We start from the raw sequence: 48,880 nt of genomic DNA on the forward strand, positions 1-48,880 counted from the left end.
CCCGCTGGGCGGCGCGTGAACGCGGCCCCCGACCCCGCGCCGCCGGCCGCTCCCGGCCCGGACCCCGTGCCGGTCGCCGGCCGGGATGGCGAGCCCACCCGGGTGGTGACCCCGGGAGGCGAATCCGCACCGGTTCCTGACCGGCAGCCCGCGCCCGCTGGGCGCGTGAACCCGGAGCCCGCCCCCGCGCCCCTCGCGGCCCCCGGTCGGGAGGCCGAGCCCACGCGGGTGGTGGACCAAGAGGGCGAACCCGCGCCGCGGGCTGCCCCCGGCCCGGACGCCGGCCGGGAGGCCGAGCCCACTCAAGTGGTGGACTCGGAAGGCGGACCCGCGCAGGGCCGGGAGCCGGGAGCCGGGGCGAAAGGGGGTGGGCATGAGCCCACCCGGGTCGTCGCCGTGGACGACGAACCGGGGCCGCCCTGATGGCGGGGGACGGGCCGGGGCGCGAGGCGAGTCCGTTCGCGGGGCGGCCGTCCGAGCTGGTCGGCCGGCGCATCGCGGGCTACCGGATCGAGCGCGAGATCGGCCGCGGCGGCATGGCCGTGGTCTACCAGGCCAAGGACCTCCGCCTGGACCGCACCGTCGCCCTCAAGCTCCTCGCCCCCGAACTCGCCCGCAACGACACCTTCCGCGGCCGGTTCACCCACGAGTCCCGGGTCGCCGCGGCGATCGACCATCCGCACATCGTCCCGGTCTTCGAGGCGGGCGAGACGGACGGCGTCCTGTACATCGCCATGCGCTACGTGGCCGGCCGCGACCTGCGTCATCTCCTGGACCGCGAGGGGCCGCTGTCCGTCACGGTGGCCGCCCGGATCGGACTCCAGGTCGCCTCGGCCCTGGACGCGGCCCACGACCACGGGCTCGTCCACCGGGACGTGAAGCCGGGCAACATCCTGGTCGCCCAGGGCACCGACAGCGACCACCCCGAACACGTCTACCTCACGGACTTCGGGCTCACCAAGAAGTCGCTGTCGCTGACCGGTTTCACCAGTGTGGGCCAGTTCGTCGGCACCCTCGACTACGTGGCGCCGGAGCAGATCTCCGGCAAGCCCGTCGACGGCCGCTGCGACGTCTACAGCCTCGGCTGCGTCGTCTACGAGACCATGGCCGGCCGGCCGCCATTCCAGCGCGACGACGACATGGCGCTGCTGTGGGCCCACCAGTACGACCAGCCGCCCGCCCTGAGCAGCAAGCGCCCCGGCATCCCGGACGCGGTCGACGCCGTCCTCGCGAAGGCGCTGGCCAAGAGCCCCGACGACCGCTACGACTCCTGCCTCGCCTTCGTGAGCGCGCTGCGCGCCGCCGCCCGGGGCCAGGCCACCGGCCCGGCCGCGTGGGCGCCGGCGGAAACCCGGGGCTCCGCCCCCGCAGGCCCGCCGGGCCCGCCGCCGAAACCGCCGGACTGGGCCCTCCCGGTGTTCCCCTCCTGACGGCACCCCGGCCGGGGTGCCGCGCCTCAGCGGGATGCCACCTCGCCCCTGCGGCGGACGCCCCTGGCCAGCAGCGCGCCGAGGAACCCCGTGACGAGCCCCCACAGCACGGCGAAGCCGAGGGCGCCCCACACCCGGGGCTTGAGGAGGATCTCGCCGTTCAGGCCGCCGCCGATGTCACCGAGCCCGAGGATCGACAGGCCGTAGTGCGCCGACAGCCGGCCGAGGAGACAGATCACGAGGACGGTGAGCGCCAGCGCGACCGCCATGTGCACCGCGTGCTGCCAGGCCCGCGTCCGGGCCGGTGAGCGGGCCGCCATCAGGAAGGCCGCGCCGAGCAGCAGCACCGCGTCGACCACCACCAGCCACCAGACCCGCCCGTCGTGCTCGGCCAGGCTGTTCAGATTGAGCGTGGACACGTCCGGGGTGCGCAGCACCTCGTCCAGCAGGCGCGGCATCGGCAGCCCGAACGGCCCGTCCACCCGTCCGTTCCAGGTGGCCCCCAGTCCGATCGTGAAGGCGAGCCAGACGAGATTGGGCAGCCCGAGGAGCAGGACGGCGAACGTCTCCGGTACATGCCCCCGGGTCGCCGCGACCACCAGCCCGACGATCACGCCGATACCCACGCAGGCGAGCAGCAAGGCCACCATCGCGTACGCGGCCGGGCGCACCGACTCCTGGAAGCGCAGCAGACGCGCGGGCAGCGGGGCGCCCCGCGAGACCAGCAGGGCGATCACGAAGACCCCCGCCAGCCACAGCAGTCCGAAGCCGATCGTCGGGCCCGCATCCGCCTTGAAGCCGACCTTCGGTGTCGCGCCGAACAGGTCGCCGATGGCGCCGATCGTGCCGTCGCCGAGGGACACGCTGAAGTCCTGACGGGCCGCGAGCGCCAGCCCGACCAGGGCGAGCACCCACAGGACGGCGATCCGCCCGGCCCAGCCGGCGAGTTCCGCAGTGCCCGCGACGGCACGGTGGCGCAGTGGGCGCAGGAACCCCGCCGCGAGCACGAGGGCCCCGACCAGGGTCACCGACAGCGGGACGACCGTCAGACCGGCCTTGGTGTCGGCGATGGCCCCGGCGTCGCCGGTGAACCCGATCGTGCCGCCGACCGCCGTCACGACGGTGACCGCGACGACCCGGGGGTAGGCGTTGTCGGGCAGGCCGGTGGCGCCCGACGCCCACAGTCCGAGCGCCGCGACCACCGCCATGGCGATCAGGGCCGCCAGTACGGCCACGAGGGCCTGGAGCCAGCCGTGTCGGGCGGCCGACGGCGGGTCGCGGCGGTCGACTGGCTGGTCGGACGGTGTCTGGGGGCTCACGCTGTCACGCTAAGCAGCGGTGGCACGCTCCGCCCCTCGGGAGGGTCCGACCGCGTCGGCTTGCGGGCGGCACCGGACCGGAGCACACAATGGGTTCGTTGTGGATTAAGCGGACCAAGCGGACTGAATGGCATACGCGGAATAAGCGGAGCGCGGCATCTGCCTCGGCGTACAGCGGTGCGTCCTTCTCGGCCGCCGTGGCGCCCCTCCGCCGGGAAGAGGAGCTTGTGAGCGTCGAACCGCCGTCCTCCGGCCGCCCCACCGGCCCGCCCTCGGGCCCGCTGTCGGGTCCTTCGCGGCCCGGCCCCGCCGCGCCGACCCCCACCCAGCCCAGCGGCAGCCCGCCGTCAGGGCCGCCCGGCGGCGCGTCCGGCGCGGGCGGGGGAGCGGGTGGTCCGGGATCGGGCGGCTCCGGCGGGTCCGGGCCGGGTGGCTCGGGCTCCGGAGGTCCGGGCGGACCTTCCGGGCCCGGCGGCGGTTCCACCGGGCCGGCACCCAAGGGCGGCGGCCCCGACCGGCCCTGGTGGAAGTCCGCGCCGCGCGTCGCGCTGATCACCGGCGTCATCGCCGCGGCGGTGATCCTCGGCGTCGTCCTCACCGGCAACAACGGCGGCGGTGACGGAGGGACCGGCAGGACCCAGAACGCCGGAAGCGAGGTCTTCCTGCAGTCCGCGGACAAGACCGGGCCCGACGCGTTCACCGAGTCGACCGCGAACGACAGCTCCACCGAACCGCAGACCCCCACCACGCCGGGCTCGTCGGAACCGGCCAACGTGACCCGTGCCGTCAGCGGCTCCGCGCCCGGCCTCTACGGCGGCACCCGCAACGTGGCGAGCTGCGACGTGGAGAAGCAGATCGGCGCCCTCAAGGCGGACCCGGCGAAGAACAAGGCGTTCGCCTCCGTGGAGGGCATCCAGCCCTCCCAGGTCCCCGCCTATCTGCGCTCCCTGACCCCCGTTCAGCTCCGCATGGACACCCGCGTCACCAACCATGGCTACCGTGACGGCGCTCCGACCACCTACCAGGCGGTCCTCCAGGCCGGAACCGCCGTCCTGGTGGACGCGCACGGCGTGCCCCGGGTGCGGTGCGCCTGCGGCAACCCGCTCCTCGCGCCGGTTCCGCAGAAGGGCACACCGAAGCAGACCGGCGACACCTGGCCCGGCTACCGGCCGCAGAACGTCGTGGTGGTCGAGCCCGCGAAGACCGTCATCGACGTGTTCGTCATCTTCGACCCCGACAGCAACGAGTGGATCGCCCGGCACAAGGGCGCCGACACCCAGCGGGACGAGAAGACCCGGCCGCCCGAGAGCCCCTCGCCCTCGGTGAGCGACTCGACCTCCGCCTCCCCGTGCGACGCGGGCGGCTCGTGCCCGCCCTCGTCCGAGTCGCCCGGCAGCTCGGCACCCTCCACGCCGTCCTCGCCCGCCTCGCCCCCGGATTCCCCGGCCCCCGAGACGCCCTCCAGCGCGCCGCCCTCGTCGGCGCCCGAGTCCGCCCCGGAGTCCGGATCGGAGTCCGGCTCGGCCTCGCAGGACCTGACCCCCGAGTCCTCGCAGGCCTCTCCGGGTCTCTCGTCCTGACCGGGCCGGCCGTTGCCGACGTGCCGACGTGCCGACGTGCCGCCGGGGTGCCGCGCCGGCGCGGCGGATTCACCGAGAGCGGAACGCCGGTCCCTTCCCCTGCGGCCAGGGGCTCCTAGGCTGAAGGGGTGAGCGACCACGTGCCGAACGAAGCCCGCGTCATCCCGCTGCGCCCGGCCCCGGCCGGGGGCGAGACCCCGGTCCGGACACCGCGCGGCCCGCGCCCGCCGCACGGGACGCGGCCGGTCCCGGCGGGGCCGCCGCCGAAGGAGCCCCTGTGGCGGGACCTCGTCGGCGACGTCCTGCGCCGTGAGCGGCAGGCGCAGGAGCGCACCCTCCAGGACGTGGCCGACGCCGCCCGGATCTCCATGCCCTACCTCTCCGAGCTGGAACGCGGCCGCAAGGAGGCCTCCTCCGAGGTCCTCGCCGCCGCCGCGCGCGCCCTCGGCCTCGGTCTCACGGATCTGCTCTCGCTCGCCCAACGGGAGCTGACCCGGCACCCGGTGCGCGGAACCGTACCCGGAACAGCTCCCGGAACCGTCTCCGGCCGGGGCCGCTCCGCCCCGGCCTCCCGGTACGACGGGATGTGCCTCGCCGCCTGACGTCCAGTGCACGGCCCCGGGGGCGCCGCCAGGGGCTCAGACCAGCGCGAGCCGGCGGCTCAGCACCTCGTCCGCGAGCCCGTACTCCACGGCCTCCCCGGCGGTGAGGAACTTGTCGCGGTCCATGTCCGCCCGCAGCGCCGCCGGGTCGTGCCCGGTGTGCCGGGAGAGGACCTCCTCGACCTGCGAGCGGATCCGCAGCATCTCCTTGGCCTGGAGGCTGAGGTCCGACACCGTTCCCTGCCGCCCGCCACTGGCCGGCTGGCCGAGCAGCACCCGCGCGTGCTCCAGCACGAAGCGCCGTCCGGGATCGCCGCCGGCCAGCAGCACCGCGGCCGTCGACGCCGCCTGCCCCACACAGAACGTGGAGATCGGCGCCTGCACGAACGTCATCGTGTCGTAGATCGCCATGAGCGAAGTGAAGGAGCCGCCGGGCGAGTTGATGTAGAGGGCGATCTCGCTCTCCGGGCTCGCCGACTCCAGATGGAGGAGTTGCGCGATGACGACGTTGGCGACGCCGTCGTCGATCTCGGTGCCGAGGAAGATGATCCGCTCGGACAGCAGCCGGCTGAACACGTCGTAGGACCGCTCGCCCTGCGGAGTGCGCTCCACGACGTTCGGAATCGTGTACGTCCCCATGTCAGAGTCCCATCCGTCGCCGTGACGCGGCCGGGCGGACGTCCTCCAGGGACTCCACGACCCGGTCCACCATGCCGTACTCCCGGGCCTGTTCGGCCGTGAACCAGCGGTCCCGGTCGCCGTCCCGGGAGATCGTCTCCTCGCTCTGCCCGGTGTGCTCCGCCGTGATCCGCTCGATGGCCCGCTTGGTGAACTCCAGGTTCCGCGCCTGGATCTCGATGTCGGCCGTGGTGCCGCCGATGCCCGCGGACGGCTGGTGCATCATGATCCGCGCGTTCGGCAGCGCGAACCGCTTGCCGTGCGTCCCCACCGTCAGCAGGAACTGCCCCATGCTCGCCGCGAACCCCATGACGAGCGTGGACACGTCGTTCGGGATGAGCCGCAGGGTGTCGTAGATGGCGAGCCCCGCCGTCACCGAACCGCCGGGGCTGTTGATGTACAGCGCGATGTCGGTGCGCGCGTCCTCCGCGGAGAGCAGGAGAAGCTGCGCGCAGACCCGGTTCGCGGAGACCTCGTCCACCTGTGTGCCGAGGAAGACGATCCGCTGGGCCAGCAACTGCGCGGCCAGATGGTCGTCGAAGCGGGTCGCGGGAGTGTCGCCCTCCTCGGCCCGTGGGGCGAGGGCCGGGGACCGGCCGGTGCTCAGTGGGGTCATGGTTCCTCCTGATGGTGACGCGACCTGGTGGGGACGCGACGGGCCTCGCCGCGCTCACCCCACTGTTGACCCGCCCGCGCCCACGGAGCCGTTTTCTCGGCCCACGGCAGATTCGCCCACGGCAGAGCCGGGGTCAGGAGGCCGCGCGCAGCTCGCGGAAGAAGGCCCTGACGTCCGCGACCAGCAGGTCCGGCTCCTCCAGCGCGGCGAAGTGCCCGCCCCGGTCGAACTCGGTCCAGCGCACGATCCGGTCGGCGCGCTCGGCCACATGGCGCAGCGGGACGAAGTTCTCCTCGGGGAAGACGGCCAGGGCGGTCGGCGCGGAGGACGGCTCGGGCGGCTTGCCCCAGTAGTCGGCGTGGGCCCGCTCGTAGTAGATCCGCGCGGACGAACCGGCCGTGCCGGTCAGCCAGTACAGCATCACGTCGGTCAGCAGCAGATCGCGGTCCACGGCGTCCTCGGGGCGGTCGCCCGAGTCCGTCCACTGGCGGAACTTCTCGGCGATCCAGGCGAGTTGGCCGACGGGCGAGTCGGTGAGGGCGTAGGCGAGCGTCTGCGGCCGGGTCGCCTGGATCGCCGCGTAGCCGCCCTCCTCGCGGTTCCACTCCTGGCCCCGCCGCCAGGACAGCAGGGTGCGTTCGCGCTCCTCGGGGCTGAGCGCGGCGAGTTCCGCCTCGGTCGGCTCCGTGGTGGCGGACGAGCCGGGCAGCAGGTTGAGGTGGACGCCGATCAGCCGCTCCGGGTGGGCCCGGCCCAGTTCGCGCGAGACGGCCCCGCCCCAGTCGCCGCCCTGGGCGCCGTAGCGCCGGTAGCCGAGACGCTCCATGAGCACGGCGAAGGCGGCGGCGATCCGGGTGAACTCCCAGCCGGTGTCCCGGGTCGGCCCCGAGAGCCCGAAGCCCGGGAGGCTCGGCACGACCAGATGAAAGGCGTCGGCCGGGTCGCCGCCGTGCGCGCGAGGGTCGGTCAACGGCCCCACCACGTCGGTGAACTCGACGATCGAACCGGGCCAGCCGTGGGTGACGATCAGCGGGGTCGCGTCGGGTTCCGGCGACCGGATGTGCGCGAAGTGCAGCCGGGCCCCGTCGATCTCGGTGGTGAACTGCGGCCACGCGTTGAGCCGCGCCTCCGCCGCCCGCCAGTCGTAGTCGTGCCGCCAGTACCGTACGAGTTCCCGGAGGTAGTCCCTCGGTACCCCGTACGACCAGCCGACGCCCGGGAGTTCGTCGGGCCAGCGGGTGCGGTCGAGGCGCTGGTGCAGGTCGTCCAGCTCGCTCTGCGGGACGTCGAGCCGGAACGGCCGGATGCCGGGGGTGCCGGAAGTGCCGGAAGTGCCGGGGGTGTTGGTGCGGTTCATGTCCGGGCATGCTAACTCCGGCCGAGGGGCGCCCCGTACGGAGTTTTCCGCCCGGCCGGGCGGACGGGTACCGGGCCGGGGGCGCCGGCGGGCGGCGCCCCCGTGGATCACGCGAGCTGCCCGGAGTGCAGCGCCGTGTACGCGCCGCCCCGCCGGAGCAGTTCCTCGTGCGAGCCGACCTCCTGGATCGCCCCGTCGCCCATCACCACGATCCGGTCCGCGCCCTGGACGGTGGACAGCCGGTGGGCCACGACGAACGTGGTGCGGCCCCGCAGCAGCCGCGCCAGCGCCTGCTGGACCAGGGCCTCGGAGTGGGTGTCCAGCGCGGAGGTGGCCTCGTCCAAAATGAGCACCCGGGGGTCGCGGATCAGCGCCCGCGCGATGGCGAGCCGTTGCCGCTGACCGCCGGAGAGCCGGGCCCCGTGCTCGCCGACCAGGGTGTCCAGGCCCTGCGGCAGCCGGTCCACGAACTCCAGCGCGTTGGCGTCCCGCAGCGCCGCGCGCACCACGTCGTCCCCGGCGTCGTCCATGCCGTAGGCGACGTTCTCCCGCACCGTGCCGTCGAACAGGATGGACTCCTGCGGCACGACCGACACGAACCTCCGGTATGTCCGCAGGTCCAGCTCCGCCATGTCGGTGCCGTCGAGCAGCAGCCGGCCCGACGTCGGACGGATGAACCCGATGACCAGGTTGAGCACCGTGGACTTGCCGGCCCCCGAGGCCCCCACCAGCGCCACGGTCTCCCCGGGGGCGACGGCCAGGGTGAAGTCCCGTACGGCGGGCGGCCCTTGTTCGTGAGCGCGTCCCGGTCCCTGCGCGTAGGTGTGACCGACTCCCTCGAAGGTCACCGCGCCCCGCACCGAGACGACCTCCGTCTTGCCCTCGTTGTCCTCCAGTTCGGGCGCCTGGAGCACCTCGCCGACCGAACGCACCGACTCCAGGCCCTTGGTGATGACCGGCGCGAGACCCGCCAGCGTGGTGGTGGAGTTGGTGAGAGTGGTCAGGAACGCGCTGAGCATCACCACGTCGCCCGGCGTGACACTCCAGTACCCGTAGTACGACACCAGCGCGGCGCCCGTCAGGAAGAGGACGCCGACCGCGTTCAGGAACACCCAGGCCAGCGCGCCGAACCGGCCGTTGAGCAGGTCGAGGCGCAGACCCGAGCTGAGCACCTGGCGCAGCGTGCCGTCCACCCGGCGCAGCGCCTTGCCCTCCAGGCCGTGGGCCCGGGTGACCGGTATCAGCCGGGTCATCTCCGTCACCCGTGAGGACAGATGCTCGACCTCGTGCCGGAAGTGCTCGTTCTGGGTGCGCAGCCGCGTCCGCAGCCGGGCCACCAGCAGCGCGGCGACCGGCACCACGCACAGGAAGACGGGCACGAACTCCGGTGTGCGCACGGCGATGACGACGAGACCGCCGGTGAGCACGGTCAGCGCGCCGAGCCCGGTCTCGGCCGTCTGCTGGACCATCTGCTCCACGGTCTCCACGTCGCGGATCACCTTGGCCTGGAGGACACCCGCGCTGACCCGCGAGTGGTAGCCGATGGAGAGCTGCTGCATCCGGGTGCACAGCGCCGACCGCAGGTCCGTGCCCATGCGGCGGACACTGCCGTACAGGAGCCGGACGTACAGCAGGTGCATGGGGATGTTGACCAGCAGGATGAACAGGATGATCCCGGCGCTCAGCCAGATCCGGGTCACCGGCCGGTGCTGGACGACGGTGTCGATGATGGACGCGGTGATCAGCGGCAGCAGCCACAGCGGGCTGTGCTTGACGGTGAAGACGAGGAACGCGGCGGCGAGCCGGGCGCGGTCGGCGCGGAACAGATAGGTGAGGGTGCGGATCGGGTGCTCGTCCCGGTAGCGGTGGTCGAGCGGTTTCTCGGACGACGCCATCGGCGGTGGTCCCTCCAGTGGCCTAGTAGGAGCAAGCGCTCTCTCCCCAGGCGGACCCCGGACTACACCCTTGGCCGGGTGCCGGTGCCGGGCCCGTTCACGTACGGCCGCAGCGCCGGAGCCGGGGGGCGGCACCGGCGGCACGAGCGGTCCGCGGCACGAGCGGACCGCGTGCGCCGGGGAGGGACCGCGGGCGCGGCTCGTTCGAAGGCCGGACGAGGGCGCGTGTGGCTCGTTCGGCGGCCGGGCGGACGGCGGGCGTGGCTCGGTCGGCGCCCTGGCAGGCCGCGGGACGTGGCTCAGTCGGCGGCCGGGCGCACGCGGATACGGGCCGCGAGGACGGCCACGTCGTCCTCCGCGTGCCGGGCGTCCAGCCTGCCGAGCACCGCGTCGAGCAGCCCGCCGACACCCGCCCCCGGCGGCAGCCGCAGCGCCGCCAGCCTCGCCAGCGACGCGTCGATGTCCTCGCCCCGGCGCTCGACCAGCCCGTCGGTGAACATCACCAGCGTGTCGTCCGGGGCGAGCGCGCGCGTCACCTGTTCGTAGCCACCCACCCCGGTGCCCAGCGGCGGGCCCACCGGCAGCGACAGCAGCTCGCCCGAGCCGTCCCCGGCGAACACCACCGGAGGCAGATGTCCGGCGCCCGAGATCGCCGCCGTGCCCCGGGCCGGATCGACCCGCACCAGAAGGCAGGTCGCCGGACGCCGGGTGCCGTCCTCGGCGACCGCCGCGTCCAGCCGGCGCAGCACCCGGTGGGGCGGCAGATCCGTGGAGGCGACATAGCGGAGCATCGAGCGGTAGGCGTTCATGTCCACCGCCGCGTCCAGCCCGTGCCCCATCACGTCGCCCACCACCAGCAGGGTGCGCCCGAAGTGCAGCCGTACGGTCTCGAACCAGTCGCCGCCCACCAGGGTGCTGCCCCCGGCCGGCAGATAGCGGGTGGCGAGGTCCAGGTTGGGGTGCGGCCGGCCCGGCTCGGCCAGCAGCGCGCGCTGGAGGTCCAGGACGGTGCCCCGAACGGCGTCGTGGTCGCGGGCGTGCCCGAGGTGCACGGCCGCCAGGCGCGCCGCGTGGCGCGCTCCCGCCAGCTCCGCGTCGCTGAACGGCGCCCCGCGCCGGACGCCGGCCAGCACCCCGTACAGCCGTCCCCGCGCGAGCAGCGGCACCAGCATGACCTGGCGCGGTGTCCGGCCGGACAGGTCGACCGACGCCGTCACCGGACGTCCCTCCGCCAGCGCCCGAACGGACAGCGGACGCGGGCCCGTGGACGGGGTGAGCAATTCCGCCTGACCCGCCGTCGCGACCCGGGACAGTACGGGGTCCCGGCCGCACTCGCCGGCGGGCACGGCCGAGGGCAGCAGATCCACGGCGGCGGCCTCACAGCGGTGCCGGTGGGCGAACGCCGCCAGCTCCGCGCAGGTGGTCCGCCCGTCGAGGGTGGTGCCGACCGAGTCGACGGCGTCGGCCACGGCGTCGTCGGCGGGGGTGTCGTCCACGGCGTCGGCCGACGAGCCGGCCCCGGCCTCGGGCGGCACCGCCGCGTCCGCCGTGTGCTCACCGCCCTGGCCCGTCATGCCACCTCCACCGCAGCTCACGCCCGGCTCCATCCACGCACGGCGGCGACCCGCCCGCACGCTCAGGAGGACGGCGAGACGTCGTTCACCAGTACCGCCGCGCCGTCGAAGGCGCCCGCCTTGAGGTCCCGCAGCGCCTCCGGCGCCCGCGACAGCGGATAGACGTGCGTCGTCGCCCGCACCCCGTGCCGCTCGGCCAGCGCCAGGAACGCCCGCCCGTCCTCGCGCGTGTTGGAGGTGACGCTGCGCAGCTCCTTCTCGTAGAACAGCTCGCTCTCGTAGCGCAGCGGCGGTACGTCGCTCAGGTGGATGCCCGCCACCGACAGGACCCCGCCCCGGTCCAGCGCCCGCAGCGCGACCGGCACCAGATCGCCGACCGGCGCGAACAGGATCGCGCTGTCGAGCCGCTCGGGCGGTTCGTCGTACGCGCCGCGCGCCGAGGCCGCGCCCAGCTCCAGCGCGAGGCGGCGCGCGGCCGGGTCGCGGGTCAGGACGTGCACGGTCGCGCCCTCGGCGAGCGCGAGCTGCGCGCAGAGATGGGCGCTGCCGCCGAAGCCGTACAGCCCGAGCCGGCCGCCCGGCGGCAGCGCGGCCCGGCGCAGCGCCCGGTAGCCGATGATGCCCGCGCACAGCAGTGGAGCCAGGGCCACGTCGTCCACCCCCTCGGGCAGCCGGTAGGCGAAGCCGGCCGGCACCGTCGTGTACTCCGCGTAGCCGCCGTCCGCGTCCCAGCCGGTGTACTCGGACGCCGGGCACAGGTTCTCGGCGCCGCGCAGGCAGTAAGCGCAGGTTCCGTCCGCGCGGCGCAGCCAGGCGACGCCCACCCGCTCGCCCGGCGCAAAGCCGGTGACCCCGGGGCCCGTGCCCGCCACCCGCCCCACGACCTCGTGGCCCGGCGTCACCCCGGCACGGCGCACGGGCAGGTCGCCCTCGGTGACATGGAGATCGGTGCGGCACACCCCGCAGGCGCTCACCCGCACCAGCAGTTCGCCCGCGCCCGGCGTCGGCACCGGCCGGTCCACCCGGCGCAGCGGCTCTCCCTCGACCGGCCCCGGCCGGGCCACTTCCCACGCGAGTGTCATCACGCACTCCGTCCCGTCGGTCACATGTCCGCCTCCGTCCAGTCTCGTGCGGCGCCCGCCGCTCGGCGCGCGACCCGGGAGAAGCCTGGCTAGCGTGAAAAGCGGAACCGAACCGTCCACCGAACCGGAGAAGGTCGTCAGTCATGGCCGTACAGCCCGAAGGAACGCCCTGCTGGGCGGACGCGATGTTCAGCGATGTCGAGGGGGCCAAGAGTTTCTACGGTGACGTGCTCGGCTGGACCTTCGGCGAGTCGTCCTCCGAGTACGGCAACTACACGCAGGCCTTCTCCGACGGCAAGGCGGTGGCCGCCGTCGTACCGCCGATGCCCGGCCAGGAGGGCCAGTCCGCCTGGTGTCTGTATCTGGCCTCCCCGGACGCCGCCGCGACCGCCGAGAAGATCAAGGCCAACGGCGGCGAGGTGCTCGTGGAGCCGATGCGGGTCGGCGACTTCGGCACCATGACCCTGGCCCGCGACCCGAGCGGTGCCGTCTTCGGCGTCTGGCAGGGCGGAATCCACGAGGGCTTCGAGAAGGTGGGGGAGCCCGGCGCGTACGCCTGGGCCGAGGTCTTCACCCGCGACGCAGGCAAGGCCGACACGTTCTTCTCCGGCGTCTTCCCCTACAGCGCCCGGCAGATGGAGGACGACAACGTCGACTTCCGCGTCTTCAGCCTCGACGGGAACCCCGTCCTCGGCCGGATGACCATGACGGACGACTTCCCGCCCGAGGTACCGCCGTACATCAACGTGTACTTCGCCGTGGACGACTGCGACGAGGCGGTGGCCCGGGCGACCGCGCGCGGCGGCATCCTGCGGTTCGGGCCGATGGACAGCCCGTTCGGACGCTTCGCGGCGATCAGCGACCCGCAGGGCGCCTCGTTCTCCGTCATCGACATGTCCACCACCCAGGGCGAGATGCCGGGGCTTTCGGACGTGTCCTGACGCTTTCCGGCGCCCGGGCAACCACCGGCACGCGGTGTTCGTCCCTCCTGATGACCGTGCCACCCGCGGGTGGCCGGCCCCCCCACCAGGACGGCGAGCGAAAGAGACCGCGATGCTGCGTATCCACTTCACCTCGCAGGACCTGCAGAACGTACGGGTCGCCCGGCAGCCGGACCCCCTGTGGGAACTGGTCTGCAGCGTCTGCCGGCTGGAGACCGGTCAGGGACCGCTCGACTTCGGGCACTGGCGGCGCGCCGCCCGCGACCGGCTGGCCGCCGACGCGCTCGCCGGCCGTGCGCTGCGCCCGTTACGGTCCCTGATCCCGGCGGCCGGATACATCCCGGACTTTCTCACCCCGCCGGTCACCGGCGGGGGACTGCCGGCCGGCCTCGAAGCGCTGCGCGGGACCCCGCGCTCCCGGCTGACCCAGGACCTGACCCGGCTGGCCGAGTCCCGTCCGCTGCCGCCTTGGACGGCCTCCCTCGGCCGCCCCGGCGGAGACACGCTGCACGCCCTCACGGCCGCGCTCTCCGCCTACTTCCGCACCCTCCTCCAGCCGTACTGGCCGCACATCCGCACCGCCGTCGGCAACGATGTCGACCTGCGCTCCCGGGCCGTCCTGGACGGCGGGACCCAAGCCCTGCTAGAGGGGCTGCGGCCGATGGCCCGCTGGCGTGCCCCGGTGCTCGAAGTGGACTATCCCACCGAACGGGACCTGTACCTGGAGGGCCGCGGACTGCTCCTCGTCCCCTCGTTCTTCTGCTGGCGCCGCCCGACCGCGCTGGCCGACCCCGGCCTCGATCCCGTGCTGGTCTACCCGGTGGAGAAGGCCCCGCTGACCGTCGCCCGCAACACCGAGGACGGTGTCGAACGCCTGCTGGGCCGCACCCGGACCGCCGTCCTGACCGAGGTCGCCTTCGGCGGTTCCCGCACCACCTCGGAGGTCGCCGCGGCGGTGGGGATCGCGATGCCCAGCGTCAGCTACCAGATCGGCGTGCTGCGCGACGGCGGCCTGGTGGACAGCCACCGCGACGGGAAGTACGTGCTGCACACGGCCACCCTGCTCGGCCTGCGCCTGCTCGCGACCTCCGGGCACGCGGTCCTGCCGTGAGCCCACTCCCGGTGGACGGGACCGCCGTGCGGGCGTGGCATGATCGGAGCCATGCCTGAACGCGTTGTGGCCGCCTGTGACGGGGCCTCGAAGGGAAACCCGGGACCCGCAGGATGGGCCTGGGTCGTCGCCGACGGGGACGAGACCCCCACCCGCTGGGAGGCCGGCCCGCTCGGCACCGCCACCAACAACGTCGCCGAACTGACGGCGCTGGAGCGCCTGTTGACGGCGGTCGCGCCCGACGTCCCGCTGGAGATCCGGATGGACTCCCAGTACGCGATGAAGGCGGTCACCACCTGGCTGCCGGGCTGGAAGCGCAAGGGCTGGAAGACGGCCGCGGGCAAGCCCGTCGCCAACCAGGAACTCGTCGCCCGGATCGACGAACTCCTCACCGGCCGCACCGTGGAGTTCCGCTACGTGCCCGCCCACCAGGTCGACGGCGACCGGCTGAACGACTTCGCCGACCGCGCCGCCAGCCAGGCCGCCGTCGTGCAGCAGCCGGCCGGCAGCGACCTCGGCTCCCCGGAGCCGCCGGCGTCGCCCGACACCCCCGCCTCCTCGGCACCGGCCCGCCGCCGCACCGCCGCCAAGACGCCCCGGCAGGGCGCGTCGGGCCGCACCCTCAAGGCGAAGTTCCCCGGCCGCTGCGTCTGCGGGCGTTCCTACGCGGCGGGGGAGACCATCGCGAAGAACGGCCAGGGCTGGGGCCACCCCGAGTGCCGCGGGGAGGCGTCGAGCACCGCCTGACCGCCTGACCGCCTGCCTGACCGCCGGGCGGCCGGGCGGCCGGTCCGTCCGGGTGTCCGGTCAGTCCGTGTCGAAGGTGTAGAAGGCCGTGTGGTCCAGCAGGTCCGAGGGCCGGACGTCGTTCCACGGCTTCATCGTCTCGTCCAGGTCCACGACGTTCGGCGTCCCCGCGACCGGCACGTACCCCGACCCGGGGTGTCGGCGCTGCCACTGCGCCCACAGCTTGTCTATGTAGGCGTGGTGCAGCCAGAACACCGGGTCGTTCGGGGAGACGCCGGTGGCCATCTGGCCGCCCACCCACACATGCACCCGGTTGTGCAGGTTGACGCCCCGCCACCCTTCGAGGTGATTGCGGAAACCGTCCGAGGCGCTGTTCCAGGGCGCCATGTCGTACGTCGCCATCGAGAGCACGGAGTCCACCTCGGCGCGGGTGGGCAGCTCCCGCACCCCGGTGCCCAGCGACCGGCGCAGATACGTCCGGGTGTCCACGCGCACGGTGACCGGCCAGTCGCCGGTCGAGGCGGCGAACGGGCCGTCCATCATCCGGCCGTCGAGGCTGCGCCCGGTGCCGCCGAGGAAGTCGGGCGCCCACAGCGAGGAGCGGGTGGTGCGGTCGGCGGTCCAGTCCCAGTAGGGCAGCGCCACCGAGGCGTCCACGGACTGCAGGGCCCGCTCGAACTCGAGCAGGAATCTGCGGTGCCAGGGCAGGAACGACGGTGAACGGTGGCCCGTCCGTTCGCCGTTGTCGGTGTCGCCGATGATGAAGGCGTTGTGCGTCGTGACGAAGGCGTCGTAGCGGCCACTGCGCTTGAGCTGGAGGAGCGCGGCGACGAAGCGCCGCTTCTCGTCCGTGGTCAGGCTCGCCTGGTTCTTGCGTACGGTCATGTGCGGGACTCCACGATCTGCTTGCTGGGTGGCTCAGTTGGCGGCGAAGGGCACGAGCGGTGCCCCCTGGAGTTCCAGGACGGCGGCGCGGGCGGCGGCGCGCGGGGACGGCACCGGGTCGTAGTGGCTCACGACGCTGATCCAGCTCCCGTCGGCGTTGCTCATCACGTGCAGTTCCACGCCGTCGATGAACACGGCGTAGCCGGCGCCGTGGTGGTGACCGCCCCCGGTGACCGGGCGGCCCTCTATGCGGCGCCCCTGGAACACCTCGTCGAAGGCTTCCGGACCTCCGTGGTGGTGCTCCTCGGGCATCCGGCCGGGTGTGGCGGCCGGTGACGCGGACGCCGAGGGGGCGGTGAGGGCCTGGGCGCCGGCGGCGGTGGCGAGTGCGGCGGCGGCCCCGAGGGCGCGGCGGCGGGTGAGTTCCGGCATGCGGACTCCTCCTGGAATGGGCTGAGTTGCTGACCCGGTATGCCTATCGGATCGCCAAACAGCGGGAGAAATCGCCGGATGTCGGTTGGCTATGATCCGGACAATCTCGTACATGTCGTACAGGATTGAACGAAAATGATCTTGCTGTGCGAGGTGCGGGAAACGGGGCGCCGGAGCAAATCCTGCGGCGGGCGTGCCCGTTGCGGATGATCTTGCTGTCGCGCGCCCTCGCGAGTGGCGGCGCTCACGCCCGTGAACTGGCGTGAAATCCCGGACCCCCCGACCCCTGCTACTCTTCGTGATCAATTGACCGCTTTGTGCAACATAGGGGAGTGCGCGTGAAGATCGCGTGCGTCGGTGGCGGACCCGCAAGCCTGTACTTCTCGATCCTGATGAAGCTCCAGGACCCGTCCCATGACATCACCGTCCATGAGCGGAACCCGGCCGGCTCCACCTACGGCTGGGGCGTGACCTACTGGGCGGGCCTGCTCGACAAACTGCGCGAGGGCGACCCCGTGTCCGCGCTCGCCGTCCGCGACAACTCGGTGTGCTGGAGTCAGGGCGTCGCCCACGTCGGCGACCGCACCACCGTGCACCCCGGCGACGAGGGATTCGGCATCGGCCGCCGCAGGATGCTCGACCTGCTCGCCGAGCGGGCCCGGGCGCTCGGCGTACGCGTCGAGTACGAACACGAGGTCACCGCGGGGCGACTGCCCGAGGCCGACTTGATCGTCGCAGGCGACGGCGTCAACAGCGCCCTGCGCGAGCGCCACGCCGACCACTTCGGCACCGAGATCGCCCTCGGCCGCAACTACTACGTCTGGCTCGGCACCACCCGGGTCTTCGACTCCTTCACCTTCTCCTTCGTGGAGACGGACCACGGCTGGGTCTGGTGCTACGCCTACCCGTTCAGCGAGGACCACAGCACGCTCGTCGTCGAGTGCTCCCCGCAGACCTGGACCGGACTCGGACTCGACACCGCGAGCGAGCCCGACGGTCTCGCCCTCCTGGAGAAGCTCTTCGCCGACCTGCTCGACGGGCACGCCCTGATCGGCCGGTCCCAGCCGGACGGCCCCGCCCAGTGGCTCCGCTTCCGGACCCTGACGAACCGCACCTGGCACCGCGGCAACCTGGTCCTGCTCGGCGACGCCGCCCACACCACCCACTACTCCATCGGCGCCGGCACCACCCTCGCCCTGGAGGACGCCATCTCGCTGGCCCGCGCGCTGCGCGAGACCCCGGACCTGGAGGCCGCCCTCGACCGCTACGGGCGGGAGCGCAGGGCCGAACTGCTGGCGGTGCAGAGCGCCGCCCGCCACAGCGCCCAGTGGTACGAGAACCTGCCGCGCTACATCGGCCTCCCGCCGGCCCAGATGTTCGCGCTGCTCGGCCAGCGGCACTCACCACTGCTGCCGTACGTCCCACCGCAGCTCTACTACCGCATCGACCGCGCCGCCGGCCGCCTCGAGGCGCTGCGCCGCTTCAAGCGCTGGCTCGGACCGAAACTGGCACGCGGGGTGCAGGCCCGCTCGCACCGGTAGCGGGCGGCCCGGGAGAAGCGGGCGGGGTGGGGTGAATGACAATTCACCGGTAAGGTGAATTGTCATTCACCCCTTTCTTCGTACTGACTCCTGGAGTGTTCATGGCGGCTCTGCGCGAGCGGCTCGCGATCCCCGTCCTCGCGTTCGGCGGAATCCTCATGGCCGTCATGCAGACGGTGGTCGTCCCGTTGCTGCCCGACCTTCCCCGGCTCACCGGAGCCTCGGCGGGCGCCGTCTCGTGGATGGTCACCGCGACCCTCCTGTCCGGAGCGGTCCTGACGCCCGTCCTCGGCCGCGCCGGCGACATGTACGGCAAGCGCCGTGTCCTGCTGATGGCCCTCGGGCTGATGACGGTCGGCTCGCTGATGTGCGCGCTCACCTCGGACATCGGCATCCTGATCGTCGCCCGGGCGCTCCAGGGCGCGGCGGCGGCCGTGGTGCCCCTGTCGATCAGCATCCTGCGCGACGAACTGCCGCCCGAGCGCACCGGTTCCGCCGTCGCCCTGATGAGTTCCACGGTGGGCATCGGGGCCGCCCTCGGTCTGCCGCTGGCCGCGCTGATCGTCCAGTACGCGAACTGGCACGTGATGTTCTGGGCCACCACCGCGCTCGGTGTCGTCGGGCTCACGCTGGCCTGGTGGGCGGTCCGCGAGTCCCCGGTACGCGAGCCCGGCCGCTTCGACACCCTGGGCGCGCTGGGCCTGGCCGCCGGACTCGTGTGTCTGCTCCTCGCCGTGTCGCAGGGCGGCACCTGGGGCTGGACCAGCCCGGCCGTGCTCGGCCTGTTCGCCGCCTGCGTCGTGATCCTCGCCGTGTGGTGGCGCCAGCAGCTCCGCGCCGAGAGCCCCCTCGTCGACCTGCGGCTGGCCGCCCGCCCCCGCGTCGCGCTGCCGCACATCGCCGCCCTGCTGACCGGCTTCGCCTTCTACGGTAACTCGCTGGTCACCGCACAGCTCGTGCAGGCCCCCGCCGCCACCGGCTACGGCCTCGGCCTGTCCATCGTGGCGACCGGCCTGTGCCTGCTGCCCGGCGGAGTGACCATGCTCTTCCTCTCGCCCGTCTCGGCGCGCATCTCCGCCGCCCGGGGCCCGCGCGTCACGCTCGCCCTCGGCACCGTGATCATCGCCTCCGGCTACGCGATACGGATCCTGGACAGCCGCGACCTGTGGATGATCATCGTCGGCGCCACGGTCTGCGCGATCGGCACCACGTTCGCCTACTCCGCCCTGCCGACCCTGATCCTGCGCGCGGTGCCCGCCGGCCAGACCGCGTCGGCCAACGGCGTCAACGTCCTGATGCGCACGATCGGGCAGGCGGTGTGCAGCGCGGCGGTGGCCGCCGTCCTGGTGCACCACACGAGCCTCGTCGCCGGCGCCCCCGTCCCGACGCTGCACGGGTATCTGCTGGCCTTCGCCATGGCGGGTACGGTCGCCCTGGTGGCCTGCGCGGCCGCCCTGTCGATACCCACCGACCCTGCCTCGCGCGTCACCCCGCGCACCGGCAGCCCCACCGGCGCGTCCCGCGACGAGGCGCTCGAAGGAGCCTGAGCACCGTGACCACGCCCCCCACAGGTCTCACCGCGCCCGCGCCCCTCCCGCCGTCCGGCGACCAGCCGGGCGGCGCGGCACCGGGGGAGGCCGCCCCCACGGCCCCGCCCCGCCGCGACGCCGAGGCCAGCCGGGCGGCCATCCTGCGCGCGGCCCGCCATCTGCTCGCCCGGCACGCCCACGCCGACATCACCCTCAAGGCGGTCGCCGACCGGGCCGGGGTGAGCCCGCCGCTGATCCTGAAGTACTTCGGCAACAAGGACGCGCTGTTCGCCCGCGTCATGTCCTTCGAGTCCGACGCCGACGCCCTGCTCGACGCCCCGCTGGAGGACCTCGGCCGGCACATGGTCCGCCACCTCCTCGAAGGCCAGACCCAGCGCGGCGCCGACCCCGTCCTGCGGATCGTCTTCGCCCCCCTCCAGGGGGAGCAGGGCGACATACTGCGGGCCAACTTCCGTACGCAGGTCAGCGAGCGTCTCGCCGAGCGGCTCGGCGGTCCGGACGCGGGTCTGCGCGCCGAGCTGGCCGTGAGCACCCTGCTCGGCCTCGGCGTGATGTACGGCATCGCGCGCGGCACCCATCTGCGCGCCACCGCCGTCGACGCCATCGTGGACCGGTACGCCCCGGCGGTGCAGGCCCAGCTCGCTCCCTGAGCGGCGCGCCCCGGCGGGCGGTCAGTTCACTCCGGCGGGCCGGAACTGGATGCTGATCCGGGGGCCCGCCGCCCGCGCCGACTTGGGGACCGCGTGCTCCCAGGTGCGCTGGCAGGAGCCGCCCATCACGATGAGGTCCCCGTGGCCCAGCGGGCGGCGCACGGTCGCTCCGCCGCCCCGGGGCCGCAGCAGGAGGTCGCGCGGCGCGCCCACGGACAGGATGGCGACCATGGTGTCCTCGCGGGCGCCCCGGCCGATCCGGTCCCCGTGCCAGGCAACGCTGTCGCGGCCGTCCCGGTAGTAGCACAGCCCGGCCGTGGTGAAGGGTTCGCCCAGTTCGGCGGCGTAGTGCGCGGACAGCGCGTCCCGTGCCTGGTCCAGGACCGGATGCGGCAGCGCCTCGCCCGCCCGGTAGTACGAGAGCAGCCGGGGTACGTCGACCACCTGCTCGTACATCTGGCGGCGTTCCGCCCGCCACGGCACCTCGGCGGCGAGCCGGGCGAACAGTTCGTCGGCGCCGCCGAGCCAGCCGGGCAGCAGGTCGATCCAGGCACCGGCATCCAGAGGGGTGCGGCGCGTCCCGTTCAGCGGGCCGAGGTGCAGCTCGTCCGTCTGGTCGAACAGCGAGCCCTGGAGGTGCGTGGCCATGGAGCCAGCGTACTCCTGTATTCGAATACGTGTTCCATTGATGGGGTGGCCCCTGCCCGCGCCGAGTCTGCTCGCGCAGGGGCGGGCCGTGGCTGGGCGGGCTGTGGCGAGGGCTGTGGCGGGGGCCGCCGCGGCAACGGCGCCGCGGTGTCACCGGCGCCGCGGTGTCACGGCGGCCTGCCGGACCGGCCGGGTCACCAGGGGAGCGGGCCCTCCGCGGCGAAGTAGCCGCCGGTCGGGCCGTCCTGGCCGACGCGGGCCATCCGGACGATGATCTCGGCGCCCTGCTCGACGGTCTGCACGCCGGTGTTGCCGTTCAGGTCGGTGGCCGTGAAACCGGGCTCGACCGCGTTGATCCGGATGTCCGGGAACGCCTTGGCGTACTGCACGGTGATCATGTTGACGGTCGTCTTGGACGCGGGATAGGCGATGCCCGGATAGAAGTGCGCCGGCGAGTCGGGGTCGCTCATGGCGGTCAGCGAGGCGAGGCCGCTGCTCACGTTCACCACGACCGGGGCGGCGGACCGCCGGAGCAGTGGCAGGAAGGCGTGGGTGACGCGGACGACGCCGAAGACGTTCGTCTCGAACAGCTCGCGCAGGGTGTCCGCGGTCGTGTCGGCGGCGCCGACGATGCTGTTGCCCTCGCCGCGCCCCTCGACACCGGCGTTGTTGATCAGGACGTCCAGGCCGCCGTCGGCCTCCACGGTCTTCGCCGCGGCGGCGACGGACGCGTCGTCGGTGACGTCGATGACGAGGGCGCGCGCCCCCAGTTCCGCGGCGGCCCGGCGGCCCCGCTCGGGGTCCCGGCTGCCGACGTAGACGGTGTGGCCCGCCGCGACGAGCCGGCGGGCGGTCTCGAAACCGAGACCCTTGTTCGCTCCGGTGATCAGTGTTGTGGTCATGGGGCCAGAATCCGGCGGAGGACCGCGGACAGCCAGGCGTCCGGTCTTCCTGGGACTGCGGGTACCAGGCAGCCGCGCCTGCCGGGGTGCACAGTTGGGGACATGGCGAGCATGGAGTTCGGCAGGACGGTACGGCGCTGGCGCGACCGGGTCTCCCCACAGGCGGCGGGGCTGCCCGGAGGCGGCCACCGGCGCGCGGCCGGGCTGCGCCGCGAGGAACTGGCCCTCCTCGCGGGGATCTCGGTCGACTACATCACCCGGCTCGAACAAGGCCGCGCCGCCAACCCCTCCGAGCAGGTCGTCGAAGCCCTCGGGCGGGCGCTGCGCGTGTCGGCGGCCGAGCGGGAGCACCTCTTCGAGGTGGCCGGGCTGGTGCCGCCGGGCCGGGGGATGGTGCCCGCGCACATCACCCCGGGCGTCCACCGACTCCTCGACCGGCTGACCGGGACGCCCGTCGGGGTGTACGACGCGGCGTGGAACCTGCTGCTGGCCAACCCGCTCTACGCCGCCCTGCTCGGCGACCCCTCGGGGTGGCGCGGCAACGAACGCAACGGCGTCTGGCGCAACTTCGTCGGCCCCGGCAGCCGGGTACGCCACACACCGGAGGAGTCGCGCACGTTCGAGGCCACGCTCGCGGCCGACCTGCGCGCGACGGCGGGCCGGTACCCCGCCGACCAGCGGCTCCGGCGGCTGGTCGAAGAGCTGCGGGCCGCCAGTGACCGGTTCGCGGAGCTGTGGGACGCGGGGACGGTCGCCCACCACGAGGCCTCACGCAAGACCGTCGACCATCCGCAGGTCGGCGCGGTGACCCTGGACTGTGACGTGCTGGCCGTCGCGGGCAGCGACCTGCGGATCATGGTCTACACCGCCGAGCCCGGCACGGAGGACGCCGAACGCCTGGCCCTCCTCGGCGTCCTCGGCACCCAGGCACTGGTGGACTGAGCGGACTTCACCAACGCCGGTGGGTGGACTGACCGGGGGCCGGCCGATGTCGACCGGTGGGCTGAGCGGTTCCGGCCGATGCCCGCTGGTGGAGCGATCGGCGCCGGCCAATGCCCGTGGTGGACCGAACGGAGGCCGGTCAACGCGTGCTAACGATCCCGGTGTTCGGCCAGTACCTCGTGGATCACGTGCCGGGCGTTGTCCGCCATCACCGGGTTCGTCTCGTGGTAGTACGGCAGTTGGATCAGGGCCATCGACAGCGCCCAGCCGCGGCCCCGCGCCCACTGGGCGTCATCGGCGCCCGCCGCCTCCCGGAAGACGGGACGCTGTTCCGGGGGGAGCAGGTTCCACGCCGGGATGAGGTCGGAGGCGGGATCGCCGGTGCCGAACGTGCCGAAGTCGATGACGCCGGCGAGGCGGCCCGCGCGGGTCAGGAGGTTCATCGGCATCAGGTCCGCGTGCAGCCAGACGGGTGGACCGGTCCACTCCGGCGCCGCGAGCGCGTCCTCCCAGGCTTCCGTGGCCGCCCTGGTGTCGATGGTGCCGCGCAACTCCTCGATGGCCGCCCGCGTTTCGGCGTCGACGCCCGCCAGCGGTCCACCCCGGTAGGCGGGCGGTCCGCCGGGCACATCGGCCCGGCGCAGCGCGGCGACGAACGCGCCGAGGCCGGCCGCCAGGCCCCGCGCGTCGGACAGCGCGCCGGGAACGGGCGGTTCGCCGTCGATCCAGCGCTGCACCGTCCAGTGCCAGGGGTAACCCTCGGCGGGAGCGCCGACCCCGAGGATCTCCGGCACGGGGACCGGAAGCAGCGGAGCGAGCCGCGGCAGCCAGAGCGCCTCCTTGACCACGTCGTCGGCACCGCCCGGAATCCGGGGCAGCCGCACGGCCAGCTCGTCCCCGAGCCGGTAGAGGGCGTTGACCGTCCCGGCCGACTCGACCCGTTCGAGAGGCAGTTCGGCCCACGCGGCGAACCGCCCACGCAACAGCCGCCGCACGAGCGCACCGTCGATGTGCGCCTCGTCGGCGTGCATGGGGGATGAGGACATGCTCGGGGGCCTTTCACAGGGGAATCGCTGCCGCCGCCCCACACCTCCCGATTGCCTCAAGTCCTGGTGGCACGGCCGGACGTCAGATGTGATCAACTGCGAGTTCCAGCAGGTCAGAACACCGTAGCCCATCTGCCTGTAGCTCAGAAAGGGACTCGGTGAGAGTCCGGAACCCGGCCCGGACGATGCCGGTGAGCAGGGTGGGATCCGCGGTGCGTCAACAGCTCCGCCTCGCCCAGGGACAACCGGCTCCGCCTCGCCCAGGGACAACCAGCGCCGCCTCGCCCAGGGATAGCGGAAGCACGCGGGCATCTACGGCCGATTCCCGCCCCTGGATGGCCGGTTGGCGGCCCCGCACGACGTGATCGCGTGGGGGAGGCAACCCCGTGAACGTGATCGACGTCTTGACCGGCGACGAGCGACTGACGCGTCGACCTCCGGTGATCCGTGGTTCACGGGTGGAAATCGGACGAAGTATACGCACCGTGTATACATGCAGTGTATACCGGCCGTGACGTATCGGCGGAGCACGTCCGCGCACGTCAGGACCTCACAGCAACCGGAAACAGCAGCACCGCCGGGCCGATCCACCCGTGGCCCGCCGGTGGCAGACGGAAAGGCATTCATGTACGGCAAGGCCTTCGCCCCGGAGTACCAGGGCGCCCTGACCACCCTGTCCGTGAACTCCTCCCTGACCGACGTCCTCGCGGCCGGGACCGAGCGGCTGCGCGCCGCCGAACGTGCGGGAGAACGCGCCGAAGCCGCCCGGTCGGGCCTCGCGGTCGCCGAGGCGCACCGCAGGCTCGGGCAGGTGGCGGACGCCGACCGCGCCTGGAAGGCGAGTTACCGCACGGCGCGCGCGGCGGGTGACGGCGCCGGGATGGCGTGGGCGCTGTGGAGCGGCGGAACACTGGCGCGGCAGCGCGGCGCGTTCCCCCTGGCGTGGCGGCTGCTGCGGCTCGCCGCCGAACTCGGCGGCCGGGCCGGGGACGTCGTGGTGCGCGGCTACTCCCTGGCGGGCATGGCCGAGACCGGCCGCATCCAGGGCGACTACGAGGCGGTGACCGCGCTGCACGAACAGCTCCTCGCCGAGGCCCGCAAACGCGGCGAGGCCCGCCACACCGTCTGGGCCCTCGAAGGCATCGCCCAGATCCACCGCAACACCGGCTCCTACGACACCGCGTACGCCCTCTTCGAAGAGGCGGCCGGGATAGCCGCCGGAGCCGACGACCGGCGCGGGCACGCCTGGGCCCTGCGCGGCCTCGCGGACATCGTCTCGGTACGCGACGGCGACGCGGAGCGCGCCCTCGAACTGCTCACCGAGGCGGAGACGTCCTGCCGCGCCATGAAGCTGTCCGGTGCGCTCGCCTACAACCACAAGATGCGCGGCAACGTCCTCTACCGGGACAGGCGTTACGCCGAGGCCCGCGATGTCTACGCCCAGGCGCTCGCCGAGTTCGAGGAGATGGGCGAGCCGCGTGGCCGCGCGCTGTCCCGGCTCGGACTGGCCAAGTCCCTGGCCCGGCTGGGCCGCGACCGCGACGAAACCGCCGCCGAACTTGACGAGTTGGCGGCCCTGCTCGACGGCATCGGGCTGCGGCACGCCCGGCAGATGGTCGAACGGGCCCGCACGGAACTGGGGTTGACGCCGGCGCGCACCGAGACGGAGGGCGCGCGATGAGTCCGACGGCGCTCCGCCGCGCCACTTCCGCCCCGACGTCGGCCACCCCGCCGACCGCGACGGGCGCCGTGGCATCGGCGGGGACGGCGACGCCCGCCGTCCCCGCGTCCCCGCTCACCTCCGCCGGGGACGTCCTGCGCCGCTGCCGCGAACTCACCGCCCCCGCGCTGGTCGAGGCGATCGAGGGGCTGCATCCGTGGGTCGCGGAGATGGCCGGATACGCGCTCGGCCTGCGCGAGGCGGACGGCACCCGCGTCGAGCACGCCTCGGGCAAAGGGGTCCGGCAGGCGCTGGCCGTCCTCGGCGCGGAAGTGGTCCGGGGTCCCGCGCGGGCGGGGGTGCCGGCCGCCGTCGCGGTGGAGCTGGTCCACACCTTCTCGCTGCTCCACGACGACATCATGGACGGCGACGCGTTGCGCCGTGGCCGCCCATCCCTGTGGAAGGCGTACGGCACCGGGCCCGCCGTACTCGCGGGCGACGCGTTGTTCGCGCTGGGCGTGGAGACCATCGCGGTCACGCCCCACGCGGGTTCCGCCATACGGCAGTTGACCACGGCCTTCGGTGATCTGGTCAGCGGTCAGGCCGACGACCTGCTGTTCGCGGAGCGGCCCTGGACCGGGCCGCGGGCGGTCGGCGTGGGGGAGTACGTGACGATGGCCGAACGCAAGACGGGCGCCCTGCTGGGCTGCGCCCTCGCGCTCGGGGCCCGGCTGGCGGGCGCGCCGGACCGCACGGTCGCCCGACTGGACCGGGCAGGGCGCCACTTGGGGGTCGCGTTCCAGATCGCCGACGACGTGCTGGGCATCTGGGGCGATCCGAACATCACCGGCAAGCCGGTGCACGGCGATCTGCGGCAGGGCAAGAAGACCCTGCCGATTCTGGCCGCCCTGGACGCGGCGCCCGGAGGCGGTGAACTCGCCGAACTCCTGGCCGGCGCGGGTGCACTCGACGCCGCGGGTGTCCGCCGAGCGGTGGCCCTCGTCGAGGCGACGGGCGCGCGCACCCGAGCCGAGCACGCCGCCCACCACCACCTCACCGAGGCCCGCACCCTCCTCACCTCCCCGCACCTCGCCCCCGGCCCAGCGGCCGAACTGAACACCCTGCTGGGGGCGCTGTCCGAACGGACGGTGTGACGGAGCGCCGGGCGGGGGAGGCGGGGTGGCCCGTCGGGCAGACGGTCCCGCCGGCTGGGCGGCCTTGCGGACCGGTGATGTGCGGACCCGCCGGGCCTGGTTGTGCGGCGACCGGACGACCCCGGCGGCCCGTTGGTCTGGGCGGCCTCGCCAAGCGGCCTGGGCCGTGGTGACCGGACGGTCCCCGCACCCCCTGGACCCGGGATACACCAACCGGCAACCCCCGCCCCGGCCAACCCCCGCCCCGCGCAAGACCCCTACCCCACGCCCCCTCCCTCCCCTGCGACATGAGTCACATCCGTCCCCAGACCCCTCCTCGCAGGCAACCCCCGCGAGGCCCCGCACATCTGTCCGGGCGACGCATCGTCGGGTCTCGTGGACCCGCGGTGACCTGGGCCCGTCGGGCCGCGCGGTGACAACAGCGCCGTGTCGCAGGGCGGTTGGCGTCACCGGCCGTCCCGTACGAAAAGGAAATCAGTGCGTAGACCCCACATACGCCGCGTGGCGGCAGCCGTCGTGGTGACGACTGCCGTCACGCTCCCCGGCCCCGCCTTCGCGGCGGTGCCCGACGCGCCCGCCCGGGTGGCGGCCGCGTCCTCCTCGCCGGTGGCCGCGGCCGGCGCCGCGGCGTTCGCCCACGCCGACGCCACCGGTGTGGCCAAGGGCGACACCCTCCGGGCCACCGACGTGATGGCGGACCCCGACGGCAAGCAGCACGTCCGGTTCGTCCGCTCACACCGGGGCCTCCCGGTCCTCGGCGGTGACCTGGTCGTGCACCTCGGCGCCCACTCGCAGTACCTGGGGGTGACCCGGGCCGCCGGGCACCTGGTCGAACCCGTCACGGTGGAAGCCAAGTTGACCACTGATCAGGCGCAGCGGAAGGCGGCCGACGCGGCCAAGGGCGACGCGGGCGCGGCCCGGCTCGTCGTGGACGCCCGCGAGGGCGGCGCCGCCCTCGCCTACCAGGTGACCGTGACCGGCAGCGGCACCACGGAGGCCGGCGGCTCCCGCACGGTCGTCGTGGACGCCCACACCGGCCGTATCCGCAGCAGCATCCCGGACAACGACGAGTTCATCTCGCCGTCCCTGGCCGACACCCTGCGCGAGCGGGGCGTCAGCGCGACTCCGCAGACCGGTCTGACCACCGGTCCGCCGGCGCTCACGGACGCGGCGCGGACGGCCCACTACCCGGCCACGGCGACCGGAAGCGGAGCCTCCCTCTTCGCCGGCAAGGTGGCGCTGACCACCACCCGGACCGCCCGGACCAGTTACCTCCTGAAGGACCCGACCCGGTGGAACACCGAGACCCGGGACGCCAAGGGACAGGAACTGGAATCCTTCGCCCGGGGCAAGAAGTTCACCGACGCCGACAACAAGTGGGGCACCGGCACCACGGCCTCCCGGTCGACCGCGGCGGTGGACGCCCAGTACGGCATCACCAAGACCCTGGACTTCTACAAGAAGACCTTCGGCCGCAAGGGCATCAAGAACAACAGCGCCGGCGCCCGCGGGATGGTCCACTTCGGCGACAAGGTCGGCAACGCGTTCTGGGACTCCACCTGCGGCTGCATGCTCTACGGCGACGGTGACGGCCGGTACTTCAAGAAGCCGCTCGTCGTCCTCGACGTCACCGGGCACGAGCTGACCCACGGCGTCGTCGACGCGACCGCCGCGCTCGAACCGACCCGCGTGGACGAGGAGGGCAACCAGTACGGCGAGGCGGGCTCCCTCAACGAGTCGCTCGCCGACATCTTCGGCTCGAACGTCGAGTTCTCGGCCAACAACCCGAAGAACCCGCCGAATTACCTGGTCGGCGAGAAGCTGGGCCTCGCGCAGAAGTTCCTGCGCCGCCTCGACCACCCGTCCCTCGACCTGCTGGAGGAGGCGGTCGACTACTGGTCGCCCGCCGCCTACGACACCGAGGTGCACGCCGGTTCGGGCATCTCGTCGCACGCGTACTACCTGCTCGCCGAGGGCAGCGGACGCAAGACGATCGGCGCCGTGACCTACGACTCGCCGACGTACGACGGGTCCCGCGTGACCGGGATCGGCCGGGCGAAGGCGACCGCCGTCTTCTACCGGGCGCTCACCCGCTACATGGTCTCCACGACCGACTTCCACGACGCGCGCAAGGCCACCCTCAAGGCCGCCGCCGACATGTACGGGTCGGGCAGCACCGAGTACAAGACGGTGGGCAAGGCCTGGGCGGCCGTGAACGTCACCGCCGCCAACACCCCCGCCAGGAAGCACTGACGGACGGGCCGGGGGCGCCGCCCTCGCGGCGCGGCGCCCCCGGCCCCCGGCTACGGTCGGGCGCCGGTCAGTGCTGCTGCTGCTTCTGCGGGGTCACCTCGCTGGGCCGTACGACGACGAACCCCTCGCCGTCCAGGCGCAGTTGCACGGCCTCGCCCGATCCACCGCGGATCATCGAGCCGATGGACTGCGAGCGGTGCAGCGAGGTCCGCAGATGGGCGGTCCAGCCGACGACGGCGTCCGTGTCGACGAACACCGGCTGCTGCGGGGTGACCGGGATGACCAGCGGGTTGCCCTCGCATATCAGGCCCAGGGCGCCGTGGCCGGTGAAGACGCTGTTGAACAGGCCGCCGCCGGTGATGCCCGCGCCCTTCACGGTCTTGATGTCGTACGACAGGGTGGCGTCGAAACACAGGACGTTGCGGCCGTTGACCGTGAACACGTCGCCCGGCTCGATGCCCACGATGAAACAGTTCTGCGCCTCGTGCGCGAACCAGGCCTCGCCCTGCCCTCGGACGGTCATCAGCGGCAGGCCCTCACCGGTGACGGCCCGCTTGAGCATGCCGCCCACACCCTGGCCCTTGCGCTCGAACTGCAGGCTGCCCCGGTAGGCGACCATCGCGCCCTGGCGCGCGACCATCTCCCCCTGGACGGCGTACCTGATGGACTTGGCGTTCTGCAGCGTCATCCCCGGCGCGACGGCCGGCCGCACCATGTGGTCACTGGAAAAGAGATCGCTCTTCATGCGGGCATCCTGTCGCGGAGGCCGCTGCTTCGCCAGAGGCGTGGCGATCTTGGGACACGCGGTGACCGGTCCGGGACACACCGAAGGCCGGCCCGGGGCAACCGGACCGGCCCACAGGCGAGTTGTCAGGCGACTTCGGCGGCGCCGACGTGGCTGTGCAGACGGCTCACGACCTCGGCGATCTGGGCGGCGACCTCCGCGTCGTCGACCGGGTGCGTCTCCGCGAAGCGGACCACGGAGCCGGGGACGGAGAGCTTGACGTCCTCCAGGACGGTGCCGCCGGCGATGCCCACGGCCTTGCGGGTCTCGTCCTGCGCCCACACGCCGCCGAACTGGCCGTACGCGGTGCCGACCACCACGACCGGCTTGCCCGTGAAGGCGCCCGCGCCGTAGGGACGCGACAGCCAGTCGATCGCGTTCTTCAGGACGGCCGGGATCGTGCCGTTGTACTCGGGCGAGAAGAGCAGGAAGGCGTCGGCGGCGCCGGCCGCCTCACGCAGCCGCGCCGCGGCGGCGGGCACGTCGCCCTCGACGTCGATGTCCTCGTTGTAGAAGGGGATGTCGGCCAGGCCCTCGAAGATCTCGATCTCGGCGCCCTCCGGGGCGAGCTTCACGGCCGCCTCGGCGAGCTGACGGTTGTGCGAACCGGCGCGCAGGCTGCCGACGAGGGCGAGGATGCGAACGGACATGACTATCTCCCGATATCTGGAAACGCTGAAACACTGCCGCAACAAACCGGACCCAGGTCCGTTTACAGGTTTACCATCCAAGCGGACCGCAGTCCAGTTGTCCCCGATTGCCGTTACGCTGTCTTCATGTCCACCCCACTCCCGCCGTTCCCGAAGCGACAGGAAGCGCCCGACGAGCCCGTACTGATGGAGCTGGCCGTCCCCGGCGGCACCCCGCTGCGCGCGGACGCGGCCCGTAACCGGGCGCGGCTGCTGGAGGCCGCGGCCCGCCTGGTCGAGGAGGTGGGGGTGGACCGGCTCACCATGGAGGGCGTGGCCACCGCGGCGGCGGTCGGCAAGGGGACCGTGTTCCGGCGCTTCGGCGACCGCACCGGCCTGCTGATGGCCCTGCTCGACCACACCGAGCAGCGCTTCCAGGCCGCCTTCATGAGCGGTCCGGCGCCACTCGGCCCCGGCGCGCCGGCGGCGGAGCGGCTGCACGCGTTCGGCTGCCACGTCCTGCGCCAGACGTCCGACCGGCTCGACCTGTATCTCGCCGCCGAGCCCGAGGCGACCCGCCGCTTCGTCTCGGCGCCGTACCGGGTGCGGCTGACGCATGTGTGCGTGCTGCTGCGCGAGGCGGGCGTGGCCGCGGACGTCGACCTGCTCGCCCCGACCCTCATGGGATACCTGGACCCGGCGCTCGTCAGCCATCTGACCCGGCAGCGCGGGATGCCCCTGGAGCGGCTGGAGTCCGGCTGGCACGACCTGGTGGACCGCAGCCTGGGCGGTCTGGGCGGGTGCTCCGCGTAGCGGAGGTGACCGCATGGGGACGGGGCGGGAGCCCTGTCCTGACTCCCGCCCCGTCCCGCCCCCGTGCGCCGGTCAGTTGAAGGGGTCCAGCGTGACGTACGCCTGCTGCGGGTTGCCGTCGTGCACGAGGGACTCGTGGTTGCCGACGTCGTCGAAGGCGAACGCGTACGCCTTGCCGTCGGCCATCTGCGCGTGGATGGCCTTGGCGTACTGGTTGGTCACCGCGTCCGTGTAGAAGCTCCCGGAACCGGAGTCCGGCTGGTTGGGGTTGGTCAGCAGCGTCGAGCGGTTGAAGCCCGCGCACAGGGTGCGGGAAATGGGGCCGCGCACCAGGTCGTTGGGCGCGTCGAGCCGCTTGTAGCAGCCGAAGACGCTGTCCGAGTCGGGCTTCTGGAAGCTGGTGACCACCGCGCCGGAGCTGTTGGTGAAGTTCATGACGTCACCCGAGACCCGGCCGAAGTACTTGGTGTTGGGCTGGTCCCCGAACGGGGTCACCGTCAGCGTCGAGGAACTGTACTTCTGCCAGACGCGGTTGATGTAGTCGTCCATCACGCCGGCCGGCAGCGCGCCCGCCTCGATGCCGTGCCCCGGGGCGAGCGCCCGCAGCACGGTGCCGTCGGACCGGGTCTGGATCAGGCCCGCCCAGCCGCCCGGCTGAGCGCGCAGGGCGTTGAAGAACCCGTTGTAGCCGCCGGCCTTGAGGTGACCGGTGGTCTGCGTGGTCCCGTTCGCCGCCTTGACGCCGACGGCGTACGGCGCGGAGAACATGTCGACCTGGGTGCTGTTGATCCACAGGCCGGAGTCGTTGAGCGTGTACTCGGACCAGTTGAAGAGGATGTTGTGGTTGGGGTCGCTCGGGTTCTGCACGGCCGGCTGCACCAGCCCGCCGGTCGTCACGCGGAAGTCGAGCTTCTGGCCGAACGAGAAGTAGAGCCGCCCGGAGAACTTGGGCAACTGGATCGTCTTCGTCTGGCCGTTGGCCGGACCCGGGATCGAGGCGTCGGGCGCGGGCGTCGGCGGGTTGCCGCCCGCCGGCCAGGCGTGGAAGCCGCCGTTCGCGTCGGCCCAGCCCTGCTGTCCCGTGGAGAGCTGGGTGCCGAGGTCGTAGATGTAGACCGGCTCGTTGCGGCCCGAGTTGTTCGTGAACGTCAGCGGGATGGTGGCCGGGACCGCGGCCTCGGCGCGGGTGGGGGCGCCGAAGGCGAGCAAGGTCGTGGTGAGGGTGGCGGCGGCCAGGGTCCAGGCCGTCCATCTGGATGTCGCGCGCACTCTCTGCCTCCTTGATGTGGGGGTTCAGCGAGGTGGATGCCTGCGGACGCGGCTCGTCCGCTTCCTTTTGAGAGCGCTCTCAGAATTGCCTCGGCGGGCGTACATGTCAACGATTCACGCAAAGTTGGTCCGGTCCAACCCGGCGGAGTGGCAGCGCAGTTGGTGCCAGGGATGGCCGGCGGGCAGTGCTGGGCGACCTCGGGACGTCCGCCACGTCGAGACGTGCGCCGGCTCAGGGGAAGGCGTCCAGCCCCTCACCCGGTCGACCCTCACCCGCCGCCCGGAGGGGGATCGGTCCCCGGAGAGGCGAGGCCTGCCCGGCTGCGCGAGTGGGTCCCGCTTCCGGGGTCCGTACGTCACCCCAGGGGGCGGCCACCCCAATGGGCCCCCGTGGCTCGCCGCCACCGCCCGCGGCGCGGAGCATGGGGGAGTCCGCGCGAAACGGGAGCGGACGAGCCGACGAGTCCCCGTGCCCCGTGCCCTGTACGGCAGGAGAGGCGAGCCACATGAGCAGACGCGCAACCCCCGGCCGAAGCGGATCACGGCGTATCGCTGCCCTGCTGGCCGCGATCGCGTGCGGCTCCGTCCTGGTCTCGTGCAGTTCGGGCGACGACAACGACAGCGGGGCGGCCTCCGCGACGCCGACTCCGCCGAACGCCTCGGACTTCACGGGAACGCCGCCGTCCGCGATCGCCTCGGCCGCCTCCTCGATCATCGAGTCCGCGAGCGGCCGCGCGTCGTCCGCCGCCGCGTCCGTCTCGGCCCGGGCCTCGGAGTTCGCCGCGTCGGTCGACGCGGCCACCGAGCGCGCCGCCGCCACCGCCCAGAAGGAACTGAAGGACGTCAAGGGCGGCGGCAACGCGACCGCCGACGTCAGCATGACCGGCCTGCCCACCGGGGAGACCGGCGGACTGCGCGCCGTGGTCGTCACCATCACCAACAACACCGGCCAGAAGGCGTCGTACGCCGTGCAGGTCGACTTCAAGAACCCTGATGGGAAGGTCGTGGAGACCCGCTACGCCGGCAAGGAGGACCTCGAACCGGGCAAGCGCGCCCAGCCGGTCGTCGTCAGCAGGCAGCCCGCCGAGCCGCAGCTCACCCCGGTGCTCGCCAAGGCACAGCGCTACTGAACCGGCCCCGCGCGACGCACCCGCCGCCTGTGCACCCGGCGGACCGGCCACCTGCGCACCCCGGGCCCCTCCCCACTGCCGGGGACGGGTCCGGGGTGACGTGCGTCCGGGCGGGAACCGTCAGGGATACGAGACCACCGTCGACGGCACGGTGGACGTGCCCGAGGTGGGGGCGCCCGTGTCGTTGATGACCCGCTCGTACTGGCCGGCCCCGCCCAGCGAGACCACCAGCAGGTCGTGGAACTTCACGCCGGGCGTGTTGGGCGCGGCGAACCCGTGGTGCTGGACGATCGTCGGGTCGACGTTGTAGTAGCAGTAGCTGCCCAGGCCCCAGCCCTCGTGGGTGCTCACGGAGTCGGCGACCTTGTAGGCCGCGTACCCCTTGATGTCGCCATTCTGGATGGCGGCCTGGTTCGGCGCGTCGTAGGCCTTCTCGTTCTGGAAGAAGATGGTGCGGCCCCGCTCGCCGTACCACTGCACGTCGTACTTGTTGAAGTGTTCGACGAACAGCCCGGTGGCGAGGACGTCGTCGCCGTTGACGCGGATGCCGTAGTCGGCCCGGTTGGTCTCCCAGCCGACGCCGGCGCCGTGGTCGGCCCGCCACACCCAGGTGTGGTCGATGATGGTGTGCCGGCTGTTGATGACCATGCTGGTCGTGGCCTTGCCCGCGCCGGCCCCGCCGATCCGGACGAACACGTCCTGCACGGTCGTCGGGTTGGCCGAGTGGTCCGCCGAGGCGCCCGCCGGACCGACCTCCAGGAGGGTGTCGGAGTTGACCGGCCCGGCGTCGATGAGGAAGCCGGCGAGCCGGACCCCGTCGACGTCGGCGGTCCGCACCGCGGTGACACCGTTGTCCGGGATCAGCGTGGCGTAACCGAGGCCGAGGATCACCGTGTTCGCGCGGTCGACCTGGATCGGCCGGTCCAGGTGGTAGATCCCCGGCGTCAGCAGCAGATGGAGCCCCTGGGTGAGCGCCGCGTTCAGCGTCTCGGCGGTGACACCGGGCTTGGCCACGTAGAACTGGTCGAGCGGCAGCGAGGTGCCGCGCGGTGTGCCGTTGCCCCAGGTGACCCCGCGCGCGTCGGTGCGCTTCTCCGGCAGGAACACCCGGTACTCGCCGCCGTCGAGGTAGAGGAACGGCTTCTCACGGGAGACCGGCGTGGTGTCCAGCGTGGTGTACGGGGGGTCCGGGAAGGACTGCGCGGGCGCGCCCTCGACCCCGGAGAACACCATGTTCCAGACGGCGTTGGACCAGCCGCCCACCGCGCTGTCGCGGGTGTACCACTGCTGCTGCGAGTACGGGCCGACCGACCCGTCGATCCTGCTGTCGGCGATGTAACCGCCGCTCGCCCAGCCGTAGCCGTCGGGCGCCAGGTTCAGGCCGCCCTTCACATGCATCCGGCGGAACGGCGCCGCCTGCGCGACCGCCCAGCGGTTGGTGCCGTTGACCGGGTTGAGCGCCAGGTTCTCCGCCGAACGCCAGAAGTTCTGCGTGGCGTTGCCGTCGAACCAGCCCGCGTCGACGGTCACGTCACCGTTGATCGTGGTGTCGTCCGGAGACAGACCGAGGCCCGCGATCGAGGTGTAGAAGCCGAGTTGGGCGTTGAGCCCGTTGTACGTGCCCGGCTTGAACAGGATCGCGTAGCGGCCCGTGTCGAACTGCGCCCTCTCCTGCTGTCCGAAGATCTCGTCGAGCTTGGCCTGGATGCCCGCGGTCGACGGGTCGAAGACGATCACGTTGGGACCGAGGTCGCCGCCACCGGGGAGATCGGCCTGCCGGGCGGCCGGGGCGGCGGAGGCGGGGGAGGACAGGGCGAGGAGTCCGGGGGCCGCCGCGCCGGCGGCGATCGCTCCGAGGACGGTACGGCGCGCGAGGGGGGAGCGGCCGGAATCCGGTGTGTCCGTGGGGGTGTGAGACATGGGGGGAGACTCTCCTGGTTCAGGAAGTGAACGGTGGGAGGTTGGGGGAGCGCTCTCTTGCCGATGCATGCTTCATCCAGGTGAACGACACGTCAAGAGTTGTGACCGGGGTTCCGGATGTTGTTGCCGGGTGAACAGTCAACTCGGCCGGTATTTGCCGTAGTTGAGCGGGATATACGGGCAGTTGGGCGCGCTGCCCCGGTGCCGGGCCGCGTTCAAGAGATGCGCGGATCGCACACGGTGATTCTCCGTCAGCTCCCTTGACACCCTTGCGCCACCGCCACAACACTCCAGAACGGGAGAGCGCTCTCCCGGTTTCCCCGGCACATGTGATGGACCGTCACGCGGACGGCCCCGGACGGCACCCTGCACCCCGCCGTCCCCGGCCGTCCGGCCCCCACCGCCCCATCGACGTGGCAGGAGGTCTCCATGGCACGGAGATCGAGAATCGTCTCAGGAATACTGATGTCCAGCGCTCTGGTCCTCACCACGCTCGGCCTGGCCGGCGTGGCGATGAGCGCCGACCCCGCGACCGGCGCGACCACCGCCGTGGCCGGATCGGCGACCGTCCACACCGGGCACGCGATGCCCGTCTCGACGCTCGCCTCGCCCGAGGACCCGGACGGCGACGGATACATCCCGGCGAACCCGCCGGTGACCGGGGTCGTCCCCTCCAAGGCGGAGCCGACCCACCGCTATTTCCACGAGTTCCAGGCGAACTGTTCGGTGTCCCACACCCGGCCGGACGACCCGATCGTCTACCCCGGCCAGCCGGGCAAGTCGCACGACCACACCTTCATGGGCAACACCACCACGAACGCGGCCAGCACCACGGCCTCGCTCGACTCCGGCGGGACCACCTGCAAGGCCCCCGGAGACAAGTCGGCCTACTGGATGCCGACCCTGCTCAAGGGCAGCACACCCGTGCTCCCGGTGGGCCCCCAGGTCATCTACTACAAGGCGGGAGTCACCGACTACACCAGTGTGCGCCCCTTCCCGAAGGGGCTGCGGTTCGTCGTCGGCAACCCCATGCAGTCGGCGGCCGACTTCCGCAACCACCGCGGCTTCGTGGAGGGCTGGGAGTGCGGCGACAGCTTCTTCAACGTCGACATCCCCGCCCAGTGCCCCGACCGGGCCGACGTCCAGCTCAACATCCGCTTCCAGGCCCCCAGTTGCTGGGACGGCAAGTACCTGGACACCCCCAACCATCAGAGCCACATGGCGTATCCGGTGGTCAACCCCGGCACGAACAACAACATCTGCCCGGACGACCACCCCGTCGCCCTGCCGATGATCGAGTTTAAGATGGCCTTCCCGGTCAACGGTGACATGTCCCAGGTGAAGCTGGCGAGCGGCGCCGGCTACTCCTTCCACTACGACTTCTTCAACGCGTGGGACGCGCCGACACTGAAGGCGCTCGTCGACCACTGCGTCGTGGGCGGCCTCCAGTGCGACGCCCGCGGCTACGACGAGACGCACCCCGAGGCGGGCGCGGCGCTCGACGCGAACTACCGGCTTCCCTGACGCCGGTACCTCCCGCCGGCCGGTACATGGCCCCGGCCGGCGGGAGCGCCCAACTCCCCCCTGAACTCTCCCCCCTCACCCGCACACCGGACGGACACTCATGACCGCATCCCGAACCACCCGGCGCCGGCTCACCGCGCCACTCACCGCGGGCCTGCTCGCCGCCGGAGCCCTCGTCGCGCTGCCCTCCCAGCCCGCGCACGCCGCCGGCAGCGTCGTCAAGGTCACCGGATCGCAGGGCAACTGGCAACTGACCGTCGACGGCAGCCCGTACCAGATCAAGGGCCTCACCTGGGGACCCTCCGTCAACGACGCCCCGCGCTATATGCCCGACCTGAAGTCGATGGGCGTCAACACCATCCGCACCTGGGGCACCGACGCCTCCAGCAAGCCCCTCTTCGACGCCGCCGCGGCCCAGGGCATCAAGGTGATCGCCGGCTTCTGGCTGCAACCCGGCGGCGGACCCGGCAGCGGCGGCTGTGTGAACTACCTGACCGACACCGCCTACAAGAACCAGGTCCTCAACGAGTTCCCCCAGTGGGCCGCCACCTACAAGGACAACCCCGGCGTCCTGATGTGGAACGTCGGCAACGAGTCCGTCCTCGGCCTCCAGAACTGCTACAGCGGCGACGAACTGGAGCGCCAGCGCGACGCGTACACCACCCTCGTCAACGACATCACCAAGAAGATCCACGCCGTCGACCCCAACCACCCGGTCACCTCCACCGACGCCTGGGTCGGCGCCTGGCCCTACTACAAGAAGAACGCCCCCGACCTCGACCTCTACGCCGTCAACGCCTACAACGCGGTCTGCGACGTCAAGTCGGCCTGGGAGCAGGGCGGTTACAACAAGCCCTACATCGTCACCGAGACCGGACCCGCCGGCGAGTGGGAGGTGCCGGACGACGCGAACGGCGTCCCCGCCGAGCCCACCGACCGCGCCAAGGCCGACGGCTACACCCGGGCCTGGAACTGCATCACCGGACACAGAGGCGTCGCGCTCGGCGCCACCATGTTCCACTACGGCACCGAGTACGACTTCGGCGGCATCTGGTTCAACCTGCTCCCCGCGGGCGAGAAGCGGCTGTCCTACTACGCCGTGAAGAAGGCCTACGGCGCGGACACCTCGCACGACAACACCCCGCCGGTCATCTCCGACCTCACCATCGAGGGCGACGCCGCCAAGGTGCCCGCCGGCGGTGACCTCACCCTCGCGGTCAAGGCCACCGACCCCGACGGCGACCCGATCACCTACGAGGTGCAGGACAACAGCAACTACATCGACCAGAGCAAGCAGCTCGTCACGCTGCCCGCCACCGACCTCGGCGGCGGCCGGCTCAAGGTCACCGCGCCGGACAAGCCCGGCGTCTGGAAGATCTACGTCAAGGCCAAGGACGGCAAGGGCAACGTCGGCGTCGAGACCCGCTCCTTCCGCGTCGTCCCGCCCGTCCCGAGCGGCACGAACATCGCCCGCGGCAAGCCCGCCACCGCCTCCTCGGCCCAGGCCGGCGGCGGCGACTGCCCCTGCACCGCCGCGGCCGCCGTCGACGGCAACCTCACCACCCGCTGGGCCAGCGACTGGAGCGACCCCCAGTGGCTCCGCGTCGACCTCGGCAGCCGCAGCTCCTTCCGCCATGTGCAACTGGTCTGGGAGACCTCCTACGCCAAGGCCTACACCGTGCAGACCTCGGACGACGGAGAGAACTGGACCACCGTCCGCAGCGTCACCGACGGCAATGGCGGCGTCGACGACCTCGACGTCTCCGGCACCGGACGCTACGTCCGGGTCAACGGAACCGCACGAGGCACCGGCTGGGGCTATTCGCTGTACGAGTTCGGCGTCTACAACTGAGTCGGACACCGACGGGAGAGCGCTCTCCCAGGAAAGAGGCCGGACACATGGAGATGACGGACGACGAGGCGGAACGCGAACGGCTCCTCGGCAAACTGACCCTCCGCGAGAAGGTCCGGCTGCTGACCGGCGCGACCACCTGGCGCACCCGGGCCGAACCGGCCCTGGGGCTGCGGGAGATGGTCCTGTCGGACGGCCCCGCCGGCGTACGGGGGCAGGCCTGGGACGAGCGTGAACCCTCCCTGCTGCTGCCCTCGGCGTCGGCGCTCGGGGCACTGTGGGACGAACGGCTCGTGGAGCGCCTCGGCGGCCTGCTCGCCGCCGAGGCGCGCCGCAAGGGCGTCGACGTGGTCCTGGCGCCCACGCTCAACCTCCACCGGACACCGCTGGGCGGACGGCACTTCGAGTGCTTCTCCGAGGACCCCGAACTCACCGGCCGCACCGGCGCCGCGCTCGTCCGCGGCATCCAGGCGCACGGGGTGGCCGCCACCGCCAAGCACTTCGTGGCCAACGACTCCGAGACCGACCGGCTGACCGTCGACGTCCGGGTGCCGGAGCGAGTGCTGCGCGAGGTGTATCTGGCGCCGTTCGAGGCCGCCGTCGAGGCCGGCGTACGGGTCGTGATGGCCGGCTACAACGGCGTCAACGGCACCACCATGAGCGCCAGTTCCCTGCTCACCGATCCGCTGAAGCGGGAGTGGGGGTTCGAGGGCGTCGTGGTCTCGGACTGGGGCGCGCTGCGCGAGGGCGACCCGGCCGCCCGCGCCGGCCTCGACCTCGCCATGCCCGGCCCCGAGAGTCCCTGGGGGGCCGCGCTGGTCCGGGCCGTGGAGGACGGCCGGGTCCCGCAGGCGGCCGTGGACGACAAGGTGCGCCGTCTGCTCACGCTCGCCGCGGCGTGCGGGGCGCTGGGGGAGCCGTCCATGGAGACGGTGACCAGCCGGGACGCCGGTGCCGATGCCGCTGCCGATCCCCGCGCCCTCCCTGAGGCCGATGCCCTCGGTGCAGCCGGAGACGAGGTCTGTGCCGACATCGCCCCCGAGGGCGCCGAGCCGGGGCCGGACGCGCGGGCCCTGCTGCGGCGGGCCGTCGCCGCGAGTTCCGTGCTGCTGCACAACCGGTACGTCCTCCCGCTCGATCCCGGCCGGCTCCGTACGGTCGCCGTGATCGGGGCGCACGCCACCCTGCCCCGCACGCAGGGGGGCGGCAGCGCCGGTGTCTTCCCGCGGCACGTGGTCACGCCGCTCGACGGCATCAGGGACGCGCTCGGCGCCGGCACCCGGGTCGTCCATGTACCCGGCCCGTCCACCGACGCCCCGGCCCCGCCCCTGGACCCCGCCCTCTGCACCGACCCCGTGACCGGTACTCCCGGAGTCCGGCTGCGCCTGCTGGACGCCTCCGGCGAGGAACTGCACGCCGAACACCGGCTCAGCGGGCGCCAGTTGGAACCGCTCCTCGTCCCCGGCGCGCACACCGTCGAGATCAGCGCCCGGTTGCTGCCGGACGTCACGGGGTCCTGGACGATCGGCGTCGGCGGGTTCGGCCGGATGAGCGTCACCGTCGACGAACGCGTGCTGCTGGACGGGGAGTTCGCGCGAGAGACGGACGATCCGGCCGTCGTCCACGTGAACCCGCCCGTGCACTGCGCGCGCGTCCCGCTGAGGGCCGAAAGCGCGGTGCTGGTGACGGCCCGGCGTGAACTCGTCCCCGGCGCGGGCCGGGCCACCGTCGTGACCGCCGCCCCGCCCCGCCCCGACGACCGGGCGGCCCTGGCCGAGGCCGCGTCGGCGGCCCGGCACGCGGACGCCGCGATCGTGGTGGTCGGCACGACCGAGCACGGCGAGTCCGAGGGCTACGACCGTACGGACCTCGGGCTCGGCGGCCGGCAGGACGACCTGGTCAGGGCGGTCACCGCCGCCAACCCGAACACGGTCGTCGTCGTCAACAGCGGGGGACCGGTCGAACTGCCCTGGCGGGCACAGGCCGGGGCCGTCCTGCTGACCTGGTTCCCCGGCCAGGAGGGCGGCGCGGGCCTCGCCGACGTGCTGTTCGGGCGCGCCGAGCCGGGCGGCCGGCTGCCCACCACCTGGGCGGCCACGCTCACCGACGCGCCGGTCACCCGCACCGGACCCACCGCCGGCCGCCTCGACTACGAGGAGGGCCTGCACATCGGCTACCGCGCCTGGGCACGCCACCACCGCACGCCCGCCTACTGGTTCGGGCACGGACTGGGCTACACGACCTGGGCGTACGAAGCGCTCGACGTCCCCGACGACCTCGTGGCCGGAGAGTCCTTCACCGCGCGGATCGCCCTGCGCAACACCGGCGGACGCCCCGGACGCGAGGTCGTCCAGGTCTATCTCTCCGCCCCGGCCGGCCCGTTGGAACGCCCGGAACGCTGGCTCGCCGGCTACGCGGCCGTGCACGCCGGGCCGGGGGAGCGGACGACCGCGGTGGTGGAGATCCCGGCTCGCGCGCTGCGCCACTGGGAGGAGGACACGCACGCGTGGCGCACCCGCCCCGGCCCCTACCGGGTGCTCGCCGGCCGCTCCGCCGGAGCGCTCCCGCTGACGGCCGTCACCCTGGTCCGGGCGCCGCGCTGAGCGCCCGGCGGCCACGGAGAGCGCTCTATGCCCGGGCGGGGGCGGGCGGTTAGGGTTCCGTTCATGAGCAGACAGGCTCCCACGCTGGAGGATGTCGCGCGGGAGGCCGGAGTCTCCCGCGCGACCGTGTCCCGGGTCATCAACGGTGTCCGCAACGTCGACCCCGGGATTCAGGAAGTGGTGCGCCAGGCCATCGAGCGGACCGGTTACGCGCCCAACCGGGCCGCCCGCTCCCTCGTGACCCGCCGCAGCCAGACCGTGGCGCTGATCGTGTCCGGCGCGGGCGACACTCCCGGGGAGGAGCAGAACGCCTTCGCGGCGCGGGTGTTCGCGGACCCCTTCTTCGGACGGGTCGTCAGCGGCGTGGTGGGCTACCTGCGTCCGCGTTCCATGCATCCCCTCCTGATGTTCGCCGAATCCGCGGAGACCAGGAACCAGGTGCTGACCGACCTGCGCCAGGGCAGCGCCGACGGCGCGCTCGTCGTCTCCACCCACGCCGACGACCCGCTGCCCGCGCTGCTCGCCGGCGCCGGCCTGCCCGCCGTCCTGTTCGCCCGCCCGTCACGGCCCGTGCCCCTCAGCTATGTCGACCTCGCCCACCGCGACGGGGCGCGCCTGGCCGCCGACCACCTGCTGAACCGCGGCTGCCGGCGGATCGTCACCGTCACCGGCCCGCTCGGGGTGGCCGCGAGCCAGGACCGGCTCGCCGGGTTCCGCGACACGATGGCCCGCCGGGGACACCCGTACGTCCCGGTCGCCGAGGGCGGGTTCACGCTGGACAGCGGGATGGCCGCGATGTCCGGACTGCTGGCCGAACACCCGGACGTGGACGGGGTGTTCGCCGCGAACGACCTGATGGCGCAGGGTGTGTGCCAGGTGCTGCGGGAACAGGGCAGACAGGTGCCGGACGACGTTGCGGTGGTGGGCTTCGACGACTCCAGCGTGGCGGTGACCTGCCGGCCGCCGCTGACCACCGTACGGCAGCCGGTGGAGGAGATGGCCGCGGCGATGGCCCGCCTCCTCGACGAACACATCCGGGGCGTGCGCACCGAACCCACCTCGATGATCTTCGACCCGGAGATCGTGGTCCGCGCCTCGGCCTGAGGGCCGCACGGCCGGAACGGCCCCGGGCCACCGCACGGTCCCGGGTCGCCGCACCGCCCCGGTCCCGGGGCCGGGACCGGTCCGCCGGCGCGTGTGACGGACACTGGACCGGTCAGGACGGAAGAGCCACCGGCCGCGCGCACGGGCCGGCGAGGGAAGGCAGGCGTATGACCGACGCGATCACCGTGGGCGTGGACGGATCTCCCGAAAGCAGAGCGGCGCTCGCCTGGGCGGCCAGGGAGGCGGTCCGCCGTGACCTGCCCCTGCGGGTGGTGTACGCCTGGCACTGGCCCCCGCACGACATGGTCGGCGGCGGTGACCGGGAGGACCAGGAGCGCTGGGCGCGCGGCATGGTCGAGGACGCGGCCCGTACGGTGACCGACCGGCACACCGGTCTGCGGGTGACCGCCGAGGTGGCCGACGGCGAGGCGGTCGAGACCCTGCTGCGCCTCGCCGCCCCCGACGGGCTGCTGGCCCTCGGCTCGCGCGGATACGGCGCCTTCGTCGGCTTCCTGCTCGGCTCCGTCGGCCAGCGGGTGATCGCCGGGGCGCCCGGCCCGGTCGTCCTCGTGCGCACCGAGGACCGCCCCGAGGGCGAGGCGGGCGGCCGGGAGATCGTCGTCGGACAGCAGGGCGGCCCCGACGACAGCGCGCCCGGTCTCCGGTTCGCGTTCGAGACGGCGGCGGCCCGCGGCGCCGCGGTGCGGGCCGTACGGGCCTGGAGCCTGCCCCCGGTGTTCGCCTACAGCCCCGCCTCGCTCAAGCTGCTCGACGAGGCGGGCGGGCTGGAACCGTACGAGAAGAAGGCGCTCGGCGAGGCGCTCCGGCCGTGGCGGGAACGCTTCCCCTCCGTGGCGGTCACCGAGCACGTGGAGATGGGCAGCGCGGGCCAGGTCCTGCTGTCGCTCGCCGGCCGGGCCCAGTTGATGGTCGTCGGGCGGCGTGCCGAGCGGTCCGCGGTGGGCGGGCGCATCGGTTCCGTGGCGCACGCCGTGATGCACCACGCGCCGTGCCCGGTGGCGGTGGTTCCGCACTCCTGACGCCGCCGCGGCCGGCCGCCCGCGAGAGGGCCGCCGCCTCGCCCACCGTCACGGCACGCGGCCGGTCTCCGGGCCGGCCGCGTTCAACTCCCGAAACCAAGAGCCGGGTCGACGGCCCACGGTGCCAATCCTGACGTGAAGTATTGACGGCACCATGACACTCCGGTTGACTCCCTGAACAGTGACCGGTTCCGGCTCCGTCACCTGTTGCGGAGCCGGAGCCGGGGTCACCGCGCTGAGCCGCGCGCACCACCTGACGCGGGCCGGGAGCCCGATCCCGCGCCGTTTTCTTTCGTACCCGCACCCGCCCGCGCACCGGCCGCCCCGCACCTCCGGCCGCGCTCAGGGCCCGCACCACCCGCAGCCCGCACCCCACGCACCCCGTACTCGGAGCACATCCCGCACCCCGTGCACCTCACGCACCCGGTGCCCCGCCCCCACCCCGCACCCCGAGCCGCACCCCCGCACCTTTTCGCTCCATCCCGCACCCCGTCGGGACGCGTGCCCCCGCGCGACGTCCCGCGCATCAGCACGGACCGGCACCCCCAACTCCCCGCAGGAGAGCCGCATGCCATCCCGCACGCACCGCACGCTGATGGTCGCCCTCGCCACCGTCTCCGCCGTGACGCTCCTCGCGGCCGGCCCCGCCCTGGCCGGCCCCGAACCCGCAGCCTCCGCCGCGGCGGCCGACGCCACCTGGGACACCGACCGGGCCGCCGCGGCCTACGCCGCGAACCCCGCCGCCGTCACCGCCTCCGGCAGCGAGAACGGCGGCACCGGCCCCGGCCTCGCCTTCGACGGCAACCCCACGACCCGCTGGTCGAGCCAGTTCGCCGACGACGCCTGGATCCGCGTCGACCTCGGCTCCGTACTCCGCGTCGACCGCGTCGTCCTGGACTGGGAAGCCGCCTACGGCAAGCGCTACGTCCTGGAGGTGTCCCGGAACGGCACCGACTGGACGCCCTTCTTCACCGAGACCGCGGGCACCGGAGGCTCGGTCACCGCACACACCTACCCGCAGGAGGTCACCGGCCGCTACGTCCGGCTGCGCGGCGTCGAACGGGCCACGCCCTACGGCTACTCGCTGTACTCCTTCAAGGTCTACGGCGGCGCCCCCGCCCCCGCCTCGACCACCCGGACCAACCTCGCCCTGAACCACCCCGCCTACTCCAACCTCTACCAGCACGCGGGCAATTCGCCGGCCTTCGTCACCGACGGCGGCTGGCCCGCCGACCTCAAGGGCGACGCCACGCGCTGGTCCAGCGACTGGAACGCCGACCGCTGGGTCTCGGTAGACCTCGGCGCCGCCTCGTCCATCACCAGCGTCGACCTCTACTGGGAGGCGGCCTACGCCGTCGACTACGAACTCCAGGTCTCCGACGACAACCGCACCTGGCGCACCGTCTACCGGCCGTCCGCCGCCGAGGTCGCCGCCCGCCGCGCCGACGTCAAGGCCCCCGGCGACGCCGCAGGCCGGCACGACACCGTCACCCTCCCGCAGGCCGCCACCGGCCGCTACGTCCGCATGCTCGGCAAGGAACGCCGCTCCTTCTACAACCCCGCCCCGGCCACGGCCCAGTTCGGCTACTCCCTCTACGAGTTCCAGGTCTGGGGCACCGGGGGCAGCGCCGCCGCCGCGTACCCCGCGCTCCCAGGCGAACAGGCGGGCACCTACCAGACCGCGTTCTTCGACGACTTCACCGGCCCCGGCCTGGACCGCTCCAAGTGGCGTGTCGTCAGGACCGGTTCGGAGATGGGCTCGGTCAACGGCGAGTCGCAGGCCTATGTCGACTCCGCCGACAACATCAGCACCCAGAACGGCAGCCTCGTCCTCAAGGCCAAGTACTGCAAGGGCTGCACCCGGGCGGGCGGCGGAACCTACGACTTCACCTCCGGCCGCGTCGACACCAACACCCACTTCGACTTCACGTACGGCAGGGTCAGCGCCCGGATGAAGCTGCCCGTCGGGGACGGCTTCTGGCCCGCCTTCTGGCTGCTGGGCAGCAACGTCGACGACCCCTCCGTCTCCTGGCCCGCCTCCGGCGAGACGGACATCATGGAGAACATCGGGTACGGGGACTGGACGAGCACCGCCCTGCACGGCCCCGGCTACTCGGCCGACGGCAACATCGGCGCCCGCCAGACCTACCCGGGCGGCGGACGCGCCGACCAGTGGCACACCTACTCCGTGGAGTGGACGCCCACCGCCATGCGCTTCTTCGTCGACAACACCCTCGTCCAGGAGACCACCCGCAACAAACTGGAGTCCACCCGCGGCCAGTGGGTCTTCGACCACAACCAGTACGTCATCCTCAACCTCGCCCTCGGCGGCGCCTACCCCGCCGGCTGGAACCAGGTCACCACCCCCTACTGGGGACTGCCCCAGTCAAGCGTCGACCGCATCGCCGCCGGGGGAGTGCAGGCGGAGATCGACTGGGTGCGCGTCGAGCAGAAACGCTGAGACCGCGCCCCGGCCGGGCGTGTCGGGTGGGGCCTTCCCGAGGAGCGGCCCTACCCGTTGTCGGCCCGGGACATCCGCAGCGCCAGATCCTGGAGCAGATCGGCGGTACTGACCTCGGTCCGGCCGGAGTCGTGCAGATCGGCGAGTTCGGAGAAGAGGAACGCGAAGGCGCCCACCAGCGAGATGGCGGCGGGCAGATACGCGTCCGCGACCGCCTGCCCGGCCTCCGCCGGGCCGGCGTCGCCGGGCACCTCGACCCGGGGGAACACCTCCGTGACGAGCGCGCCCAGGTTGTTCTCCGCCGACTCGACGCCGGACTCCTCGTCCTGGGCGATCCTGCGCACCATCGCGTTGGTCTCGGTGAGCACGCCGATGGCGCGCAGGATGATCTCCGTCTGTTCCATGCCGTGAGCCTAAACGGGCGAGGCCCCGCCCGGGACGGGATCTTGGTGCCGGAATGGTAGACAGGGCCCATGAACGACATCTCCCGCTCGCCCAGGGCCGGCGCGCGATGACCGCGGGCATCGACACCCCGGACCGCAGGGGCCGCACCGGACTCGACCGGGCGGGCCGCGACCTGACCGGCAACCCCCGCGTCAGAATCCGCGACGTACGCCTGCTGTCCTGCCACTGGTACGTGGAGCGCAGCACCACCTTCGACCTCCAGCTCGCCGACGGCACCTGGAGCACCCAGGAACGCGAGACCCACGACCGGGGCAACGGCGCCACCCTGCTGCTCTACGACGCCGAACGCGAAACCGTGCTGCTCACCCGGCAGTTCCGCTACGCCGTCTACGTCAACGGACACCCGGACGGCATGCTGGTCGAGACGCCCGGCGGCCTCCTGGACGAGGCGGACGAGCACCCCGAGGACGCCGTGCGGCGCGAGGTGATCGAGGAGACCGGACACACCGTCGGCGCGGTCGAGCACGTCTTCGACGTCTATATGAGCCCCGGCTCGGTCACCGAACGGGTGAGCTTCTACGCCGCCGCCTACGGCCCCTCGACCCGCACCCACGAGGGCGGCGGCCTCGACGAGGAGGGCGAGGACATCGAGACCGTCGAACTCCCCTTCCGCGAGGCCCTGTCCATGATCCGCACGGGCGAGATCGCCGACGCCAAGACGATCATGCTGTTGCAGTGGGCCGCTCTGGAAGGACCGTTCGCCAAAACCTGACCTGGTGCGCGCTCCGAGGAGCAGACTCCCGCTCGACCTCGAGGACCAGACTCCCGTTCGACCCCGAGGACTTCGGGCCCGAACAGGAGGAAACGCCACGCGGCACCGCCCCGTCGGCACCGACCCCACGGCCCGCCGGGAGGCGAGCGCGCACCAGCGGGGCCGCACCGACGAGGCCGGCTGACCGCTGGACGGCCGGGTCATCCGGCCCGGGGCGCGCGGCGGGTGGTGAGCAGCAGGGCGATGTCGTCGGGGCGTTCGCGGGCCTGCCGGGCCTCCGCGGTGAGCAGGTCCGCGGCGTGCGACAGGGAGTGGCCGCCGGGGCGGAAACGCTGCGGGGAGCCGGCCCCGGCGAGCGTCGCCCGCAGCGCCTCCACCCCCTCGTCGATGTCCGTGCCCGGCCGCTCGACCAGCCCGTCCGTGTACAACGCCAGCACCGCCTCCGGCTCCAGCCTCAGCTCCGTCACCGGGTACGCGGCCTGCGGATCCACCCCGAGCACGACCCCGCCGGGCAGGTCCAGCACCTCGGTGCGCCCGTCGGGATGGCGCAGCAGCGGCTGCGGATGCCCGGCCCGCGCCGCGCGGGCGACGCCGGTGAGCGGGTCCACCCGGACATAGCAGCAGCTCGCGAACTGCCCCGGATCGAGATCGATGAGCAGCCGGTTGGTGCCGCTCATCACCTCGTCTGGCGTATGGTCGCCGAGCGTGAACGCCCGTACCGCGCTGCGCAGTTGGCCCATGGTGGCGGCGGCCTGGACCCCGTGGCCCTGCACGTCCCCGATGACCAGCGCGAGCCCGTCCCCGGCCTCCACCACGTCGTACCAGTCGCCGCCCACCTCCATGCCGACCGTGCCGGGCAGATACCGGCCGGCCGTCTGCACCATCGGATGCGCCGACAGCCGGTGCGGCAGCAGGGCCTCCTGGAGCCCGCGGGCGAGGGCCGCCTCGTTGTCGTAGCGCCGCGCCCGTTCCAGCGACTGCGCGATCAGGCCCGCGAGCGCGGTCAGCACCGTCCGTTCCTCGGTGCTGAAGTCGCGGGGCCGGTCGAAGCCGAGGATGCAGGAGCCGACCGGACGTCCGGAGGCGATCAGCGGCAGGAACGCCCGGGCACCGGCCTTGGCGTCCAGGGCCATGCCCGGATAGGCGGCGGCCATCTGCTGCATCGACTCGAAGAAGAGCGGCCGGCCGCTGGTCAGGGTCTCGACGCCGGGCAGCCGGGCGTCCAGGCCCACCCCGTCGAAGGGGGCGAGGAAGCCCTGCGGGAAGCCGGTCTCCCAGGCCAGGTACAGCCGGCGGTCCTGGAGCAGGTAGATGGCCAGGCGGCGGCTGCCGAAGGCGGGCAGCAGCTCACGCATCACGACCTCGGACACCTGGCGCGCGGTCACCGCCTCGGCGAGGGCTATCGCGAGCACGATGGGCCGGTACGGCGGCGCCCCGGAGGAAGCCGGTGCCCCCGACCCGTCCTCCTCCGGGGCGGAGCGGGCGGGTTCCGTCTCGAACGGAACGTTGCCGGTGGTCTGCGCGGCCCGGCCGAGCGGTACGACTTTGCAGGTCATCCCGCCGGGGCCGGGATAGACGGACAGACTCAGCCAGGTGTCGTCGGTCCGTCCGGAAGCGGTCCCGTCGCCGTTCACCAGCGGGCTGCGGGCCCGGAAGTGCACCGGGTCCGAGGAGAGCAGCGCGCCCCGCAGATGGTCCTCGTAGGTGGGCTGGGCCATCCACGGCACCGCCTCCCACAGCGCCCGGCCGAGCAGCTCGCCGCGCGGCCGGCCGAGCAGCTCCGCGGCGCGCGGGTTGGCGTAGGTGATCAGGCCGAGCCGGTCGAGGGCGAAGACGCCCTCCGGGAGCTGGTCGGCCGCGCCGCCCGCGGCGGGCCCCGGCCCCGGGTCCACCAGCACCCCGCTGACCCGGTACGGCGGTCCGCACGCCCCGCCCGACGGCCACAGGTCGAGCAGCCGCAGCCCGCCCGCGCCGGTGCG

The 48,880-nt window shown here is 73.0% G+C and carries 40 protein-coding genes; 22 read left to right on the plus strand and 18 right to left on the minus strand.

Annotation, left to right across the window (positions count from 1 at the left end):
- Nucleotides 1-422 precede the first annotated feature (422 nt).
- The gene (locus AB0912_RS27905) at nucleotides 423-1,430 is read left to right on the plus strand and encodes a serine/threonine-protein kinase (protein ID WP_366704517.1); all 1,008 of its coding nucleotides are present in this window, start codon (nucleotides 423-425) and stop codon (nucleotides 1,428-1,430) included.
- Between the two features lie 26 nt (nucleotides 1,431-1,456).
- Here the strand turns inward: AB0912_RS27905 and AB0912_RS27910 are convergent, their stop codons facing one another.
- Entirely contained in the window at nucleotides 1,457-2,749 is a 1,293-nt protein-coding gene (locus AB0912_RS27910) for a streptophobe family protein (RefSeq protein ID WP_366704519.1), read from the minus strand.
- A gap of 227 nt (nucleotides 2,750-2,976) precedes the next feature.
- Between AB0912_RS27910 and AB0912_RS27915 the strand changes: the two genes are divergently transcribed.
- Nucleotides 2,977-4,329, plus strand: a complete 1,353-nt coding sequence (locus AB0912_RS27915; protein ID WP_366704521.1) for a DUF6777 domain-containing protein — start codon at nucleotides 2,977-2,979, stop codon at nucleotides 4,327-4,329.
- 128 nt (nucleotides 4,330-4,457) lie between these two features.
- On the plus strand, nucleotides 4,458-4,931 hold the full coding sequence (locus AB0912_RS27920) for a helix-turn-helix transcriptional regulator (RefSeq protein ID WP_366704522.1): 474 nt from the start codon (nucleotides 4,458-4,460) through the stop codon (nucleotides 4,929-4,931).
- A 36-nt stretch (nucleotides 4,932-4,967) separates the two neighbouring features.
- Here the strand turns inward: AB0912_RS27920 and AB0912_RS27925 are convergent, their stop codons facing one another.
- The 6 genes from AB0912_RS27925 to AB0912_RS27950 all read right to left on the minus strand — a co-directional run bounded on the left by AB0912_RS27925 (nucleotide 4,968) and on the right by AB0912_RS27950 (nucleotide 12,133).
- Nucleotides 4,968-5,570, minus strand: coding sequence for an ATP-dependent Clp protease proteolytic subunit (locus tag AB0912_RS27925; protein WP_366704523.1), 603 nt, complete (start codon nucleotides 5,568-5,570; stop codon nucleotides 4,968-4,970).
- A 1-nt stretch (nucleotide 5,571) separates the two neighbouring features.
- Nucleotides 5,572-6,225 carry an ATP-dependent Clp protease proteolytic subunit gene (locus tag AB0912_RS27930; protein ID WP_366704525.1) on the minus strand — a complete coding sequence of 218 codons (654 nt, stop codon included), beginning with the start codon at nucleotides 6,223-6,225 and terminating at the stop codon, nucleotides 5,572-5,574.
- Nucleotides 6,226-6,358: 133 nt separating this feature from the next.
- Nucleotides 6,359-7,582 (minus strand): epoxide hydrolase family protein, encoded by a 1,224-nt coding sequence (locus AB0912_RS27935; protein ID WP_366704527.1) that lies wholly within the window; start codon nucleotides 7,580-7,582, stop codon nucleotides 6,359-6,361.
- Nucleotides 7,583-7,689: 107 nt separating this feature from the next.
- Complete coding sequence (locus tag AB0912_RS27940; protein WP_366704529.1) at nucleotides 7,690-9,477, minus strand: ABC transporter ATP-binding protein; 1,788 nt, start codon at nucleotides 9,475-9,477, stop codon at nucleotides 7,690-7,692.
- A gap of 299 nt (nucleotides 9,478-9,776) precedes the next feature.
- On the minus strand, nucleotides 9,777-11,051 hold the full coding sequence (locus AB0912_RS27945; protein ID WP_366704531.1) for a GAF domain-containing SpoIIE family protein phosphatase: 1,275 nt from the start codon (nucleotides 11,049-11,051) through the stop codon (nucleotides 9,777-9,779).
- Between the two features lie 62 nt (nucleotides 11,052-11,113).
- Nucleotides 11,114-12,133 (minus strand): zinc-binding alcohol dehydrogenase family protein, encoded by a 1,020-nt coding sequence (locus AB0912_RS27950; protein WP_366704533.1) that lies wholly within the window; start codon nucleotides 12,131-12,133, stop codon nucleotides 11,114-11,116.
- Nucleotides 12,134-12,276: 143 nt separating this feature from the next.
- Here AB0912_RS27950 and AB0912_RS27955 point away from each other — a divergent pair, with 143 nt between their 5' ends.
- The 3 genes from AB0912_RS27955 (at nucleotide 12,277) to AB0912_RS27965 (ending at nucleotide 14,932) form a co-directional block, all read left to right on the plus strand.
- On the plus strand, nucleotides 12,277-13,074 hold the full coding sequence (locus AB0912_RS27955) for a VOC family protein (RefSeq protein ID WP_366704535.1): 798 nt from the start codon (nucleotides 12,277-12,279) through the stop codon (nucleotides 13,072-13,074).
- 112 nt (nucleotides 13,075-13,186) lie between these two features.
- The gene (locus tag AB0912_RS27960; protein ID WP_366704537.1) at nucleotides 13,187-14,185 is read left to right on the plus strand and encodes a helix-turn-helix domain-containing protein; all 999 of its coding nucleotides are present in this window, start codon (nucleotides 13,187-13,189) and stop codon (nucleotides 14,183-14,185) included.
- A gap of 39 nt (nucleotides 14,186-14,224) precedes the next feature.
- A complete protein-coding gene (locus AB0912_RS27965) occupies nucleotides 14,225-14,932 on the plus strand; it encodes a ribonuclease H (protein WP_366704539.1) in 708 nt (235 codons plus the stop codon).
- Nucleotides 14,933-14,992: 60 nt separating this feature from the next.
- Here the strand turns inward: AB0912_RS27965 and AB0912_RS27970 are convergent, their stop codons facing one another.
- Both AB0912_RS27970 and AB0912_RS27975 read right to left on the minus strand, forming a co-directional pair.
- Nucleotides 14,993-15,817 (minus strand): tyrosinase family protein, encoded by an 825-nt coding sequence (locus AB0912_RS27970; protein ID WP_366704541.1) that lies wholly within the window; start codon nucleotides 15,815-15,817, stop codon nucleotides 14,993-14,995.
- Between the two features lie 33 nt (nucleotides 15,818-15,850).
- Nucleotides 15,851-16,249 (minus strand): tyrosinase cofactor, encoded by a 399-nt coding sequence (locus tag AB0912_RS27975; protein WP_366704543.1) that lies wholly within the window; start codon nucleotides 16,247-16,249, stop codon nucleotides 15,851-15,853.
- A gap of 338 nt (nucleotides 16,250-16,587) precedes the next feature.
- On the opposite strand from AB0912_RS27975, the gene AB0912_RS27980 reads away from it, so the two are divergent.
- The 3 genes from AB0912_RS27980 to AB0912_RS27990 all read left to right on the plus strand — a co-directional run bounded on the left by AB0912_RS27980 (nucleotide 16,588) and on the right by AB0912_RS27990 (nucleotide 19,990).
- The gene (locus AB0912_RS27980) at nucleotides 16,588-17,790 is read left to right on the plus strand and encodes an FAD-dependent monooxygenase (RefSeq protein WP_366704545.1); all 1,203 of its coding nucleotides are present in this window, start codon (nucleotides 16,588-16,590) and stop codon (nucleotides 17,788-17,790) included.
- 101 nt (nucleotides 17,791-17,891) lie between these two features.
- A complete protein-coding gene (locus AB0912_RS27985) occupies nucleotides 17,892-19,337 on the plus strand; it encodes an MFS transporter (RefSeq protein WP_366704547.1) in 1,446 nt (481 codons plus the stop codon).
- Complete coding sequence (locus tag AB0912_RS27990) at nucleotides 19,334-19,990, plus strand: TetR family transcriptional regulator (RefSeq protein WP_366704587.1); 657 nt, start codon at nucleotides 19,334-19,336, stop codon at nucleotides 19,988-19,990. Before AB0912_RS27985 ends, AB0912_RS27990 begins: the two co-directional genes overlap by 4 nt.
- 21 nt (nucleotides 19,991-20,011) lie before the next feature.
- On the opposite strand, the gene AB0912_RS27995 is transcribed toward AB0912_RS27990, so the two are convergent.
- Complete coding sequence (locus AB0912_RS27995) at nucleotides 20,012-20,638, minus strand: alpha-ketoglutarate-dependent dioxygenase AlkB (protein WP_366704549.1); 627 nt, start codon at nucleotides 20,636-20,638, stop codon at nucleotides 20,012-20,014.
- 194 nt (nucleotides 20,639-20,832) lie between these two features.
- Entirely contained in the window at nucleotides 20,833-21,540 is a 708-nt protein-coding gene (locus tag AB0912_RS28000) for an SDR family NAD(P)-dependent oxidoreductase (RefSeq protein WP_366704551.1), read from the minus strand.
- 102 nt (nucleotides 21,541-21,642) lie between these two features.
- On the opposite strand from AB0912_RS28000, the gene AB0912_RS28005 reads away from it, so the two are divergent.
- Nucleotides 21,643-22,482 carry a helix-turn-helix transcriptional regulator gene (locus tag AB0912_RS28005; protein WP_366704553.1) on the plus strand — a complete coding sequence of 280 codons (840 nt, stop codon included), beginning with the start codon at nucleotides 21,643-21,645 and terminating at the stop codon, nucleotides 22,480-22,482.
- Between the two features lie 149 nt (nucleotides 22,483-22,631).
- Here AB0912_RS28005 and AB0912_RS28010 read toward each other — a convergent pair whose 3' ends face one another.
- Nucleotides 22,632-23,528: an aminoglycoside phosphotransferase family protein gene (locus AB0912_RS28010; RefSeq protein ID WP_366704555.1), complete on the minus strand. Its 897-nt coding sequence runs from the start codon at nucleotides 23,526-23,528 to the stop codon at nucleotides 22,632-22,634.
- Nucleotides 23,529-24,153: 625 nt separating this feature from the next.
- Between AB0912_RS28010 and AB0912_RS28015 the strand changes: the two genes are divergently transcribed.
- The 3 genes from AB0912_RS28015 (at nucleotide 24,154) to AB0912_RS28025 (ending at nucleotide 28,595) form a co-directional block, all read left to right on the plus strand.
- On the plus strand, nucleotides 24,154-25,209 hold the full coding sequence (locus AB0912_RS28015) for a tetratricopeptide repeat protein (protein WP_366704557.1): 1,056 nt from the start codon (nucleotides 24,154-24,156) through the stop codon (nucleotides 25,207-25,209).
- Nucleotides 25,206-26,342, plus strand: coding sequence for a polyprenyl synthetase family protein (locus AB0912_RS28020; RefSeq protein WP_366704559.1), 1,137 nt, complete (start codon nucleotides 25,206-25,208; stop codon nucleotides 26,340-26,342). The genes AB0912_RS28015 and AB0912_RS28020 overlap by 4 nt, the downstream gene beginning before the upstream one ends.
- 477 nt (nucleotides 26,343-26,819) lie before the next feature.
- Nucleotides 26,820-28,595 (plus strand): M4 family metallopeptidase, encoded by a 1,776-nt coding sequence (locus AB0912_RS28025; protein WP_366704561.1) that lies wholly within the window; start codon nucleotides 26,820-26,822, stop codon nucleotides 28,593-28,595.
- Nucleotides 28,596-28,662: 67 nt separating this feature from the next.
- Here the strand turns inward: AB0912_RS28025 and AB0912_RS28030 are convergent, their stop codons facing one another.
- Nucleotides 28,663-29,340, minus strand: coding sequence for an AIM24 family protein (locus tag AB0912_RS28030; RefSeq protein ID WP_366704563.1), 678 nt, complete (start codon nucleotides 29,338-29,340; stop codon nucleotides 28,663-28,665).
- Nucleotides 29,341-29,465: 125 nt separating this feature from the next.
- Complete coding sequence (locus tag AB0912_RS28035; protein ID WP_366704565.1) at nucleotides 29,466-30,029, minus strand: NAD(P)H-dependent oxidoreductase; 564 nt, start codon at nucleotides 30,027-30,029, stop codon at nucleotides 29,466-29,468.
- Between the two features lie 126 nt (nucleotides 30,030-30,155).
- Here AB0912_RS28035 and AB0912_RS28040 point away from each other — a divergent pair, with 126 nt between their 5' ends.
- Complete coding sequence (locus tag AB0912_RS28040) at nucleotides 30,156-30,821, plus strand: TetR/AcrR family transcriptional regulator (protein WP_366704567.1); 666 nt, start codon at nucleotides 30,156-30,158, stop codon at nucleotides 30,819-30,821.
- A 72-nt stretch (nucleotides 30,822-30,893) separates the two neighbouring features.
- Here the strand turns inward: AB0912_RS28040 and AB0912_RS28045 are convergent, their stop codons facing one another.
- Nucleotides 30,894-32,057 carry a glycoside hydrolase family 64 protein gene (locus tag AB0912_RS28045; RefSeq protein ID WP_366704589.1) on the minus strand — a complete coding sequence of 388 codons (1,164 nt, stop codon included), beginning with the start codon at nucleotides 32,055-32,057 and terminating at the stop codon, nucleotides 30,894-30,896.
- 539 nt (nucleotides 32,058-32,596) lie between these two features.
- Between AB0912_RS28045 and AB0912_RS28050 the strand changes: the two genes are divergently transcribed.
- Nucleotides 32,597-33,220, plus strand: a complete 624-nt coding sequence (locus tag AB0912_RS28050; protein WP_366704569.1) for a hypothetical protein — start codon at nucleotides 32,597-32,599, stop codon at nucleotides 33,218-33,220.
- A gap of 120 nt (nucleotides 33,221-33,340) precedes the next feature.
- Here AB0912_RS28050 and AB0912_RS28055 read toward each other — a convergent pair whose 3' ends face one another.
- Complete coding sequence (locus tag AB0912_RS28055; protein WP_366704571.1) at nucleotides 33,341-35,140, minus strand: coagulation factor 5/8 type domain-containing protein; 1,800 nt, start codon at nucleotides 35,138-35,140, stop codon at nucleotides 33,341-33,343.
- 429 nt (nucleotides 35,141-35,569) lie between these two features.
- Between AB0912_RS28055 and AB0912_RS28060 the strand changes: the two genes are divergently transcribed.
- The 6 genes from AB0912_RS28060 (at nucleotide 35,570) to AB0912_RS28085 (ending at nucleotide 45,724) form a co-directional block, all read left to right on the plus strand.
- Nucleotides 35,570-36,664 (plus strand): DUF1996 domain-containing protein, encoded by a 1,095-nt coding sequence (locus AB0912_RS28060; RefSeq protein WP_366704573.1) that lies wholly within the window; start codon nucleotides 35,570-35,572, stop codon nucleotides 36,662-36,664.
- A gap of 100 nt (nucleotides 36,665-36,764) precedes the next feature.
- A complete protein-coding gene (locus AB0912_RS28065) occupies nucleotides 36,765-38,516 on the plus strand; it encodes a discoidin domain-containing protein (protein WP_366704575.1) in 1,752 nt (583 codons plus the stop codon).
- Nucleotides 38,517-38,569: 53 nt separating this feature from the next.
- A complete protein-coding gene (locus tag AB0912_RS28070) occupies nucleotides 38,570-41,119 on the plus strand; it encodes a glycoside hydrolase family 3 C-terminal domain-containing protein (protein ID WP_366704591.1) in 2,550 nt (849 codons plus the stop codon).
- A gap of 63 nt (nucleotides 41,120-41,182) precedes the next feature.
- Complete coding sequence (locus AB0912_RS28075; protein WP_366704577.1) at nucleotides 41,183-42,223, plus strand: LacI family DNA-binding transcriptional regulator; 1,041 nt, start codon at nucleotides 41,183-41,185, stop codon at nucleotides 42,221-42,223.
- A gap of 167 nt (nucleotides 42,224-42,390) precedes the next feature.
- Nucleotides 42,391-43,263: a universal stress protein gene (locus tag AB0912_RS28080; RefSeq protein ID WP_366704579.1), complete on the plus strand. Its 873-nt coding sequence runs from the start codon at nucleotides 42,391-42,393 to the stop codon at nucleotides 43,261-43,263.
- Nucleotides 43,264-43,831: 568 nt separating this feature from the next.
- A complete protein-coding gene (locus AB0912_RS28085; protein WP_366704581.1) occupies nucleotides 43,832-45,724 on the plus strand; it encodes a discoidin domain-containing protein in 1,893 nt (630 codons plus the stop codon).
- A gap of 50 nt (nucleotides 45,725-45,774) precedes the next feature.
- Here AB0912_RS28085 and AB0912_RS28090 read toward each other — a convergent pair whose 3' ends face one another.
- A complete protein-coding gene (locus tag AB0912_RS28090; RefSeq protein ID WP_366704583.1) occupies nucleotides 45,775-46,128 on the minus strand; it encodes a hypothetical protein in 354 nt (117 codons plus the stop codon).
- Between the two features lie 107 nt (nucleotides 46,129-46,235).
- On the opposite strand from AB0912_RS28090, the gene AB0912_RS28095 reads away from it, so the two are divergent.
- Nucleotides 46,236-46,901 carry an NUDIX domain-containing protein gene (locus AB0912_RS28095; protein ID WP_366704593.1) on the plus strand — a complete coding sequence of 222 codons (666 nt, stop codon included), beginning with the start codon at nucleotides 46,236-46,238 and terminating at the stop codon, nucleotides 46,899-46,901.
- 200 nt (nucleotides 46,902-47,101) lie between these two features.
- Here AB0912_RS28095 and AB0912_RS28100 read toward each other — a convergent pair.
- The coding region (locus AB0912_RS28100) for a SpoIIE family protein phosphatase (RefSeq protein ID WP_366704585.1) at nucleotides 47,102-48,880 on the minus strand (1,779 nt) is incomplete at its 5' end.

It is taken from the genome of Streptomyces sp. NPDC007084 (assembly GCF_040703595.1).
Classification (GTDB): domain Bacteria; phylum Actinomycetota; class Actinomycetes; order Streptomycetales; family Streptomycetaceae; genus Streptomyces.

Excerpts from the sequence above, each read along its gene's own strand:
- AB0912_RS28075 (WP_366704577.1), top strand. The coding sequence starts at position 41,183 with ATGAGCAGACAGGCTCCCACGCTGGAGGATGTCGCGCGGGAGGCCGGA.
- AB0912_RS27995 (WP_366704549.1), bottom strand. The coding sequence starts at position 20,638 with ATGGCCACGCACCTCCAGGGCTCGCTGTTCGACCAGACGGACGAGCTG.
- AB0912_RS27925 (WP_366704523.1), bottom strand. The coding sequence starts at position 5,570 with ATGGGGACGTACACGATTCCGAACGTCGTGGAGCGCACTCCGCAGGGC.
- AB0912_RS28065 (WP_366704575.1), top strand. The coding sequence starts at position 36,765 with ATGACCGCATCCCGAACCACCCGGCGCCGGCTCACCGCGCCACTCACC.
- AB0912_RS28095 (WP_366704593.1), top strand. The coding sequence starts at position 46,236 with ATGACCGCGGGCATCGACACCCCGGACCGCAGGGGCCGCACCGGACTC.
- AB0912_RS27975 (WP_366704543.1), bottom strand. The coding sequence starts at position 16,249 with ATGCCGGAACTCACCCGCCGCCGCGCCCTCGGGGCCGCCGCCGCACTC.
- AB0912_RS27935 (WP_366704527.1), bottom strand. The coding sequence starts at position 7,582 with ATGAACCGCACCAACACCCCCGGCACTTCCGGCACTTCCGGCACCCCC.
- AB0912_RS27960 (WP_366704537.1), top strand. The coding sequence starts at position 13,187 with ATGCTGCGTATCCACTTCACCTCGCAGGACCTGCAGAACGTACGGGTC.
- AB0912_RS27945 (WP_366704531.1), bottom strand. The coding sequence starts at position 11,051 with ATGACGGGCCAGGGCGGTGAGCACACGGCGGACGCGGCGGTGCCGCCC.
- AB0912_RS27940 (WP_366704529.1), bottom strand. The coding sequence starts at position 9,477 with ATGGCGTCGTCCGAGAAACCGCTCGACCACCGCTACCGGGACGAGCAC.
- AB0912_RS28015 (WP_366704557.1), top strand. The coding sequence starts at position 24,154 with ATGTACGGCAAGGCCTTCGCCCCGGAGTACCAGGGCGCCCTGACCACC.
- AB0912_RS28080 (WP_366704579.1), top strand. The coding sequence starts at position 42,391 with ATGACCGACGCGATCACCGTGGGCGTGGACGGATCTCCCGAAAGCAGA.
- AB0912_RS28040 (WP_366704567.1), top strand. The coding sequence starts at position 30,156 with ATGTCCACCCCACTCCCGCCGTTCCCGAAGCGACAGGAAGCGCCCGAC.
- AB0912_RS28090 (WP_366704583.1), bottom strand. The coding sequence starts at position 46,128 with ATGGAACAGACGGAGATCATCCTGCGCGCCATCGGCGTGCTCACCGAG.
- AB0912_RS27905 (WP_366704517.1), top strand. The coding sequence starts at position 423 with ATGGCGGGGGACGGGCCGGGGCGCGAGGCGAGTCCGTTCGCGGGGCGG.
- AB0912_RS28070 (WP_366704591.1), top strand. The coding sequence starts at position 38,570 with ATGACGGACGACGAGGCGGAACGCGAACGGCTCCTCGGCAAACTGACC.
- AB0912_RS27930 (WP_366704525.1), bottom strand. The coding sequence starts at position 6,225 with ATGACCCCACTGAGCACCGGCCGGTCCCCGGCCCTCGCCCCACGGGCC.
- AB0912_RS28020 (WP_366704559.1), top strand. The coding sequence starts at position 25,206 with ATGAGTCCGACGGCGCTCCGCCGCGCCACTTCCGCCCCGACGTCGGCC.
- AB0912_RS28055 (WP_366704571.1), bottom strand. The coding sequence starts at position 35,140 with ATGTCTCACACCCCCACGGACACACCGGATTCCGGCCGCTCCCCCCTC.
- AB0912_RS28030 (WP_366704563.1), bottom strand. The coding sequence starts at position 29,340 with ATGAAGAGCGATCTCTTTTCCAGTGACCACATGGTGCGGCCGGCCGTC.
- AB0912_RS27985 (WP_366704547.1), top strand. The coding sequence starts at position 17,892 with ATGGCGGCTCTGCGCGAGCGGCTCGCGATCCCCGTCCTCGCGTTCGGC.
- AB0912_RS27965 (WP_366704539.1), top strand. The coding sequence starts at position 14,225 with ATGATCGGAGCCATGCCTGAACGCGTTGTGGCCGCCTGTGACGGGGCC.
- AB0912_RS28060 (WP_366704573.1), top strand. The coding sequence starts at position 35,570 with ATGGCACGGAGATCGAGAATCGTCTCAGGAATACTGATGTCCAGCGCT.
- AB0912_RS27970 (WP_366704541.1), bottom strand. The coding sequence starts at position 15,817 with ATGACCGTACGCAAGAACCAGGCGAGCCTGACCACGGACGAGAAGCGG.
- AB0912_RS27955 (WP_366704535.1), top strand. The coding sequence starts at position 12,277 with ATGGCCGTACAGCCCGAAGGAACGCCCTGCTGGGCGGACGCGATGTTC.
- AB0912_RS28000 (WP_366704551.1), bottom strand. The coding sequence starts at position 21,540 with ATGACCACAACACTGATCACCGGAGCGAACAAGGGTCTCGGTTTCGAG.
- AB0912_RS28085 (WP_366704581.1), top strand. The coding sequence starts at position 43,832 with ATGCCATCCCGCACGCACCGCACGCTGATGGTCGCCCTCGCCACCGTC.
- AB0912_RS28050 (WP_366704569.1), top strand. The coding sequence starts at position 32,597 with ATGAGCAGACGCGCAACCCCCGGCCGAAGCGGATCACGGCGTATCGCT.
- AB0912_RS28035 (WP_366704565.1), bottom strand. The coding sequence starts at position 30,029 with ATGTCCGTTCGCATCCTCGCCCTCGTCGGCAGCCTGCGCGCCGGTTCG.
- AB0912_RS27950 (WP_366704533.1), bottom strand. The coding sequence starts at position 12,133 with ATGACACTCGCGTGGGAAGTGGCCCGGCCGGGGCCGGTCGAGGGAGAG.
- AB0912_RS28010 (WP_366704555.1), bottom strand. The coding sequence starts at position 23,528 with ATGTCCTCATCCCCCATGCACGCCGACGAGGCGCACATCGACGGTGCG.
- AB0912_RS28005 (WP_366704553.1), top strand. The coding sequence starts at position 21,643 with ATGGCGAGCATGGAGTTCGGCAGGACGGTACGGCGCTGGCGCGACCGG.